Source organism: uncultured Holdemanella sp., from assembly GCF_934772795.1.
In the GTDB taxonomy this organism is placed as follows: domain Bacteria; phylum Bacillota_I; class Bacilli_A; order Erysipelotrichales; family Erysipelotrichaceae; genus Holdemanella.
Genome location: NZ_CAKVMR010000009.1, coordinates 1 through 45,172, shown reverse-complemented (window position 1 = coordinate 45,172; position 45,172 = coordinate 1). Strand labels below are relative to the sequence as shown.

Below are 45,172 nucleotides of genomic sequence, written 5' to 3'. Positions count from 1 at the left end.
ACACGTCGCTTTGGATTTGAAAAAGTAGCTATTACATTAAGAGAGTCTATCAATGCCAACATCAACAACTGGTCAGCAATGTTGTTTGATGGAAAAGATTACTATTTCTCAAAGAAATATAAGATGCAGATCGTGGACAGAGTCGGTGGTGGAGACAGCTTTGGAGCTGGATTGATTGCAGCATGTTTGGAAGGCTATGATGCTCAGTCAACAATCGAATTTGCGGTAGCTGCAAGTTGTTTAAAACATTCAATTGAAGGTGATTTCAACATGGTAAGCATGGATGAAGTGTTGAAATTAGCTGGTGGAGACGGTTCAGGCCGCGTCCAAAGATAAACCAATAATTTAGGTAGCAACAGATTACTATCATGTATTTATTTCTCCTATTCACAACAACAATATACTTACTTAAAATATCTTAATCGTAGTCATCTGTTACTATATATAAAAAGGATCGATATTCCACTCCCACTGAATATCGGTCCTTTTATTTGTTTAATATTGATAGATCCACACAAAAAATGGCATTGTTAATATACATAATAGAGTTGTAATAAAGTAATAGGCACTTGCATATTCTGAATCTGCATCATATATTTGTGCAATTTGTGTTACTGAAGCTGCGGTTGGTGCAACTGAAGCTAATAAACTAATTAGTAAAATCATATCTCCATTTTTCGCCATAGATGATAAACTTGAAAATTTTAGCAAGCAAACTGCAAGTAATGGAAATACAATCATCTTTAAAAATGTAATAATATAGAGGCGCTTGTTCTTTAAACAGTCTTTGACATCCATACCTGCAATCAACATACCCGCAACAATCATAGAAATTGGCGCAATAGTTGCACTCATTGAATCCATAGTTTCTGTAATTAAAGATGGTAGTTGTATTTTAAGTGCAAACATTAATATACCTATTATAGATGCAACGACATTTACATTTTTCAATAGTTCCTTAACATTAAATCCTGTTTCTTCACATATCAACATTCTACCATGTGTCCAAATAAATATAGTTGAAACAAGAATATATCCTGTTGTATATACAACCCATTCTTTTCCTAACAAAGCTTGCACTAAAGGAATAATCAAGTTTCCTGCATTTGTATATATTATGGTAGCTTTTTCAACACCATTTAATGTATATACTTTTCCAAGCATTCTTGCTCCAACAATATAGATAATATGAACAATAATTGCTGCAAGGAAAGAGAGTATAATCCCGTTTTTCACATCTTGAGAATACTGGACTTGAAACGCATTGATAATAACACAAGGATTGATAATATATAATGCGACTGTCGATAAAACTTTACTGTCTTGCTTGGTTAATAAACTTGATTTTACTAGGATAAATCCTAGTAAAATCATAATAAACAATTCTGCGATTTGTTTCGTTAATAATAATGACATTATTCAGACAAACATTCTCCATTTGTTTCAATAACATGTTTATACCAATAGAAAGACTTTTTCCTATATCGATTATAAGTACCATTTCCATAATCATCAGCATCAACATATACAAATCCGTATCGCTTAGACATTTGTTTTGTGCTTTCACTCACTAAATCTATACATGCCCATGATGTATATCCTAATAATTCGACCCCATCTTCATGAATCGCATCATACATAGCTTTAAAATGCGCTTTATAATACTCTATATGATAATCATCATTTACTGTATAAGAACCCTTTCCATCTGGAATTAATTCTTCTTTAGCCCCTAGGCCATTTTCAACAATGAATAATGGTTTTCTATAGCGATCATATAAATCAACTAACGAGATTCGTAATCCAATCGGATCAATTTGCCAACCCCATTCACTTGAAGGCAAGTAAGGATTCTTAATTGCGGTTACAGTATTTCCTTCTGTTGTATCAAGTCCTTCTGTATTTTTTGCGACACAGCTAGACATGTAATAAGAGAATGAAATAAAATCAACAGGATATTTTTTCATGACTTCAAGATCATTATCTTCCATCACAATATGAAGACCATGATTTTTAAAACGCGCTAATAAATATGCTGGATACTCTCCAAACACTTGTGTATCACTATAGCAATAAATAGAGCGCATCTTTTGTTGCATTTCCAATACATCTTCAGGGCGACAAGAATATGGATAATATGTTAGTTTTGTAAGCATACATCCAACTTGAGAACCTGGAATAATTTCATGACAAATTTTTGTGGCCAAGGCACTTGCTACAAATTGATGGTGCATAGATTGGAAAATAACTTCTTCAAAATTCTTATCCTTAAATCGATCACGAATCAAACCACCTGTTGTATATGGATGGCGAATCATACTGTCTACTTCATTAAAAGTAAGCCAATATTTCACTTTATCTTTATATCGCGTACAGATTGTTTCTACAAACTTACAGAAGAAATCAATTGTTTTTCGGTTATACCAACAATTATATTTCAACACTAAATTTAATGGTGGTTCATAATGAGACATAGTCACCAATGGTTCTATGCCATATTTTTTACATTCATCGAATACATTGTCGTAAAATTGTAATCCTTCTTCATTTGGCTCTAAATCATCTCCATTTGGATAAATTCTAGACCACGCAATACTCATACGGAATACTTTAAATCCCATTTCTGCCATTAAAGCAATATCTTCTTTATAGTGGTGATAAAAATCACTTCCATGACGTTTTGGATAATTCACCATGTCTTCAGGATGTTCCATCGCATACTGAATTTCTTCACTCGTAATTTCATTATGTGCGGCATAATTAGTTACACTTGTATCAAAATGTGCTTTAGCACAATCGGAAACACTCCAGCCTTTTCCGCCTTCATTCCAACCACCTTCATATTGGTTGGCAGCTGTAGCGCCTCCCCATAAAAAGCCTTCAGGAAACTTCATGTTCGTCCTCCTACAACTCTTCACCATTTGTTTCAATTACTTTTTTGAACCATTCAAAAGAATCTTTTTTACTTCTTTCTAATGTTCCTGTACCATCATTGAAACGATCTACATAAACAAATCCATAACGTTTACGCATTTCACCTGTACCAGCACTTACAACATCAATAGGTCCCCAATACAAGTATCCCATTACATCACAACCATCTTTAATGGCTTCTTCAATTTGAACAAGGTGATCTTTTACATATTTTTTTCTAAAATCATCATGAATTTTACCTTCAGAATCCAAATTTTCATCTAATCCAATACCATTTTCTACAATGAATAATGGCAAATTATATTCATCTGTTAAAATATTACATACATAACGAATACCTTTTGGATCAATAGGCCAGCGCCATGGTTCTGGTGATGTTCCTTCCAAATATGGATTTTCAACACCAGCAGCTCCACCTGTATCTACAGTAATAGAACCATCTGATTTATATACAGCACTACGATAATAACTAAACGCAATATAATCAACTGTATTGTTTTTAATTACTTCTAAATCTTCATCTTTCATAACTGGTGTACAGTTTTGTTCATTCCAAATACGTTTTACATAGCCTGGATAATATCCTTTACACATTACATCTAAGAATAATTTTTGTTTGCGTTGGAATTGTAAAGCACCAAATACATCATCCGGATTACAACTATATGGATAAGTAGCCATACTTGATAACGATAACATACATCCAATTTTTGCCTGTGGATCAATTTCATGACACAATTCTACTGTCTTTGCGTTTGCAACAAAAATATAATGTGCCGCTTGATACAATTCAGCATCTGTTAAATCCGCATTAGGAATTCCTTTTGCATTTGGAGTTGTTTTCAACACACCACCTGCTGCAAATGGCATTCTAAATATGTTATTGATTTCATTAAATGTCATCCAATATTTAACTTTTCCCTTATAACGATTGAATACAACTTTTACATAATTCATCCAGTATTCAATCAATTTTTCATTTAACCATCCACCGTATTCAGTTAATAAATGTAATGGTGTTTCATAGTGAGAAAGAGTAATAACTGGTTCCATTCCCAAACGGATCATTTCATCAAATAAATCATCATAGAATTGTAATCCTGCTTCATTTGGTTCTAATTCATCTCCATTTGGAAAGATACGTCCCCATGAAATACTTGTTCTAAAGGCTTTAAATCCCATTTGAGCCATATAGGCCAAATCTTCTTTGTAACGATGGTAGAAATCAATTCCATCATGAGACAAATATACTTTATCTTCTTTAAAATCTGGAACCCATTTATTTGTTTGTTCATCATATTTCAAATCTGGATTTCCAATAATACCTACCATCACATCTGTAACATTTAATTGTTTACCAGCCTCTAAATATGCACCTTCTAATTGGTTTGCGGCAACAGCTCCGCCCCATAAAAAATCTTTTGGAAAACTCATACTCTTCACCTATTTACTAATAACTTGACCTTTCTTTACTTCTTGACAATCAATAAATGAAATTTCTTTTTCATTTGGATCTGTAACAATCAACATTGTGACCATATCATATTTTTTACTTAATGTTTTCAAATCAACTTTAACAAGTGGATCTCCCGCTTTTACAATTTGTCCTTGGTTAGCCAACACTTCAAAACCTTTACCATTACTTTCTACTGTATTTACTCCAATGTGAATGATCATTCCTACTCCGTCATTACGTGTAATTCCAAATGCATGTCCTGTTGGATATGCTACATCTAAAGTTCCGTTGCATGGTGCACATATTGTACCTTCGCTTAATTCAATTGCGATGCCATCCCCCATCATTTTTGATGCGAAAGCAGGATCACTCACACTTTCTAAAGGTACTAATGTACCATTAGCAACTGCAACAAATTCATCATCTGAACACACTACAGTATTCACTTCTTTTTCTTTTCTTTTAAAAATTGATAACATAATATATTCCTCCTTATGTTTACTTTATAAATTCATATATAGCCTGACTTACTCCATGTTCATCACAGCTTTTTACTACTTTGTATGCATGATCTTTAATTTCTTGAATGCTGTTTTCTGGTGCAAAACTATATTTAAAAAATTCAAACATACTTAAATCGTTGTGTGAATCACCCATAACCATAACTTCATCTTCTTTAATATTGGCATACTCGCAATATCGTTTTAAAGCAAGTCCTTTTGTGGCTGTCAAATTCGTAACTTCTACATTGTTTTTTCCTGTAGATAGATGGGACAGTTCTGTAAATTTTTCTAAGACTTTCTTTACATCTTCCACGGGCTTTGAGTTATAATGGAATCCTTCAACTTTTAAAATTTTCTTTGTTTTCGCAAATTCTTTTATATCTTCAATTTGAACTAAATTATTACAAGGCTTATCCATATTTGTTGCGAAAATATGTGCCATTTCTTGATTTCTTATTTTCCCTATTCTTTCAATAAACCTTTGTCGTACCTCTACTGGATCTGTTGTTGTATAGAACCCATCAGTAGTGAAAATCATGTGTGGAACATCATGTTCATTCATGATTTCACATACTTCTTCAAGATACTTATTATTAAAGAAATTTTGAAACACTAGATTTTCATCTTCATCATAAACTTCAGAACCATTACCAAGCAATAACACTGGTTTATGTTTTAATAAACAAGTAATATCTTTTACGCTTTGTAAATCTCTACCTGTTGAAAAACAAAATTTAGCTCCTTTTTGATATGCATATTCAATTGCATCTAAGTTGATTTTTGAAATTCGATTTGGCTCATCTAATAGAGTTCCATCTAAATCGCTCGCAATGAGTTTAATCATAACTTCTCCCTTCATCCATCTACAAAAAACCCAGCTGGTTAAGCAGCTGGGAGAAAACTTTTAATTATTTTCTTTTTGCTGCTTTAATAGGACCTTCATCAATTCCTAAAACATAAGTGATAATAGCAGCTGCAACGATTGCCACAGCAACACCGATAAACATTGCCCAAGCAGTTGATAAGAACATTGGAGCAACAGCTAATATGTTTGAATATCCAAATACAAATGCTCTAGCTCCTAATAATGAAGCAACAATACCACCGATAGCAGCACCACCCATTACTCCATACATTGGTTTTTTATATTTTAAGTTACATCCATAGATAGCTGGTTCAGTAACTCCAGCAACAATGGCACCAACTGCCAATGATAAACATTCTGATCTAAATTCTTTATCTTTAGTACGTAAAGCTACACCTAAACAAGCTCCACCTTCTGCAACGTTGTGTAATACGAATGCAGGACGAATTACAGCATCATAACCAATAGTATCCATATTTTGAATCATGAATGGAGATAATGCAGTGTGCATTCCAGCCATGATCATCCATGGAAGACATGCAGCTAAAGCAGCAACTGCAATAAATGGAACATGATCACCTAAGAACAAGAATACATAACTGATTGCATCACCTAGGAAACGTCCAGCAGGACCTAATACTGTAAATGCTAATGCACCAGTAACAAGGATTGTTAATGAACCTACTAATAATGATTTTAAGATTCCTGGAATCACTTTATTCAATCCCTTTTCAATATAGTAAGCAGCGATTGGGATTAACAAGGCAGGAAGTAATTGTCCATTATAAGTAATAGCACGACATGGAATACCAAATAATGTGATAGCAGTTCCTTCTCCGACTGCAGTTACCCATTCTGTAGTAAGTAAAGCAGCAGTAACTAACATTGCATAAATTTCAGTTCCACCTAATTTTTTAGCAGCACCATAAGCTACGAATATAGGCATGAAGTAGAATGGAGCGTTGGCAATCCAGCCTAATACCATACTTGTTGTTGATCCTGCAAAGCTAGGCATTGCGTATGGCAACAACATTAAGATAACTTTTAAGATACCACCAGCGACTAAACCTGGAACTAATGGTGTAACACTTGCTTGTACATATCCTAATACAATTTGTGGAATGCTTTGTTTTTCTTTTGGTCCATCATCTAAGTTTTCATCGACAACAGCGCCCTGTGTGAAGTTGTTTTGTTTAACAATTTCTTCATATACAGGTAATAAATTTGCTCCTAAGATAACTTGTAATTGTCCACCAGAGTAAATAACTCCTATAACTCCTTTAATATTTTTTAAAGCTTCTTGATCTGCTTTATTTACATTTTTTAATACGAAACGTGCTCTTGTCATACAGTGAGCAACTGAATTTACGTTTTCTGGTCCGCCGACATGTTGTACAATCTCTTGTGCAACGGCTTTTGCATCTATTTTTGCCATTTTATTTTTCTCTCCTTATAGAATTCTAGTAATGTGGATAGTTAAATAAAGTCTTTCTGCTGAATCTAACTTGTATGAATATGTTTCATAGAGATAAGACTCAATATTATCCAAACATTTTTTAATAACCTTAAATCGCTCATCATTCTCATTGAAGAATGCTGCATCAAATTGATCTTTGCATTCTTGTTTTTCAATAATGACTCGCTTAATAAAATACTTAAGATGAATCACTAAACGATAGAAGCCTGGTTTTGATTCATTTAATTCAATACCTAATGTACTTTCAATAATTCCTAAAATGGTTTTGGTTCCACTTAGAATAATATTGATATCTTCTTCATTTTGATTTACATTTCCATTTATAAAATGGAATGCAATACTTGCCGCTTCTGTCATATCTAGTTCAATATGATAAAATTCATTAATCATTTGAACTGCATGTTTTGCGACTTTGTATTCATCTTTGTAGAATAATTTAATTTCTTCTAAAGACAAAGTAACTCTTGTCTCGTGATTTTTTATTTGTGTAACCGCAAAATGAATGTGATCAGCTAGGCTTAAAACCAATCCGTCTTTGAATTGCTGATGTAATTCTTCTTGCGCATACGCAATAATGTTTTCTGTTAATTGGAAACATTCAAATGGAATTTCCTCCACTAAGCTTTCAAAACGGTTTTTGTAAGCATTATTACGTAATTCGTAAATTTTATAGATTTTTTTAGAGTCGACTAAATCATGTACATGTTTTCCAAATCCAATTCCTGAACCCATGATGATAATTTCTTTTTTATCTTCATTTTCAGAAATGACAACGTTGTTATTTAAAACTTTCTTTATTACATAATATTGCTTTATCATAACCTCTTCTTAGTAGCTAAGATCTCCACCATTTGTGTGACAAACTTTCTTCATCCACTCAAATGATTTTTTCTTGCTTCTCTCTCCTGTTCCATTTCCCTTGTCGTCTAGGTCTACATAAACGAAACCATAACGTTTTTTCATTTCACCTGTACTTAGTGAAACTAAATCTGTATTTCCCCACATTGTGTAACCAAGAACTGGCACTTTATCAATGTTAACAGCCTTTTTCATTTCTTCGAAATGTTGAGCCAAATATTTAATTCGATAATCATCATTTACAGTTCCATCTGCTTCTTTGACATCGATTTCTCCTAAACCATTTTCAACCACGAATAATGGTTTTTGGTAGCGATCATATAATTCATTTAATGTATAACGAAGTCCAATTGGATCAATTGGCCATCCCCATTTTGTGCTTTCTAAATATGGGTTTGGATCTCCTCCAAGTAAGCCCATTGCCCAAGTTAATTTTGTATCTTTAGAAATTGTCATTGATCTATAGTAACTAAATGTTACCATATCTAATGTTCCTTCACGTAATATTTCATCATCGCCTGGTTCTTTTACTAGTTTTACACCACGTTCTTCAAAGAACTGATCTGTAAAGTTAGGATAGTAACCACGAGCCATAATATCAATGAACCATAAGTTGTTACGACGTTTCATATAACTTGCCATGATGTCTTGTGGATCACATGTTTTTGGATACATTTGAGATAATGCATACATTGTACCAACCATGTTTTCAGGATCAATTTCATGTGCAATCTTAACAACTTTTGCACTTGCCACAAACATATGGTGTTTAGCTTGATAAACTGTTTGTTCATCTTGCTTGTGCGTTCCAATTTGTGCATATCCATTTACTGCATTAATTTCATTAAACGTTAACCAATATTTACAACGACCTTTATAGCGTTCTAACACTGTTGTTGCATATCGAACATAACAATCAATCACATGACGACTTGACCAACCATCGTATTTTCTTGCTAAATGATCTGGAAGTTCATCGTGGCAAATTGTAATCAATGGTTGAATGTTATATTTTTCAAGTTCTGTGATTACATCATCATAGAATTTTAATCCTTCTTCATTTGGTTCTAATTCATCTCCTGTTGGGAAAATTCTAGGCCAACAAATAGAGAAACGGAATACGTTGAATCCCATCTCACCCATTAAAGCAATATCTTCTTTATAGTGATGATAGAAGTCAACTGCTTTATGACTAGGATAATATTGATCATCATAAATCTTTGCTTCTGCTCCATCTGGGAAACTTTCACGAGTAGGAACTTCACCTCTAGTTCCATCTGCAAGTTCTAATGTGATCATTCTTGGTTTTTCTAAAGATCCATCTGTTTCAAAATCATGAGTGGATAACCCTTTTCCACCTTCATTAAAGCCGCCTTCATATTGGAAGTCCGCTGTAGCTCCTCCCCATAAAAAGCCTTTTGTAAATTCTGCCATATAAGCTCCTTTCAACAAAAAAGAGGCAACACCTATAAAAAGCCTATCCTACTAATATACCTATTAGTATCGCTTTCTAAAGGTATTGCCCCACTAAATCCTTTGGGTAACAAACCAACATATATGTCTTATTTATTTGTACAGCCATATGATAGCGCATACACAAAAAGTTGTCAACACTTTTTGTAAACGATTTCAATAATTTTAAAAGTATTCTTTACAATACTCAATAAACTCCTTTTTGATAGGATGAAGGATTTTTCCTTTCTTATACACTAAAGCAATTGGATAATGCAAATCATCTTTTAAAGGAATCATTTTGATTTTTGGATTCTCAAATTCTTGATATACCTTTTTAAATGAAAGAGAAATACCTACATTTTCTTCTACAAAGCTAAACATCGTGCTTGTATGCGGCATTTCTATGGAAATATTTGGTTCAAATCCCGCTTTTTTACAAGCTTCATAAAAGATTTCATATCCCCCCGATCCTTTTTCTGGGAAGATAAATGCTTCATCTTTTATATCACTTAAATAAATTTCAGACTGCTTAGATAATGGATTTAATGTTGATACAACTACGCATAGTTCATCATCAATTAATGGAAATATGACATAATCAGATGGTTTATCTAATAAGTCTGTTCGAATTAATATAAAGTCAAAGTCATCAATATGATCAATGGCATATCTAGCACTGCTTTCTTTGATATGAAATTCTAGATGTTGATGGGATAAAGAAAAATCTCTCAACATTTTAGGAATGTGATATGGAGACAAAACACTCATACAGCCTAAGCGAATAGTATTAGGTTGCAATTCAACTAATGCACGATCATACATCATCAATATGGACTTGGCATATTTGTAAAACTTTTCACCTTCCACAGTTAAAACCGTTTCATGCATAGTACGATTGAACAATTGCACACCCAATTCATTTTCCATTTTCTTGATTTTCTTTGAAAGTGTACTTTGCGACATATTACATTCAAAGGCTGCTTCAGTAAATTTCTTTTTATCACTTAATACCACAAAACATTTTAAACTTTCGATTTCCATCATAATCACCCTATTCCATTTTGGAATATCTTAACGCAAACATCGAATTGTTTGCAAGTACATGTCTTAATATAATGCATATATTGATTGGAGGTAACACTATGCCAAATTATATGAGAAGAAAAATCATTATTTACTTAATTGGAATCTTTACACTTGCGATTGGATCCAATCTGTTTTTAAATGCTGCTTTAGGTGTTGCTCCATCTTGTTCTTTAGCATTAACTTTAACTTTTCTTCTTCCAGGCAGCTATGCACTCTATAATTTTATCGTGAATAGCTTGATCTTAATTCTAGAAGCACTCATTGTGCATAAATTTGGAAAAACACAAATCATTCAATTCATTATCACATTCATATATTCTTACTTAATTAAAATTACATCTATATTCTTAACACATATACAACCACATTCCTTCTTAGAACAAATTCTATTAGCTATATTGGCATGTATTGTCATGGCTCTAGGCATCACATTAACGATTCATTCCAATCTTACTGTTATGCCTTATGAAGGTTTTATTGGTGCATTGGCATTTCGTTTAAAAAAGGACTTTGGTAAACTTAGAGTAATCATTGATGTAACATTTACTCTTGCATCAATCGTTATATCCTTAATTTTATTGCACAATATTAATTCTGTTGGACTAGGTACAATTATCGCCTCTTTTTTAACAGGTAGTGTTGTATCTTTCTTTGATAGGATTTTAACCACAAGATTAAATCATTATCTTGGTTTAAGCTGTACAACAGTTTAAATTCAAATGTTGTATTATAATATATTTGAGGTACTGATTATGAAGAAAATATATACATGTATGCCATTAAATGAAGAACACAAAAAGCTATTGGAAAGTTCATCTTCCAATTGTGAATTTGTCCATTTAGGTTTAATTAAACCAACTCTTGATCAAGTCAAAGATGCGAATGTAATCATTGGAAATATTCCGGTTGAAACACTTAAAAATATTCCGAATTTAGAATTTCTACAACTCAATAGTGCAGGCACAAATGGATATTCTGATAGTCCTGACTTTCCTAAAAATGTATTACTTGCCAATGCATCCGGTGCTTATGGAGTCGCAATTTCAGAATGTATTCTAGCTGGCATTTTAACTTTAATGAAACATATTCCTAGCTATATTCAAAATCAATCTAACCATGAATGGAGGGATGAAGGAAACGTAAAATCTATTTATGGATCCAACATTCTTGTATTAGGTTTAGGTGATATTGGAAAAGAGTTTTCTAAACGAGCCTACGCAATGGGCGCTCATATTACAGGAATTAAAAGAAATATTCAAGATAAACCAGAATATATAGATAAATTATGTACAATGGATTCTTTGTATGACGAACTAGAGAAAGCGGATATCATTGTTTCGAGTCTTCCTGGATCTAAATCCACGTATCACTTATTAGATGAAAAAGCACTTACTCATATTAAGAAACAACCCATCTTTGTGAATGTAGGAAGAGGCACTTTAATCGATTCTAATATATTAGAAAAAGCATTAAAAGAAGGTATTTTCTCAGGTGCCTATATTGATGTTACTGATTCTGAACCATTACCTAAAGATTCAGAATTATGGAATACAAACAATTTAATCATCACTCCACATGTAACGGGTGGATATCATTTAGATGAAACTTTAAATCGTATTGTACAAATTAGTGCTACAAACATTAAGAATTATTGTGAAGGAAAAGAAATCATAAATAGAGTAAATCTAGAGGTATAAGAAGGAGCTGTAACGAGTAAGTGAATTTTATTGCTTACGGAGTTCAGCTCCTTTCTTTTTGCCTTATAGCTTCTAATTTAAATAAAAAATGAAAATACGCATCTAGCCTTACTGCTTTTTTGGGCACACTAAAAACAGATGTCTATTTTCATCTTTTTTTAACTCTTAGAGACTTAATTTAATTTGTTGCTTTTTTGAAACTCTAGTTTTCGAGTGTGATATCTTCTTAGATTATGACCGATACATACGAGTAGTATTTCCAATTTTACACCAGATATGCCGCGACGACGTAATTTATCATAATGATTGTCTTCTTTGATCTGTCCGAAGATTCCTTCACTCCAGATACTTCGTTGTGTCATATACTTTTTACCTTGCTCAGTCGAAAGATTTTCTTTGACTTCTTTTTTATAGGATTCAAGCTCTCGACACCTTTGTATCGTTCGTCCTGTTTTTGATTTCGTACACTGAGATCTGAATGGACAGCCTTCGCAATGTTCATTCTGATACATTTCAATTTCTCGTGGATACATGCCGCGCCTTTCAATTCGAGTATCCACCAATGTGAACTCATAGCCTGCTGGACAGATGACCTTATCTTCTTTATTTGGATTCATCTGGGCACGGGTAAACTGATTCTTAGACGTTTTCTTTTCAGCTTCTTTACGCATTCCACTGTATTTCATATACAATTGAATTCCATGTTCCTTGTCGTATTTATAGTTGTCAAAACTTCCGTATCCTGCATCTGCTGGTGTGGCATTTGGATAGCTTCCATAAGCCATATGATAGCCTTCCATAAATGGAATATATGTTCTAAGATCATTGGCATCACTTGACACATATACATGTCGAATATATCCCTCACTGCTGCCAACCTGCACATTATATCCAGGCTTGAATACATTTGTATGGTTGTAGTAATCATATTTCATGTGCATGAACGTTGCATCTGGATCCGTCTTTGAAAAGCTGTTTCGATCTCCTGCAATATCAGAATACATGGTGTATTTAAACATCTTCAAAGCATCTTCTTTAAATGCTTCCTGATACCTTTGTAGGTCATGCTTCTTTTTACCTTTACCATGCACAACTTGGATTGAATTCTTCGCCATCAGCTGTTCTATCACAGAAACTACTTCAAACAGGTAATCGAAATTAATTTCTCGCACAATTGAAAAACGAATATTTAAATTGTTTTTTGAACAGTATTTATTAAATGCAGAAAGCCTGTCCATGACTTTGATCCAACGCTTTTCTCTGAATTTCTTTGTAGCTTTCATCCATACAAAAGTCATTTTATTGGCATTGGCTTCAAATTTTGTTCCATCAATATATAAGACTTCTGTATCTATGACATCATGAGCTTCAATATACTTGTTGATATCTATAAATATATCTTCTATAGACATGGTAAGCTTGTCCTTGATAAACCTTTCAAAAGCCATATGAGAAGGTGTTGCACCATTCATAATGAATTTGAAACGGATGTCATATTTACATAATTTTTCTAAATCACGAAGAGAAGCATAACCATTTATCGCAAATGCAAGAATGACAGCTTCGAACATTTGGATTGCATCATATCCATGAGCGTTATCCTGTGAGAAATCGATATATTTAAAAATGTTGACCTCTTCTACGACTTCCTTCACAGTTCTTGAGATATCGTCTTTTTCAACGACATCATCATAAGAAAAACACAAAGGGAATTGAAATGATGGTTGATATGCATTACAATTAACTAGGTATTTGTTCACAAACATAGTATACCAAAAAAGACCGATATTCGGATTTTTAATCTCGAATATTCGGTCCTTTTTTATTAGGCTGAAACTTCTTTATCCGTTACAGCCCCTTTGTTTTATTAACTATTAAATGCTAAACAAGCAGCTCCTAATAAACCGCTATCTTCGTTTAGAGTTGATTTTCTTACTTTTACCAATGGTTCAACGACTGGATAAACCTTCGTCTTTACTAAGCTTTCCACTTCTTCTACAAATCCAGGTATCTTTAAAGCAACAGAGCCTCCAAGAATTACAATTTCTGGATCAATAAATGCTTGAATACCTGCGATAAAGTTTGCCAAATACAATTTAGCGTCATCCATAATCTTTTGCGCCTCTAAGTTTCCTTTTAAAGCTAAATCGTTTACTTCACCAGCATGAGCTACAATCATTCCTGCTTTTTCAGCACGTTGTTCAATAGCCGTACCACTACAAATAGCTTCTACACCACCTGGATAAATACTTCCATGGCTTGGTCCATTATTCCATAAACAAACGTTGGCCACTTCATTTGCAAATCCATGTGCACCTTGGAACACCTTTTTATTGATGACCAGTCCAGCTCCTAGTCCTGTAGAAACCGTTAGGTATTGAACGATATTATAATCTTTTCCTTCCCCAATTATAGCTTCTGCAAGTGCAGCTAAGTTTGCGTCATTTTCTAAATAAACAGGTTTATGAATCAAATTCTCTAATTCTTTTGTGATGCAAAATCCATGCCACTTTCCATGTAAATTTGGTGTGGTTAAGATTTTACCTTCAATCAAGTCCAATGGCCCTGGACAAGACATACCTACTCCGACAATTTCTTTGTCAAAGTTTTCAATAGTTTGTTTGATTTTAAATAGTGTAACATCTGGATTATCAGCATCAGTAGAAAATTGAGCTCTTTCCTCAATTTTATATCCTTCATCAATCAATGCGACTCGAGTATTGGTTCCACCAATATCAATTGCGACTGCATATTTCATTTTATATTCTCCATTCTATAGAAAAAGGAAACTCAAGGTTTCCTTTTATATGTAATTATCTGCTACTTAATTCTTATTCGTAATAACATTTAACTTTGTCTTGAGAGTTAAATAATCTAATTTTGTCAGCACATACTTTTCCACATGCTTCCATAGCTGCAGGATAGATTTCTAATGGTTCTCTATATCCTGGGTTTTCATTTAATGTTTTACGTGCTTGTTCGTAGAATGCAACTTTGATGTCACTTGAAATGTTGATTTTGCAAATACCATTCTTAACTGCTTCAGCGATTTCTTCATCTTTATTTGATGATCCACCATGTAATACTAATGGTACTGAAACTTGGTCAGTGATGTCTTTTAAGATATCAATACGTAATTTTGGTTTCATATCTTTTGGATAGATACCATGAGCTGTACCGATAGCACATGCGAATGTATCGATTCCTGTATCTTCAATAAATTGTTTTGCTTCTTCTGGAACTGTGTAGATAACACCTTCAGTTCCACCTTCAATAGAGTTACCTGTTGTACCAATTGTACCTAATTCTGATTCTACTGAAACATTAGCGATGTGTGCTGTTTCAACAACTTTTTTAGTAATAGCAACGTTTTCTTCGTATGGAAGTTTAGATGCATCGATCATTACTGATGTCATACCTGCTTGAATAGCACGTACAACTGTTTCGTATGAATCACCGTGGTCTAAGTGAATACATACAGGAACATCTGTATGAGCTGCTTCATAAAGCATAGCCTGAATTTGTGCATATCCAACGAAATTGAATTCATCTGGACTCATTTCCAAAATAACTGGTGATTTCATTTCTTTTACAGTCTTCATAACTGCTTTTAACAATTGGTCAGATCCAATGTTGAATGCAGGTACTGCAAAGTGGTTCTTTTGTGCTACTGTTAGCAAATCTTTCATGTTCATTAACATAATATGTTACCTCCTATTTAAACTATAAAGATTTTCCTTCTGATCCGGATAAGCGGATATAATGTTTAACTAATTCTTGACTTTCTTTTTCAACCTGGTGCATCATCACCCAGAAGTTGATGTCTGGATCTGCTGCCAAGTGTTTTTTGATTGCTTCTGTATTCGCATTCATAAAGTCACAACCAACATTAATTTTGTTGATTCCATATTTTACTGATTTCAAGATGTTTTCATCACCTGAACCAGATCCACCGTGTAATACAAGTGGCATTTTTGTAAGTTCTTTAATTTCTTTTAATCTTTCAAAATCAAATTTCGGAACATATCCCTCTGGATAATTTCCATGACTTGATCCGTATGATACTGCTAATGCATCAATACCTGTTTCTTGTGCAAATCGCAATGCTTGCTGAGGATTCGTTTTCATCTGATCACTAGTGAATTCTTCTCCTTCAGTGGCTCCCATGCATCCAATTTCACCTTCAACCGATGCGTCAAATTGCTGAGCAAACTCAACAATTTCGCGAGTCATTTTAATATTGCCTTCCAAATCATATCTAGAAGCATCTACCATTACACTTGAATATCCATCGTGCAATGCCTTCTTTAATAAAGGTACCTCTTGACCATGATCGAAGTTAAGTGCAACTTCGACACTTGCTCTGTTTGCCAATTTCTTTACAATTGGAGCAATTAAATCACTATCACAATGATTGACCATGTGTTCTTGCACAATGTTAATAATGATTGGCGCTCGAAGCGACTGTGCAGCTTCGATGCATGCACGAGTCGTTTCGATGTTAAAACAATTTATAGCCATCACTGCGTAGTTTCCTTGGTTTGCTCTTTCAAGCATTCCTTTCATTGAAACATACATATTTTTTTATCCTTCTTCTTAAACTTAAATTTTTTTATTCGAATGAGATTCCTGATAAATCTACTTCAGCTTCTTCTTCATCAATAGATCCGCCAGCGTATTCTTCATCAGTTAATTTTTTCTTCAATACATTTAATAAGATTGCTGTTACACAACTTCCTGCTAGCAATGCTACAACTGCGATTAATGGATTTGACATTGCTGGAATTACGAATACTCCACCTGATGGAACTTTAGATCCAACACCGAATGTAAAACTGATTGCTCCACATACACCACATCCAATTGAAGTTGAAGCAACTGTACGAAGTAAGTCGTTCATTGCGATAGGAATAACACCTTCAGAAATCATACATAATCCCATTGGGAATGCAACTTTGATTGCATCTTCTTCTTGAGCTGTAAAGATTCTCTTCTTCAATGCTTTTGATAACAACCATCCAAAAGTTACCCCAATTGGAGGTACCATAGCAGCTAATACTTTGATTGCTTCTGGTTCTGTAATTCCATCTAATAATAAACCATCACAAATTAAGTTAGGAACTTTACTGATTGCTCCACCAAAGTCAATACATCCGATGAATCCGATAATGAATCCGTATAATGTTTTTTGAGATTGGTCTAATCCAGTTACGAAGTTATTTAATCCGTTAGTCATAGCAGTGATTGGTCCACCTAATACGAAGTACATTAATAATCCACCAATCATAGCTGTTAATGTAGGGATAATCATCATTGGCATTAAAGCTTCAGCCCATTTAGGAACTTTTACATATTTACGAACAGCTAATGCAATGTAACCAGCAACGAAACCACCAATCATTCCACCAAGGAATCCTGCTCCTAAGAATGATGCGATTTGACCCATTAAGAAACCTGGGGCAATACCTGGACGGTCAGCAATAGAATAAGAAATGTATCCACCAATGAATGATGGTAATAATCCCATACCTAGAACACCAAGTGAAGTGAATGCACTAGGAACAGTCATCTTACTTAAATCTGTTACAACTTCTCCTCCCATTAAGTTACCAACGGCAATTAACAAACCTGATGCAACAACTAGTGGCAACATGTAAGAAATCGCTGTCAGCAAATGCTTTTTAATTTCTCCAATAGCTTTTTTCATTTTTTTACTCTCCTTCTTTTTATTATTAAGCTTATTTTGTTTTATTTAATTCTGCTTCTACTTTTTCAAGTAATTGTTTAGGTGCCTTTGTTACTAAACTAGTTCCAACTTTAACAACCTTCTTGTCTTTGAAACGTTCTGTACCAGTGATCTGAATATCAACTGCAAGAATAACAACATCCGCTTCTTGGATTTGTTCTGGAGTTAATTCATCTTCAGTTCCAATAGTACCCTGTGTTTCCACGTGGATCTCGTGTCCTAATGCTTCAGCGGCACGGATCAATTTTTCTTTAGCAATATAAGTGTGCGCAATACCTGATGTACAAGCAGCAACGGCAACAATTTTCATATTACTATCTCCTTTCTTCAGGACTTATGTCCTCTCTTTAACTGTCTAAATGATACAATGGAAAGCGCTTTCTTACACATTAATAGAGGGCATTTTATTGTGGTAATTTATTCCGGAAAATAAAACGGAAAGACTTTTTAATGTGGTACTTTTTCAAACGTCCGTATTAAATTACCGGATTTAATTGTGGTAACTTTTATGACTATATAAGAATAGTTAGGGTCTAGCTCTGCTTTAAGATTACTTGGGGCAGAGTGCTAGGCGGCTAAACAATCGCTCCAAAGTATTTTGGGACTTTTTTGGTGCCAGTAGCTATATATTTGTTGATTTCCAAGAGGATAAATATACGCTATTATAGAAATATAAGATTATTGTTGTACATTTATGTTCTTCATTCAGATATAAATGTCTTTCAGGATTATATGAATGAAACTCGGATTATTTTGTTTTGAAACGCACCTTTAATTACTGTTTTATCGTTTCAAAAGACACAGGAATAATTACTGTAGAACAGAAAAGAATCAACAATGCACTGATGGAGAATCGTAATGCGAATCATCAAATTAGTTACGAAAACAGCCAATGGCTAACGCAACTGGGATCGATTCAGAAACAGATGTATGTTGATCTTAGAAAAAGGTATTGATTTTGAAATCAACAAGAATGACGGAAGCATTAAAATAATTGAAAAAAAGACCCGGACAACTAAATGTTGTCCGAGCCCAATATCAGCTATAAACCGTTTTGGGGTATATGCCGCCCCTTAAAATCTTGGAGAGCAAATTCACCTAACCCCATCTAAATTTATTGCGCCCTTTTATTTTCTCCTCCAACAAAAAAAAGCAGACCATCAAGATCTGCTTAGTTACACATATTAGTTAAATACTTCTTTTAGTTCTTCTACTGTTTTTGCGTTTAATAATTTTTCGATGTTTTCATCATTTCCTAATTTACCAGCAATCTGTGCCAATAACTTCATATGATTTCTTGCATATTCATGATCATTGCTTACGGCAAATAAGAAAATTAGTTTTACACCTTGGCCATCTAATGTTTCCCACTCGATTTCATTATTTAATTTACCAATCGCAATTCCTACCTGTGTTACAGAATCACTTTTTCCATGTGGAATCGCAACAAAGTTTCCAATACCAGTAACACCTTCTGATTCACGTAGATAAATATCTTTTACGAATTCATCAACATCTCCAATATAATTTGCATCTTTTAATTTGGCAGCCAAATGACGAATTGCTTCATCCTTATTTTTTGCCTCCATGTTTAAATCGATAATTCTTTCATCTAATACATCTTTTAATTCCATTTCCTTCTACCTCCTATTGAATTAAAAATTTATATAAATCTATGTTTGATTTCATTGATTTAATTTTTTTCAAATTTTCTTCTCTTTCTATAATCGAAATATATTCTTTATAGAAACACTGGATTCTTTTAATTTCTTCTGGAGTTGTCATTTTAAATCCTAATAAGAATACAAGATCAACTTCATCATCATTCCAGCGTATTGGTTCATCTAATACGGCAATTGATAATTTAGGTTCAATAACTTCGCTTTGTGCACCATGCGTTACACTAATATTGTTTCCAATCGAAGTTGTTGTGGCCTTTTCTCTTTCCATTACTGTTTCAAAGAAATTTGTTGAAACATATCCACGCTTTGCCATCGCTGATGACATAAAGCTTAAGAGTGATTCTTTATCCTCATACTTTTGATGTACAAAGATTAAATCTGGATCTAATAATGGATAACATTCTGGAGAGAATGATGTTACTTTTTCATCTCTGTTTTTTAGTACGATATCTATTTGTTCTCTTAGACTTACAATTCCACTGTCACTTAATAAGTTAGGAATCACAATAATTCGAGAATCCTTCACATCCAATTCCTTTTGGGTGATAATCACATCACTTGTTTTATCCCCATACAATTTATAGTCATGCGTACTCATAACACGAATCTCTTTGATTTCTGGAATTGATTTTTTTAATCGCTCCGTCAACAGTTGCGCATGTCCTCTTGAGAAATCGGCAATCAATAATACATTGAAATGACGTTTAATTCTTTCAAGTGCAGATTGTATATATAGAACAATGTAACCTACTTCATCCTCTGTTAATTGAAGACCATAATATTCTTCAAACATAATACTTATAGACATAGTAGCTCTAAATACTGTTTTATATTCAGACTTAATGAAATGTACTAATGAGTTTGTTTGAGACAAGCCATGACGAATTCTAAATATCGTTGGTCTTAAATGTATAATCAAACTTTCCTTTAGCTTTTCATCCTGCGATAAATCCACATCCAAAATATTCCCAACAACATGCAGTGACATATCTACGAATTCAATTAATTTATTGTCATATTTCTGTACTTGTTCAAGTGTTTCATCTACGGCTGAAATACCAATAAATTTTGAGCACATCATCTGAATGGCTAAAAATAACACTTCTTCATTCGAAAAGAATACATGTAGCTTTTCCTGTAGCTTCTTAAATATTGCCACCGTGAAAGGATATTCATTGTATTTTTGTAGGATTTGAATCTCTCCTCGATCTTCCACCTTTGGTGGTTCAATCTCTCTACGCTGATATGCGATACAACAATAAATAAAGATTTCATAGAATGACTCATCGGTAAAACGATAATTCCATTCATTTTCAGTTTCAATAATTGATTTTTGAATCAACTTCGTGTCCATGTTATAGAAGAAATAATCCATATTTGTTTTGATCTTTTCATTATCAAAATCACTCATGATAAAATCCTTCATCGCAACACGATATTCATTCTCATTACAATCTAAGCGATAACCTCTATTCTTCTCATTAGCGATTTTCACTTTATATGGAGCTAACCATTTTTCACATTCACGAATAACCTTCAACACAGTAGGTGCGCTCAAATACAATTCTTCAGTCAGCCTTTGTGTGGTGATTGTTTCCCATGGTCTTAATTTAAAGAATATTTTTAAAAGCTCCATTACACGATCATTATCATCATCTTTGACAACTACCGTATTTCGATTCATTAAAATCGACTGTAATTTTTGTTTCTGCTCTTCCGTACATTCCAACCACATTCCAACACGAGGCTTTTTCTGAATGACACCCATATCGTTCTCTTGAAGATATTCATTAATATCAAAAATTTTATTTCGGATAGATTTTTCTGACATACCCACCGCATCTGCAATTTGCTGTGTTGATACGACATCTCCATCAATAAGACAATTTAGTATTTCTGTATTATAGTATTGTTTTTTTGCTTCTTTCATACTCACCTCATCACCTTACACATAAAAAATAACATAAATTGTATACGCTTACGTAAAAAATCACGCCTTTTTAATGTGGTAATTTTCTTGATAATCAAAAACTTTTTACCACATTTAATGTGTTACTTTTTTAACAATTCATGTAAGGCTTCCTTTATTCGATAACATATGTCATCTACATTAGTATATTTATTTTTGAACTATAGAGCAAACGACAACAAGATTGAAATGAGCACCATTAGATTTTCTTATGAAAACGCATTATAATATGTAAAAGGATAAACATCATGTTTCATTTATTTAAAAAGAAAGAGAAAATAAAAAGAGAATTGCCACCAGGGACAATTCGTAAAGAGTTTCATTTTGAAGGAAATGTTCAAAACATCGGTTTTCGTTTTGAAGTACAAAGCCATGCCAAACCATTAGGCATTACAGGCTATGCCAAGAATAATGATGATGGAACAGTTACTGCGCAATTACAGGGAAACTTAGAAGATATTAATAGAGTCATATCAGATCTACATAATATCAATCGTATTCAGATTGATTCCATGACTGAAAAAGAGATTCCACTTGATTATTATGAGAATGATTTTATTATTCTATATTAAATTGAACAATGCTCATGATTTTGAGCATTGTTCTTTTTCATTTTCTTCTAAATATCTTAGATATACAGCTTTAGTAGCTTCTGCATCAGCAATTGCTTCTTCAATTGTGTCTCCCTCCACCACCTACGCATCCTTTTAAATCTGGATATTCAACACACCACTCTGTTTTACCATTTTCAAAATGCATAGGATATACTATCATTGCATAGTCCATACTATTTCCACCTTTCCTTTTTTTATATCATCACATAAACAAATAAAGATATCAATTCATTTATTTGAACTGATATCTTTTAACTTTATCTAGATAAGTTTGTATTCTTAGAATTCATGATCTTAAATACATCTTCTTGAGTTACCACATTAAAATCATGTTGAATCATAAGCTTTAATACACTCGCACTGATTGCAAAATCCACTGTCTTTTGAGGATCAAATCCATTGATTAGTCCATGCACAAATGCAGCGCCATACGCATCTCCAGCTCCTACAGCTTCTAAGCTGTGTACTCTATGAATTGGACTTTGGTAGAATTTACCATCTACATAATAGATTCCCATCCAATCTCCCTCTTCAACAGTATGCATATTTCTCAATACACTAGTCACACTCTTCACATTCGGGAATTGACGAGTAATTTCTAACATACCCTCTTTATACGTATCAATCTGATCAATGCCTGTAGATAAATCTCCATCAAAGGCATGAATTCCTAGTGTTGCTTCAAAATCTTCATCATTGGCAATACAGACATCTACATACTGCATCAAATCTCTCATCACAACCTGAGCTTGTTCTTTAGACCACATTTTTCCACGATAGTTTAAGTCACAAATAACTTGAACACCATTTTCCTTACAATACTTCAAAGCATTTCTTACAGTATCCTCAACATATTTAGATACAGCAGGTGTTACACCTGAAAAATAGAAAACATCTCCTGGCTCTAAGATATTTCCCCAATGATATTCGCTTGGCTGAGACAATGAGAAAGCACTAAACGCACGATCATAAACTACGTTTGTACTACGAATATCGCTTCCTTTTTCAAAGAAGTAAATTCCTAATCTGTCTCCACCTCTAACCAAATAATCCGTATTTACACCATAATGACGAACTTCACTCAACGCAGACATTCCTACTGGATTGTTTGGTACTTTCGATACAAAAGCACATTTATCTTCAAACATGGCTAGACTCACTGCAACATTAGCTTCTGCACCACCATAACTTGCCTCAAAACCATCGCTTTGCATAATACGCAAGTTTTCTGGTGTCTTTAAACGAAGCATGATTTCTCCAAAAGTTACTACCTTCATAATATATATCCTCCATAAACGCTTTAATTATACCATTTTTTAATATTTACTCATCTCAATTTTTCCATCTTTTTATGAAAGGGATTTCAAAAAAGTACTTGTATTTTGTTTTTACCTGTGCTATCATCCCTCATGTAAATAAAGGCTGTTACTGGTAATGCAGGCAAGACCAAGATATTTAAGTTGCATTTTTAATGCTCCTTTTATCTTGGTCTTTTTTATTGCCATAAGCCTGGAAAGAGGAGAATATGAATTATCAACAATTAGGAAATGATATCATTCAAAACATTGGTGGTATCGACAACATCAAACAATTAACACATTGTGCTACTCGTTTAAGACTTGAATTCTATGATATGAATAAAGTCAACACAAAGAAAATCGAATCATTAAACGGTGTAATTAGCGTCGTAGAAAAAGGTGGACAATACCAAATCGTAATCGGCAACGAAGTACAATCGGTCTTTAGAGCTATTCAATCCCAAATGAAAGATGTCCCTTCTACTTCTCATGAAGAAGCTGAAGAAGAAAAAGGAAGTGTTGTAAACCGTATTATCAGTGTTATTTCTACAACATTTACACCTGTTATCCCTGCTTTAATTGGTGGAGGTATGATCAAAGCCGTACTATCTATCCTAGTTTTATTTAACTTAGTAAATGAAGCAAGTTCTACCTATGAAATCATCAACTTTATTTCAGATGCTCCATTCTACTTTATGCCCGTACTTCTTGCGTATGGAGCCAGTCAAAAATTTAAAACAAGCCCTATCATGGCAATGACTATGGCATGTGCTCTTTTACACCCAACATGGTCTAGTCTAGTTTCAGCCGGTGAACCATTAACATTCTTTGGAGCTCCCGTTGTATTAGTCGACTATGCATCTAGTGTAATTCCTATTATTTTAAGCGTATGGATTATGTCTTATGTTGAAAAGTTTGCTGAAAAATATTCACCATCTATCATCAAATTTTTCTTAAAACCACTACTAGTAATGTTTATCTCTGTTCCTATTGCCTTAATTATTGTTGGTCCATTAGGTAACTTATTAAATGATTTAGTACAATCTGGAGCTAACTATTTAAATGCACACGTAAGCTGGTTAATTCCAATGTTGATGGGTGCCTTCCAACCATTCTTAACACTAACAGGTACTGCATGGGCTATGACACCAATCGCAACAAGTCAAATTTCTACACTTGGATATGAAATTGTAAATGGTCCTGGTATGTTGGCAAGTAATATTGCACAAGGTGGTGCTACTTTGGCTGTCGCATTAAAGGCAAAAGATGAAAACTTAAAATCACTCGCATCATCATCTGGATTTACAGCTGTTATGGGTATTACAGAACCATGTTTATATGGTGTCCTATTAAAATTAAAACGTCCATTTGTCGCATCAATGATTGGTGGAGCTGCCGGAGGTATCTATGCTGGAATCACAGGTCTAGTACGTTATGCCTTTGTTTCTCCAGGATTAACTGCCATCCCTGCATTTATTGGTAAAAACCCTATGAACGTAGTACACGCCATTGTCACAATTATCATTTCTTTCGTTGTTGGATTTGTCGCATCATGGATTCTAGGATTTAAAGAAGATGAACCACAAGAAGAAGCTATTTCTACTGCTGTTTCAAAAGATGAAGTATCTGCACCTTGCGATGGAACTGTAAAACCTTTATCTGAAGTAAATGATGATGTATTCTCACAAGAAATCATGGGAAAAGGTATCGCAATTGAACCTAGCACAGGAAACTTATATGCACCTTGTGATGGAACAATCACTGTATGTTTCCCTACTGGTCATGCGATTGGATTAAAATCAAAGAATGGTACTGAAATTTTAATGCACGTAGGTATTGATACTGTAAACCTACAAGGAAAATATTTTGATCCTCAAATCAAGGTGAATGAAGAAGTTAAAAAGGGACAATTACTATTAACCTTTGATTTAGACAAAATCAAAGAAGCTGGTTATGACACAACAACGCCTGTTATCATCACAAATTCAAAGGATTTTAATTCCATTCAAATTGAAAACCAATCAACAATTCAACACGGAAACAAATTAATTTCTTTAGACTAGGAGGTAAACCATGCACTATTCTAAATTAAAAGACTTCCCACAAAATTTCTTGTGGGGAGCATCCACTTCAGCTTACCAAGTTGAAGGTGCTGTTGCAGAAGATGGTAAAAGCCCATCTATCATTGATATGTATGAACATCCAAGTGATGTAGCTGACTTTTCTGTCGCATCTGATCATTATCATAGATATAAAGAAGATATTGCTCTATTTGCGCAAATGGGATTAAAAGCCTATCGCTTCTCAATCGCATGGACACGCATCTTACCTAACGGAACGGGTGAAGTGAATGAAAAAGGCATCGAATTTTATAACAATGTCATTGACGAGTGTTTAAAATACAACATCGAACTTGTTGTTACGATGTATCATTTTGATTTACCTTACTGCCTAGAAGAAAAGGGTGGCTGGTTAAACCGAGATACAATCAAAGCTTTTGTTGAATATGCCAAAGTATTATTCGACCACTTTGGATCAAAAGTAAAATATTGGTTAACAATCAACGAACAAAACACTATGATTTTACATCCAGGTGCGATTGGTTTGCCTAAAGGTGGAAAATTACCATCAAAGAAAGACTTGTATCAACAAAATCACCATATGATGCTTGCCCAGGCAAAAGTTATGAAATTGTTCCATAATATGGTTCCAGAAGGAAAAATAGGTCCTGCACTAAATTTAACAGCTATGTATCCTGCAACTTGTAATCCAAATGATGCGATTGCCGCTCACAACTGGGAAGTATTACGTTGTTGGAACTTTGTTGATGTATGTGCATTTGGAAAATACCACCCTTTGGCATGGTCTTACCTAACAGATCGTAATATTGCTCCAGAAATTCAAGATGGAGATTTTGAAACATTAAAAGGTGCAAACCCAGACTTTATCGCAATGAACTATTACTCAACCGCAACAATTGCTGCTAGTAAGGGTGATGCTTCGGATGTAGCGGCAAGAGCCGGTGATCAACAAATTATGTTAGGTGAACAAGGTGTATATCGTCCAAGCGAAAATCCATATGTAGAGAAAACACAATATGGATGGGTTGTTGATCCAGTTGGATTCAGATATACTTTAAGAAAGGTATACGAACGTTACCAACTTCCTATTCTAATCACAGAAAACGGAATTGGCGCCAATGACACATTGGAATCCGATGGATGTATTCATGATCAATATCGTATTGATTTTATTCAAAAGCACCTTCACCAGATGCGCTTAGCCATTACAGATGGTGTTGAAATGCTTGGCTATTGTCCTTGGGCGGCTATTGATGTTGTAAGTACACACCAGGGATATAAGAAAAGATATGGATTTATTTACGTGGATCGTGATGAATTTGATTTAAAAGAATTAAAGCGTTATAAAAAAGATAGTTTCTATTGGTACAAACAAACCATCGAAGAAAACGGAAAGAATATCTAAGTATAAGAGGTGCTTCACATGATTATTGAAAAATTTCTAAACAACAATATGCTTCTAGTGAACGATAATCATGATGAAATGATCGTGATGGGAAAAGGTTTGCGTTTTCACTATAAGGTCGGAGATGAAATTAAAAAAGAAGACATTGAAAAAACATATGTTCTTCAAGAGGGCTCAAATAAAAGCGGATATCTTCAAGTTTTAGAAAATGCACCTGACATCTATCTAGAAATTGTGCAGCATATCATTGAAACAGCTCAACTTAAAATATCTTCTCCATTCAACGAACAAATCTTTGTGACCTTGTTAGATCACTTGTTGTATGCAGTAGAAAGATATGAGAAAGGAATTATTCTACAAAATAGAATGTTGTGGGAAATCCAAAAATTCTATCCCAACGAATTTATGATTGGCCTACATGCCGTAGATTATATTAATGAAACATTAAACATTCAACTTCCTGAGGCTGAAGCTGGAAATATCGCATTTCACTTTGTGAATGCACAAATCAAATCGAATGATCTTTCAACAGAGAATGGTATGTTGATGGTTAAAATGTTAAAAGACATTTTCCAAATCATTCAATTAAATTACGGTTATACAATCGATGAAGATTCCCTTCATTATTCAAGATTTGTTGTGCATATGCAGTTTTTCTTACAACGACTTTTAGAAGATAAAATGCTTGAAAATGAAAATGATGATATATATTATTCGTATATAATCAAAAATTCTTCAGCATTGGATTGTGTCGAACAAATCGAAAAATATATCGATAAATTACTACATAAACAAATTACACGTGATGAAAAGATTTATTTAATTGTTCATATCACACGAATTACTACTCGATAAGTATCGCAAATGCGATACTTTTTCTTTTAAATTATGTGGAATTATGGAATGTGTAGCACTCTGCTTGTCAAAGTGCTAATAAGGTGTATAATGTAATCAATTTATTAAGGAGGAACACTCATGAACAAACAAAAAAAGCCTTTATATAGATATTACATGATCATATTGATTGTCATTATGGCTTTAAACTTTATCGTATTCCCTATGTTTCAACAATCCAAGCTTGAAACAACGAATTATTCCGATTTCTTAAATAAAATTGAAGAAAAGAAAGTAGATACCGTTCAAATTGAAGATCACAATATTTATTACACACTAAAGAAAGATTCAACAGATAAGACCTATAAAACAGGTGTTATGAACGATTCAGATTTAGTCAATCGATTGGATAAATCCGGAGCTAAATTTGGACAAGTCTACCAAGAACAAATGAATCCAATTTTATCGAGTTTAATTTCCTTTTTCTTACCATTAATCATTTTCTGGGCATTTGGCGCATGGATGTTTAAGCGTATGCAGAAGAAAATGGGCGGAGATGATCAAATGTCATTTTCACAAGGCTCTGGTTTTGGTCTAGGCAATCTAGGTAAGAGCAATGCCAAAGTCTATGTCGGTGAACAAACTGGAAAAACATTCAAAGATGTTGCTGGACAAGAAGAAGCGAAGGAAAACCTACAAGAAATTGTCGACTTCTTAAACAATCCAGCAAAATATAAAGAGATTGGTGCCAAGATGCCAAAAGGAGCCTTATTAGTAGGTCCTCCTGGAACAGGTAAAACATTACTTGCCAAAGCCGTTGCGGGTGAGGCAGGTGTTCCATTCTTCTCGATTTCCGGTAGTGAGTTTGTTGAAATGTTTGTCGGTAGAGGTGCCGCTAAAGTACGTGATCTATTCAAACAAGCTCGTGAAAAAGCTCCTTGTATTGTATTTATTGATGAGATTGATACCATCGGTAAAAAACGTGATGGCGCAGGAATGAACGGTAATGATGAGCGTGAACAAACATTAAACCAGTTACTTGCTGAAATGGATGGATTTGATGGTTCAAAAGGCGTTGTATTACTTGCAGCTACAAACCGTCCAGATTCATTAGATCCTGCTTTAACGCGTCCCGGTCGATTTGATCGAAGAATCCCAGTTGAACTTCCAGATCTTGCAGGTCGTGAAGCCATTCTTAAATTACATGCCAAAGATATCAAATGCTCAAACAACATTGACTTTAACGTCATCGCTAGAGCTAGTGCAGGAGCAAGTGGTGCAGAACTTGCCAACATTATTAATGAAGGTGCTTTATTAGCGGTTCGTGACCATCGTAAAACAGTAGTTCAAAAAGACTTAGAAGAAGCCATTGAAATTGTTATTGCAGGTGAACAAAAGAAGGGTGCCGTCATTTCAAATCGAGAAAGAATGATTGTTTCTTATCATGAAATTGGACATGCACTAGTAGCTGCCAAATGCAAAAACACAGCGCCTGTTCATAAGATTACAATTATTCCTCGTACAAAAGGGGCTTTAGGCTACACTATGCAAGTAGAAGAAAATGAACAAAACCTACTATCAAAAGAAGAAGCTTTCCAGAAAATTATGGTGTATACTGGTGGTCGTTGTGCTGAAGAATTGATTTTCAATTCGATCACAAGTGGTGCGAGCAACGATATTGAACAAGCTACTAAACTTGCTAGAGCCATGATTACACGTCTAGGTATGTCGGATGAATTTGGTATGACAGCCTTAGAAACAGTAAATAACCAATATTTAGGTAGCGATACATCTCTAGCTTGTTCAAATGAAACAGCTACTAAGATTGATGAGGCAACCATCGCATTAATTAAAAAAGCGCATGATGAAGCTTATCAAATTCTAAAAGACAATAAGATGAAGCTACATGAACTTGCCAAATTCTTATATGAAAGAGAAACCATTACAGGTGAAGAATTCATGTATATCTTAAATAAACCAGCTGAAATCCCAGCACAAACAAATAAAGATTAAGATGTGTGTAATGCACATCTTTTTTAAATATAATGTATTGCGAGTTTTTGCATTATATTATATTTCGTTTGATAAAAGTTTTATCAAATTGTATAATTTTAATATAATATATTGCGAGTTTTTATATTACTTTATACTAGGAGGATTTATGGAAATTCAAAGAAATCTATATTTACAGAAATTGATTGCTTGTCAACATGACGGACAAATCAAAGTCATCACAGGCCTGAGAAGATGCGGAAAATCGTTTCTACTTTTCCATCTTTTTAAAAATTATCTATTAGAAAACGGCATTGATAACCAACAAATTATCACTTTTGAATTGGATCAGATGAAAGACATTCAATATCGAAACCCCATTGAACTTTCAAAGAAAATCCATAATATTGTTGACAATACGGCACAACAATATTATCTATTCATTGATGAAGTACAAATGTCCGATGAAGTAAATAATCCTTATAATCCAAAAGGAAAAAAAATTTCTTTCTATGATATGTTAAACGACTTAAAAGAACTATCAAATTTGGATATTTATGTAACTGGCAGCAATTCTAAAATGCTTTCTAATGATATCTTAACGGAGTTTAGAGGTCGTAGTGATGAAATAAAAATTCATCCTTTCTCCTTTTCGGAATATTATTCATTTGTTGGTGGAGATAAAGAGGAGGCATTTGATAATTATTCGTTTTATGGTGGAATGCCTTTTCTACTCACAAAACAAGACGAAACCTCCAAGATTGAATATCTAGAAAACTTATTTAAAGAAGTGTATATTCGAGATATTGTAGAACGCAAACATATTGAAAGAGAAGATATTTTAAGTTCTATTATTGATTTATTATGCTCGTCTGTAGGTTCTTTAACAAATCCATCTAAAATCACTAAAGCTATCAATTCCAAACAACAACGCAGCGGAAAAGATATTGTTTATCTCCCCACAATTAATAAATATATTAATTTTTTAGAAGATTCTTTTCTTTTTAAAGAGGCTTTGCGGTTTGATGTAAAAGGAAAATCTTATTTAGATTTCCCAAAAAAATACTATTGCGAAGATATAGGATTGCGGAATGCAAGAACCGGCTTTCGACAAATTGAAATGCCGCACATTATGGAAAATATCTTATACAATGAATTAATCATTCGTGGATTTAAAATCGATGTGGGCGTAGTCTACGAAAACATTAAAACGGAAAAAGGAAACTATCGAAAAGTAGCTAGAGAAATCGACTTTATTATTCAAAAAGGAATGAAAAAATATTATATTCAATCCGCTTATGCAATGGAAAATGAAGAGAAAGTATATTCTGAATCACGTTCACTAAACATTACTGGAGACAGTTTTCCAAAAATTATTGTCAGAAGAGATATTCGTAAACGTTTTTATGATGAAAATGGAATTTTAAACATTGGCCTAATTGATTTTTTATTATCAGACAATGTTCTTTAATATAATATATTACAAGTTTTGATATTATATTATAGCAAATGCAGGGTTGAAAGCCCTGCATTTTTAATATTCTTCTTTTAAAAGAAAATCAGCCAAGTATATTATTTTTACGCCTTCTATATTGCCTGTTGATAATTCATCTAAAGTAACCACATATTTTGGATAATTATCTCTTATTTCTTCATCACAAACATCTAATCTTGTGCGTAATGCATAAAATAGAAGGATATCATTTACTCTTCACCCTTTTTACATTGTTTTAAAGCTTCCATTAACTTTGTTTCATCCAAAGGCTTAGCCAAATGCATATTCATGCCCGCAATTTTACTATTGAGCATATCTTCCACAAATGCATTGGCACTCATCGCAATGATTGGTATTTCTTTGGCATCTGCTCGTTTTAATGAACGAATCTTTCTTGTCGCATCTAAACCATTTAGTTTTGGCATCATGATATCCATTAAAATAAAATCAAACTCATTTATTTGACTCTGCTCAAATAAACTTACGACTTCTAGTCCATCCTTAGCACATGTAACTTGAATACCATTTCGTTCTAACATATATTTAACGATTTCCATATTCAAATCATTATCTTCAGCCACAAGTGCATGTAATCCTTCTAAAGAAACTGATTCTGTAAATTTAGCCTTGTTTTCAATTGGCTTTCCTAACTTAAAAGGAATCTGAATTGTAACAGTTGTACCTACTCCCTTTTCACTTTCCAAGTGGATTTTTCCATGCATGTAATCCACGAGCTTTTTGGCAATTGGCAAGCCTAGACCTGTACCTTGATATGTGGATCTACTTGAACTATTTTCCTGCGCAAATAAATCAAAGGCGTGTTTAATAAAATCTTGACTCATTCCAATACCATTATCTTTACAGCTAAATTCTAAAAGCGATGTCGAATCATCTATGATTTTTTCATTCATCCATACATGGATTTCTCCATTTTCTGGTGTAAACTTTACGGCATTCTGTACAACAATCATTAGTATTCGTGATAGATAGATTGGATATCCTCTAAAATTTGAATGACTTAACTGACCTTCATACCAATCCAAGATATATTGAATATTCTTATCTTGTGCCAATTGTTGCGCTTCTATATTCATGTTTCCCAATAGTTTAGTTACATCAAAATCCGCTTCTTCTTCTGTAAAATGATCACTTTCCAAATCGTTCATATCCAAAACGTCATTGACTAAAGAAATCAAATAATTTAAAGACTGATGGATCTTATTTCGAGTCGATTTTTGAAGTTCTAAATCATCCGGATTTTGATCTGCCATATGAAGCATACCAGAAATGCCATTTAAAGGCGTACGCATATCATGGGACATATTCTGTAAGAAACGCGTTTTTATTTTGGCTTCTCGCTTCGCCTGTTCGGCCTCAAAGAATAAATTTAATTCTTTACGCTTTGTTTCGCTAATTGTACGAATGGTTGCGATTGCCTGCGTTACCTTACCATTCTCATCTCTTTTACGAACAATATAACGCAACTTATGCCAGTTACCATCTGCCATTCGATATTCAGCTAAAATATCACCTTCTTTATCAAGTCGTGAAGCTAATGTTTTTATATCCACAAATTGATGTATGATATTTCGATATTCTGGTGCAACCTCTTGTTCGCAAACCTCATACATCCTTTTAGATGCACAACCCGACTTAGGAATAATCTCACTTCCAGAAATTCTTTCATATGTATCTGTTTCTAAATCCAATTGATAAATTGAACTATAACTTTTCGCAATGGTAGAAATCGTTTCATTACTTCTCTTCGTCTCTTCTAAGGCATCCTGCAACCTTTTCTGAGCCGCTCTTTCCTTCTCAATAATATCATCAATATAACGGAATCCTAATAATACGTGACACGACTCTTCATCTTCACTTACTTTAACTACTTTTGTTTCAAAATATTGATGATTCTGCGCATTTGGATAACTATGATAATGCTGCGTAAGACTCGCTTGATTCTTTAACAACATCTTTAAATTTTCTTTTGAAAACCACCATAAAAATTCAGGCTGCTCATCTTTAGGAATATATTTCATCGCATATTGATACGTATATTCATAAAAGTCCTTATATTCCAAATAATTTTTGATCAATTCACTCGCATTCGTTTTATCTCGAATATGAACAGGTTCAAATTTACCACTGTTAACTTCCAAATAATAGATAGCCGTAAAGTCAGAGCTTAGACTTTCTAGAATTTGTTTCTCTTCTTCCAATCGATCATTTCTTTCTTTTTCCTGTTGGACAATATCATTCACCAATTTAAATCCCAACACAAAATCATCTGTCTCTTCAGATATTTGGGCAAAACAAACCTGGAAGTAATCTACATCCCCATTATATTCTCTTTGAAAAACAACAGGATATACTTTTTCTTTCTTAATTCGTTCACGAACAACGCGATAATCCACTCGTTTTAAGAATTCCTCTTGATCTTCTTTACACACATAGTGTAATGCATATTTCTCCATGCTCTTTTGGTAATTATTTTCTTTGGCAAATTTTTCAATTGCCTCTTGAGAAATATGATTGCCTTTTTTTGACTGTTGACACAACTCCACCGTCAAATCCTGATTGACCATCCATACAGTGACATATTCATGGCTTAATCCAGAAATAAAACGTTGTTGAAGCAGTGTTTTCTCTTTATGTTTATGAATATCAATAAAGAAGCCACATACACTCACAATCTTTCCTTTTTCATTTAAAACAGGCTTTCCAATCGCACGATACCAACGATATTGTTTGTCTTTATTCTGAAGACGATACTCTACCTCATATGTTGCAGTCGAATCTTTCGAATCATGAATATTTTCAAACTCTTCTTTCACAAGATCAATATCTTGAGGATGCATATGTTGCCACAACATAGAAAATGGAATATGCGTCTCATCTTTAAATCCATAAAGCATCTCAGATAGACTTTCATTTCCTATAAACTCTACTGGCCTTTCATTATCATCAAATTGAACGCGATAACGAGCCTCACCAAGCTCTCCATATAGTGCATCATCACTATCTTCATTTATATATACCCAAACAGAAAGATTCTCGTCATCATTATAACGATCAATTTTCAAACGAATTAAAGTCCCATCCTTTTTACGATACGTAACATTCACTGGATTGCCAGAAGCTAAAATATTATATACATAATCATAGTCCAAGACTCGATCAATCACTTCTTTATAATCACAAGCTACGTATTGATCTCGATACAATTGCATCGCATCCGAATAGGAACCTTTTGTGTCTTTGGCAAAAGCACGAAATGATTCTGGAGCTAAAATATCACGAAAACAATCTGTACTTCGATCAACAATGAAAATTCCTGTGTATTTAGGTGCTATTAATCGCAAAAATTGTTCAGCATCTCTTTTTTCTTGAAGAAGTTGGTTCATAATATGGCCTCCTCATATTGATACTTCAATTATAAATGACTATTTCATATTTTTAAATCTAAATCTAACCAAAAGAAAAAGGAAGCTCAACGCTCCCTAATCACATAAGTCATACAAATCTAAAATCAATTGTTCTGTCTTTTCCCAACCAAGACAAGGATCCGTGATTGACTTTCCATATACATCTCCATCGGTTGGCTGATTTCCATCCTCTAAATAACTCTCAATCATCAAGCCCTTCACTAGCTTTTTGATATCTTCTGACTTACTTCTAGAATGCATAACATCCTTCGCAATTCGAATCTGTTCTAAATATTGTTTATTTGAATTCGAGTGATTACAATCCACAATACAAGCTGGATTCTTTAAATCGGACTTTTCATATAAATGAATCAATTCCATTAAATCTTCATAGTGATAATTCGCATGCGCATGATTAAACTTATCCACATAACCCCTTAAAATCGCATGAGCCAATGGATTACCATCCGTCTGTACTTCCCAACCACGATATACAAATCTTTGATCGGCTTGAGCCGCTACAATCGAATTCATCATAACGGTAAGATCTCCACCTGTAGGATTCTTCATACCCGCAGGAATTCCCACACCACTCGCTACAATACGATGTTGTTGATTTTCAACACTTCTTGCACCAATCGCAACATAACCTAATAAATCGGATAAATACGCGTGATTTTCTGGATACAACATTTCTTCTGCACAAGTAAAACCAGTTTGTGTAACTACATCCGTATGTAATTTACGAATCGCAATGATTCCCTTCAACATATCCTCTTCGGCATGTGGATCTGGCTGATGCAACATCCCCTTATATCCAACACCCTTCGTACGAGGTTTATTTGTGTAGACACGTGGAATCATAAAAATCTTATCTTTTACTTTTTCTTGTAATATAGCCAAACGATTCATATAATCTAAAACCGCATCTTCACGATCCGCACTACAAGGACCAATAATTAAAATTAAACGATCATCTTTTCCAGTAAAAATATCTTCAATTTCTTGATCCCTTTGTTTCTTAATTTTTTGCACCTTATAAGGTAAAGGAAACTCCTTCTTTAATTCTTCTGGAGTAGGTAACTCCTGTATCTTCTTCATATCCATGTTCAACATCCCTCTTTAATCTCCCTTTGACAATATCATATTCTAAATATTTTTTCAAAAAAAGAAAGATGAAGTCAAGCTCCATCTTATTTTAGTGATTCAACAAATTCTTTGATATGTTTAGCATCCAAACCATAATAATCCAATAAATTTGCATAACCATTCCTTTATCGGTATAATACCCCAAGTTTGACAGTTAAAAAAGTACACCCATCATTTACATGATGCAAGATTTTTTCCAAAAAATTAAGCCTTCTTTTTGTAAATAACGTTACCAATACCCTGTACAAGCTGAACAATGACAATCAATACAATGGACGTCACTACAAGGTAACTAATATCATATGCCTGATATCCTTTTCGGATAGCGATATCTCCAAGACCGCCACCACCAAGTGTACCAGCCATTGCACTCGCACCAACCATATTGATAATCAATAAAACAATACCATTTAATAGTCTAGGTACAGATTCTTTAAAATATACCTTTGTAATAATTTGCAGATCCGTAGCACCAAATGATTTTGCTGCTTCAATCACACCCGCATCTGTTTCTCTCAATGCATTTTCAAATACACGTGCAATAAATGGAATTGCGTAAATTGTTAATGGAACGATTGCCGCAGTTGTACCAATAGATTTGCCAGCAATTACACGCGTCACTGGAATTACAATTACCATTAAGATAATGAACGGAAATGAACGGAATACATTCACAATCACATCCAGAATTCCATACACAATACGATTTGGTTTCAATCCATCTTCAGCAGTCAATGTCAAAATTACCGCAGGAATAAAACCTAGTACAACCGCAATTAAAGTCGAGAAGAATACCATGTATAATGTCTGCCATGTTCCTTTTAAGATTACATCTAACATACTCATAGTACCTCCCAAGTAACATTCTTACTTTCCAAAAACTGAAATACACGCTCTTTATCTTTTTCTTGAATATTCAAGATCAACGAACCAAATACATTTTCTCTAAACTCTTCTAGTTTTGCCCAGCAGATAGAGAAATCAATGCCTAATTCTCTTGCCATTTCTGTAATTACAGGTTCATCAGAAGAATCATCTGTAAAGAACAGCTGCACATTCACACCCGCTTTTGGCAATACCTGGCCTTCTTCACCCAGGAACTTCTTCACATCTTCTGTTGGTTTCACAAATAACTCTTCTGGTTTACCCTCTGCCAAAACAACACCATGCTTTAAAAAAGCTACTCTTTGACAAATCTGTTTTACAACTTCCATCTGGTGTGTAACCACAACAATTGTGATACCAAGTTCTTCATTGATCTGCTTTAAAAGTTCAAGAATTCCATGTGTGATTCTAGGATCCAATGCACTTGTAGCTTCATCACAAAGCAAGATCTTAGGATCATTCACGAGTGCTCTAGCAATCGCAACTCTCTGTTTCTGACCACCAGATAGATTTTCTGGACGTTCATGCATTTTATCTTTCAAGCCAACAAGTTCAATTAAATGTTCAATTTTCTTTTTATTTTCTTCTGTATTTGGATTTTCATTCCAGAAGCGAAGAGGCAATGCAACATTGTCATATACATCCAATCTAGAAAGAAGATTGAAGTTCTGGAAAATCATACCCATATCTTTTCTCAGCTGGCGTAACTGCTTCTTATCATTTACATCAACTGCAGTACCATCTACTGTGATCGTACCACTATCATATGTTTCCAATCCATTGATACAGCGAAGCAATGTCGATTTACCAGCACCACTCTGTCCAATGATTCCATAGATTTCTTTTTCATGAATCTGGAGATTAATATCCTTTAATACTTCAAGTTCTCCAAAACTCTTTCTTACATTTACAAGATTTATCATCTCTACGCTCCTGTCTATTTACGCGAATATTCAGAGGGTCTCCCCTCTGAATATTACTGATTGTACTGTTATAATTTTTTGATTAGTCTACTGGATTGCCTTCTGTATCAATGAAGGAAGCAATCACAGATCCCTTATATGTATCTTCAATATATGACTTTACTTCATCAGATGTAATAGCCTTTACAAGTGCTTTTGTCTTTTTAGTATCAAGATTTTCATCCTTTACAACAACATAGTTTGTTCTCTTTACACTTGTTTCCTGGTCAAACTGTTCAACATAGATTGCTGGGTGCTTGCTTGGAAGATCAGCTTCTAAAGCATAGTTACCATTTGCGACTACTGCATCAACATCTTCAAGTGTTAATGGAACCTGTGCAGCTTCCACTGGCTGAATATCATAGTTATGAGGGTTGAGTTCTTTATTTCCATTGAATGTTGTTTCAGTTACATATTCATCTGTTCCTGGATCCTCTAATAAACCAGCCTGAACAAGTACTCTTAAACCTCTATCTAAGTTATCTGCATCATTTGGCAAGGAGATTGTTGCGCCATCCTTGAGATCCTTGATATCTGTTACTGTTGCAGAATAGATACCCATTGGTTCAATATGAACACCAACTGCAGCAGCCAGATGAAGGCCCTTAGAAGTATTCTGATCGTTCATGTAGCCTAGTGTCTGGAAGTAGTTCGCATCAAGAGAACCTTCTTCCAAAGCTGTATTTGGTGTAATGTAATCTGTAAATTCTGTCACTTCTAATGTCCAGCCATCTTTTGCGAGAACATCTTTTACGACATTATTCAAGATTTCAGCATGTGGTACTGCAGTCGCACCAACTTTGATTGTCTTGTCTTCACCGGATGTTTTTGTAGATGTGGATGAGCAGCCAACTAATGCGAATGCTAATGCTACTGTTGCGATTGTTCTGATTGCGTTTTTCATTTTTCTTTTCCTCCGTTTTCTTGTAATGCTTGAAGTAGGACGAGGTGATTCTTTCATGCTCTAGAAACAAAAAACTACGCCCCTTAGATAAGGGCGTAGTATTACGCTGTACCACCTTACTTTAAAATGACCTCACGATCATTTCCTCTTCAAGTACGCTGAATATCATCAGATATACTCTATGTCTGTAACGGGACAGCCCGTCGTGATCTACACTATCGATCACGCAGCTCCAAGACCATGTTCACCAAACCTTTCCTTATCCCCTCTCAGCATACAGGGACTCTCTTTTGAAGTTCCAACCTGGTTACTCTTCTCTTCGTTGCTTTTATGGTTACTATTTTACACTTTCTAGAAATGAATGCAATAAGTAATTAACAAAAAATTAAAAATATTACATTTTCTTTGTGAAAACTTTTTCATTTCCTTATTGAATCACATTCAACACGTCAACTTCTCATAATTTTTATACATCTATACAATAAGTTTTAAATAGACGTCATTAATGTCAGTTATATTAACAAGTCACCGATGTATCTGTTAAGCCAAACTTTATTAAATCCGGTAAATTTTAAAAAATTTGTTTCATGATAGGTTACCAAATTCATCTAAGGTAAATTAGGTATGCATGATTCTTAAAGAATTATTGACACTATTTATATCGATTAAATACTTAGATGAGTTTGGTAGCCTATCACGAAGAAATTATTTTCGAACTAGAAAAAGGACACTTATTAAAATGTCCCTAATCGATATTCTAAGATGTAATCATCCATGATAAAGCCATTACCTATATCTGTCTGTACAGAATCGATCCATTGAAAACCAAACTTCTCATATACATCTAGACTATGTTTATTGTGTTTGTTGCAAGTCAAATAAATAGATGGGTAACAATACTTTTCGGCTTGTTTCTTTACATATTCAAACATTTCAGTCGCATAATGCTTTCCTCTAGCTGAATCTTTTAAATACAATTTAGATAAGAACAAACGATCTGGTTGATTTTGTAAACCAATATATCCAATCAATTCATTACCATCATATACCTTATGATAATGATATTGTTGATGTTTGACTTGTTCTTGCATGGCATCAAAACTTTGAAAGTGTTCTACCATATAATCAATCTGTGCTTCTGAAATAATTCCAGGAAAGAATTCATGCCAAATCTTTTCGGCAAGAATAGCCACTTCCTTTAAATCACTATCATTTTTACATTCTACAATATTAATACTTTTCATAATGCACCTTTGAAGAATCAAATTTATCTTTTACAACCTCTTCTTGATCTGGATAACCAAATGAAATCATCCACATAGGTACAATTCCTTTAGGCAATTTAAAATATTGGTTTAAAGCTAAATAACGATCTTCATTTGGATACACACCCAACCAACATGAACCAATCCCCAAGCTTTTCGCTTCAACCAACATATTCTCTGTTGCAGCCGCCAAGTCTTGTTGACAATAATCCAAACTATCATTCTTATTTTTATCAGCACAAACCACGATTCCCATAGCCGCATCTTTTAGAAAGGAGGCATAAGGCGTCATTTGACTTAAATCCTTTAATGTATCTTTATTTTCTACGACAATAAACTGCCAAGGCTGACTATTTCTTGCACTTGGTGCACTAAATGCAGCCTTTAAAATTAAATCAATCTCTTCTTTTTTTAAAGATTCTTGTTTATATTTTCTTACACTCGTACGATTAAAAATTGCGTCCATACTCTTTTCTCCTTTTTTGTATTATATCACTTTTTTGAAAATTCGCTTTCATTACATACTGACTATTCTTTTCTTTGTGTTACAATACAAGAAGGAGGAATTTAACCATGTTAAAATTTGAACCATTCTATCAAGAATACGAAAGAACATTAGATGCCTTCTCATTGGCATTCTCAACAATTTATTTCGAACAAATGACAATTGCACCTAAGAAAGGAATTCCTTATTCAAATGAAATGTTGTCTAGACTATCTAAACAAGCATTTATCATTGAAAATGATCCAGAAACAATCAAAAAGATCAAGGAATACGCAAAGACATTGCCAGAAGGAAGTTTAGAAAAGAAAGAAGTCGATTATCGTCTTGAAACATTAGCTCAATCGGAAAATATCCCTAGTGATGTATATGCGGACTATGTAAAAGTAAAAGCCGACAGTGAATTGGCTTGGCATGAAGCTAAAGAAGCGGATAACTACGAACACTTCAAGCCTCATTTAATGGCAATCATGAAAGAAACACTACATCTTTTAGAATATGATCCTAAATTTAATGGAAACAATGCGTATGATGTATTATTAGACCGTTATGAAAAGGGTATGACACAAGAAAAATATGATGCATTCTTTAATAATGTTAAGGAAAAATTAGTTCCTTTGATTCATGAAATTCAAAACAAACCACAAATCAATGATGACTTACTTCATGAAACATATGATTTGGATCGTCAAGAAAAATTTATGGATGTTATTTGCGAATATATGAAAGTTGATTTTGGTAAAGTCTACCTTTCAACTACAGAACACCCATTCACAGATTTCTTCTCAAGCAACGATGCTCGTATCACAACACACTATTATCCAGACCAATTCTTAAGTGCTATCCTTTCAACTGTACACGAATATGGACACGCCCTTTATGGACTACAAATGGATCCTGCTTTCGAAGGCACAATGCTTACACAAGCCGTTGGTTCGGCTGCCCATGAATCGCAATCTCGTTTCTTAGAAAACCATGTTGGTAGAAGCCATGCATTCTGGCAAGCAAACTATGAACAATTGACAAATCTATTCCCAGAATTTAAAGATGTATCTGTTGATGAATTAGTCAATATGATCAATAAGACAGAATGTGCTTTAATTCGTACAGAAGCTGATGAATTAACATACCCATTACACATCATGGTTCGTTATGAAATCGAAAAAGAAATTGCGAAAGGCAACGTAGATTATGATAAGCTACCAGAACTTTGGGCTGATAAATATGAAGAATATTTAGGTGTTCGTCCTGCAAACTATAAAGAAGGTGTCTTACAAGATATGCACTGGTCTACAGGCTATTTAGGATACTTCCCTACATACGCATTGGGTAGTGCTTATGCTGCACAATTATATGCAACAATGGAAAAACAATTTGATGTAGAAGAAGCCCTACTCACAAACCACTTCGAAAAGATTACAGACTGGCTAAAAGACAATGTACACCATTATGCCGCAAGTAAATCTATGGCTGAAATCGTAGAAGAGGTAAGTGGAGAACCATTCAATCCAGATTACTACACAGATTATTTAATCAAAAAATACAAGAAATTATACAATCTAGACTAACAAGGAGAAGTGAGTAACATCACTTCTTTTCTTATTGATAAGAATGGTTAGTATATGGGTAGAAAGGAGCTTTATTTATGACATTTCAAGAAAGCTTTGAAAAAATGCGTTCTCTAGAACAAGACTTGACATTTCTTTCTGCCAAGACTGAATTTGATGAATCAAACATTCCATTTAAAGAAAAGAACTTAGGCATTCAAAATCAAGATGGTATTTACACGAATTTGGGACTACTTTTATCAGACCAGTGTAAACATACTATTAAAGTTGCAGTTTTTAATGGAGAAACACAGAATGTTTTTCAAGATCGAAATGAATTTACAGGTTCATTATTCAAACAAATGCACGAAGTATATTCTTATATTGATTTTAGAAATCAAAAACATTCCAACTTTTCGGGATTGAAAAGAATTGATAAAAGAGATTATCCAGAAGTAGCTATAAGAGAAGCTTTGTTGAACCTAATTATTCATCGTGAATATTCATATAGTGCAAGTTCCTTCATTCGTATGTATACAGACCAGATCGAATTTACTTCAATAGGAGGCTTATTAAAAGGAATTACTTTAGAAGACATTCAACTTGGTATTTCTGTTTGTCGAAATCCTAAACTCGCAAATATCTTTTATCGGTTAAAACTCATTGAAGCTTATGGTACTGGAATTCAAAAGATTCTTGATTCGTATTCAGAGTCTAAAATCAAGCCTCAATTTGTGACAACAGAAAATGCCTTTAAAATCATTCTTCCTAATCTAAATTATCAAAAGAAGAGTATTAAAATTATGGAAGATACAATAATTTATGATTGTCCTGAAAACAAAATATTAGAGTTTGCGAAAACACACACCCAATTCACTCGCAAAGATGTTCAAGATACATTTAACCTTTCTCAAACAACTTGTGGACGCATTTTAAACAGAATGAAAGAAGAGGGGCAAATCTCTCAACATGGTAAAGGCAAAAATACATTTTATATCCTAAATGAAAAGAAGTGATTATTCACTTCTCTTTATTTATAATCAAACAAGCCATCATTCTTTTCTTCCATAGCCTTGATGATATGATATACAAATTCATTATAAGGTGTTGGAATATTCAATTCTTTTCCCATCTTCATTATTGCACCCGAAAACATATCAATTTCCGTATGTCTTTTGGCATCCAAATCCTGTAGAGTAGAATATCTGGCTGTTTTAGGTACTGCACTACCACGAGTAGCACTTGGATCCGCCTTTGACATATCTATACCTTTAGCTTTGGCGATAGCTTCCAATTCATCCTTTAATCCAGACTGTATAGCTTTCATATGTATACTATCCGAGTAGCATCCAACTCCTGCTCCAAGAATAGCTTGAGGTAAGTTTTTCGTTACATTTAAACGAAACTTACTCCATATTTCTTCCTGAATATAGGAAGTCATTCGATAGTGGAAATCACTTTGTCTGAACAATTGATTAACTTCTTCATTTTCCTCAAGTACAATTCCAATCGTTGTTTCTGGATCAAATACATATCCATTACCTTCTTTATGACTGGCAACTTTAACTAATGAATATACCATATGCTGCATACCAATCTGATTCCCAATAATTTGTTCACTATCCACACCATTCATTAAAGACATGACTAAAGTATGTTCATCCACAATTTGTTGAATATCTTCTAAAGCATTTGGTAAAGCATTATATTTTAAACATACAATGAGTAGATCTACACCATGAGCTTCTTTGGGTGTTAATACTTCTGGACGATAAATGACACCATTGATTAAACAACCATTCTTTTTTAATTTTTCATATCGTTCATCTTTTGCGACTACACTCAACTGTATATCGCACTTTGATAATCCATAAATACAATAGGAGCCTACTGCTCCAGCCCCTAATATCGCTACCGATTTAATTGTCATGTACTTCACTCTTTCCTTTTAAATGACCATGGTATTTATCTTTTATATATAGACCTAACAAGATTCCAACTACATATAGAGAGATATCCCCTAAATCAAATACACCTCTATGAAAGATCAACTGCATAAATTCACATAGAAAGCCAATGAATACCGAAACAATAAAGTTTTCCTTGTTTGATGAAATAAATAGGCCATTCACCCATGGCATAAACATAAAGTAGCCGATATTAAATGCGAATACGATCCATTCTGTCCAAGAACCATAATAGATTTCTCTAAGACATGCGAAAGGATTCAATTGAATAATACTAATGCCTTGATCATAGCGAATCAATAGGGCAATGATCAAAAATAAATAGTATACAAAGAAAAACATCGCTCGATGTTTCACGTTCCAGTTTTTCGTGAAAAACATCAACGCATCATATATAACGACCAATTCAATGCACCATACGACAAATTGAATTGGATACCATCCCATGCCAAAAATTTCCATTAAAACAGCTGTGACGTAATAATGAATGAACAAGGATAAAACTAAACTTAAAATTAAGTATCTCCAATTTTTCATTTTAAAGTCCCCTTATTTTCCTTTTATTATGCCACATCAAGCTTTAAAATTCATTAAAAATCTAAAATTGAAGCATCCCAACCCATATCACGATAGCCTTGTTTACAACGTTCCATATACGAATCACTAGGTTTACATATAGGGAAATGATCATACATTCTGTAGATAAAGCCAGTCATTGTTTCATTGTTTTCTAATAATACCTTTTCTTCAAAACAATCATACAAATATGGATAATCCTCATATTCATCTAGACTTTTCTTATCACTTTCACTCACATCCCATACCGCTACACGAACAAAATCCCCTTTTTTCTTATCAACCGTTAAATACGCTCGTCCAGGATTTCCACGATAGGTTAGTGTATAGTCTTCAAGTCTTGCCAAAGATACAAACTTTGCATCTTTACAACGACTTTTCATTTCTTCCTTATTTAAATTACTTCCATACGCAATATAATACATATCTTTCTCCTAAAGAAAATAGGATGACGAATCATCCTATACAGATTGTTGACAAAAGCCTATACCTTTACGTAAGGAAATAGGCTTTTTATTGTATATAGGCAATTTTCGAAATGAA

The 45,172-nt window shown here is 33.8% G+C and carries 39 protein-coding genes and 1 other annotated feature; of the genes, 11 read left to right on the top strand and 28 right to left on the bottom strand.

Features of this window, described 5'->3' with window-relative positions:
• Nucleotides 1-336: PfkB family carbohydrate kinase (locus Q0F04_RS03305; protein WP_295750131.1), on the top strand; the 336-nt coding region annotated here is incomplete at its 5' end.
• A gap of 159 nt (nt 337-495) precedes the next feature.
• Here the strand turns inward: Q0F04_RS03305 and Q0F04_RS03300 are convergent.
• The 9 genes from Q0F04_RS03300 to Q0F04_RS03260 form a co-directional block, all read right to left on the bottom strand.
• The gene (locus tag Q0F04_RS03300) at nt 496-1,416 is read right to left on the bottom strand and encodes an AEC family transporter (protein ID WP_295750128.1); all 921 of its coding nucleotides are present in this window, start codon (nt 1,414-1,416) and stop codon (nt 496-498) included.
• A complete protein-coding gene (locus Q0F04_RS03295) occupies nt 1,416-2,894 on the bottom strand; it encodes a family 1 glycosylhydrolase (protein ID WP_295750125.1) in 1,479 nt (492 codons plus the stop codon). Before Q0F04_RS03295 ends, Q0F04_RS03300 begins: the two co-directional genes overlap by 1 nt.
• Nucleotides 2,895-2,904: 10 nt before the next feature.
• Nucleotides 2,905-4,368 (bottom strand): glycoside hydrolase family 1 protein, encoded by a 1,464-nt coding sequence (locus Q0F04_RS03290; protein WP_295750121.1) that lies wholly within the window; start codon nt 4,366-4,368, stop codon nt 2,905-2,907.
• Nucleotides 4,369-4,377: 9 nt separating this feature from the next.
• Nucleotides 4,378-4,869, bottom strand: a complete 492-nt coding sequence (locus Q0F04_RS03285) for a PTS glucose transporter subunit IIA (RefSeq protein ID WP_295750118.1) — start codon at nt 4,867-4,869, stop codon at nt 4,378-4,380.
• Nucleotides 4,870-4,888: 19 nt separating this feature from the next.
• Nucleotides 4,889-5,737: a Cof-type HAD-IIB family hydrolase gene (locus Q0F04_RS03280; protein ID WP_295750116.1), complete on the bottom strand. Its 849-nt coding sequence runs from the start codon at nt 5,735-5,737 to the stop codon at nt 4,889-4,891.
• Between the two features lie 64 nt (nt 5,738-5,801).
• A complete protein-coding gene (locus Q0F04_RS03275; protein ID WP_295750111.1) occupies nt 5,802-7,193 on the bottom strand; it encodes a PTS transporter subunit EIIC in 1,392 nt (463 codons plus the stop codon).
• Between the two features lie 15 nt (nt 7,194-7,208).
• On the bottom strand, nt 7,209-8,054 hold the full coding sequence (locus Q0F04_RS03270) for a PRD domain-containing protein (protein ID WP_295750108.1): 846 nt from the start codon (nt 8,052-8,054) through the stop codon (nt 7,209-7,211).
• A gap of 9 nt (nt 8,055-8,063) precedes the next feature.
• The gene (locus Q0F04_RS03265) at nt 8,064-9,527 is read right to left on the bottom strand and encodes a family 1 glycosylhydrolase (RefSeq protein ID WP_295750105.1); all 1,464 of its coding nucleotides are present in this window, start codon (nt 9,525-9,527) and stop codon (nt 8,064-8,066) included.
• A gap of 204 nt (nt 9,528-9,731) precedes the next feature.
• Nucleotides 9,732-10,589: a LysR family transcriptional regulator gene (locus Q0F04_RS03260; RefSeq protein ID WP_295750102.1), complete on the bottom strand. Its 858-nt coding sequence runs from the start codon at nt 10,587-10,589 to the stop codon at nt 9,732-9,734.
• Between the two features lie 101 nt (nt 10,590-10,690).
• On the opposite strand from Q0F04_RS03260, the gene Q0F04_RS03255 reads away from it, so the two are divergent.
• Nucleotides 10,691-11,347, top strand: coding sequence for a DUF6198 family protein (locus Q0F04_RS03255; RefSeq protein ID WP_295750098.1), 657 nt, complete (start codon nt 10,691-10,693; stop codon nt 11,345-11,347).
• Between the two features lie 39 nt (nt 11,348-11,386).
• Nucleotides 11,387-12,331: a D-2-hydroxyacid dehydrogenase gene (locus Q0F04_RS03250; RefSeq protein WP_295750094.1), complete on the top strand. Its 945-nt coding sequence runs from the start codon at nt 11,387-11,389 to the stop codon at nt 12,329-12,331.
• Nucleotides 12,332-12,504: 173 nt separating this feature from the next.
• On the opposite strand, the gene Q0F04_RS03245 is transcribed toward Q0F04_RS03250, so the two are convergent.
• From Q0F04_RS03245 to Q0F04_RS03210, 8 genes are all read right to left on the bottom strand, one after another.
• The gene (locus tag Q0F04_RS03245; RefSeq protein ID WP_295750091.1) at nt 12,505-14,091 is read right to left on the bottom strand and encodes an IS1182 family transposase; all 1,587 of its coding nucleotides are present in this window, start codon (nt 14,089-14,091) and stop codon (nt 12,505-12,507) included.
• 107 nt (nt 14,092-14,198) lie between these two features.
• Nucleotides 14,199-15,089 carry an ROK family protein gene (locus tag Q0F04_RS03240; protein ID WP_295750088.1) on the bottom strand — a complete coding sequence of 297 codons (891 nt, stop codon included), beginning with the start codon at nt 15,087-15,089 and terminating at the stop codon, nt 14,199-14,201.
• A 73-nt stretch (nt 15,090-15,162) separates the two neighbouring features.
• Nucleotides 15,163-16,032 carry a ketose-bisphosphate aldolase gene (locus tag Q0F04_RS03235; RefSeq protein WP_295750085.1) on the bottom strand — a complete coding sequence of 290 codons (870 nt, stop codon included), beginning with the start codon at nt 16,030-16,032 and terminating at the stop codon, nt 15,163-15,165.
• 22 nt (nt 16,033-16,054) lie between these two features.
• The gene (locus Q0F04_RS03230) at nt 16,055-16,909 is read right to left on the bottom strand and encodes a class II fructose-bisphosphate aldolase (protein ID WP_295750082.1); all 855 of its coding nucleotides are present in this window, start codon (nt 16,907-16,909) and stop codon (nt 16,055-16,057) included.
• A 34-nt stretch (nt 16,910-16,943) separates the two neighbouring features.
• Nucleotides 16,944-18,083 (bottom strand): PTS fructose transporter subunit IIC, encoded by a 1,140-nt coding sequence (locus tag Q0F04_RS03225; protein ID WP_295750134.1) that lies wholly within the window; start codon nt 18,081-18,083, stop codon nt 16,944-16,946.
• A complete protein-coding gene (locus Q0F04_RS03220) occupies nt 18,070-18,387 on the bottom strand; it encodes a PTS fructose transporter subunit IIB (protein WP_117992443.1) in 318 nt (105 codons plus the stop codon). The genes Q0F04_RS03225 and Q0F04_RS03220 overlap by 14 nt, the downstream gene beginning before the upstream one ends.
• A gap of 874 nt (nt 18,388-19,261) precedes the next feature.
• A complete protein-coding gene (locus Q0F04_RS03215; RefSeq protein WP_117992444.1) occupies nt 19,262-19,711 on the bottom strand; it encodes a fructose PTS transporter subunit IIA in 450 nt (149 codons plus the stop codon).
• Between the two features lie 13 nt (nt 19,712-19,724).
• Nucleotides 19,725-21,689 carry a BglG family transcription antiterminator gene (locus tag Q0F04_RS03210; protein ID WP_295750078.1) on the bottom strand — a complete coding sequence of 655 codons (1,965 nt, stop codon included), beginning with the start codon at nt 21,687-21,689 and terminating at the stop codon, nt 19,725-19,727.
• Nucleotides 21,690-21,976: 287 nt separating this feature from the next.
• Here Q0F04_RS03210 and Q0F04_RS03205 point away from each other — a divergent pair, with 287 nt between their 5' ends.
• On the top strand, nt 21,977-22,300 hold the full coding sequence (locus Q0F04_RS03205) for an acylphosphatase (protein WP_295750075.1): 324 nt from the start codon (nt 21,977-21,979) through the stop codon (nt 22,298-22,300).
• 299 nt (nt 22,301-22,599) lie between these two features.
• Here the strand turns inward: Q0F04_RS03205 and Q0F04_RS03200 are convergent, their stop codons facing one another.
• A complete protein-coding gene (locus Q0F04_RS03200; protein ID WP_295750072.1) occupies nt 22,600-23,619 on the bottom strand; it encodes a sugar kinase in 1,020 nt (339 codons plus the stop codon).
• Between the two features lie 248 nt (nt 23,620-23,867).
• Here Q0F04_RS03200 and Q0F04_RS03195 point away from each other — a divergent pair, with 248 nt between their 5' ends.
• The 5 genes from Q0F04_RS03195 (at nt 23,868) to Q0F04_RS03175 (ending at nt 31,423) form a co-directional block, all read left to right on the top strand.
• Nucleotides 23,868-25,703 (top strand): beta-glucoside-specific PTS transporter subunit IIABC, encoded by a 1,836-nt coding sequence (locus Q0F04_RS03195; protein ID WP_295750069.1) that lies wholly within the window; start codon nt 23,868-23,870, stop codon nt 25,701-25,703.
• Nucleotides 25,704-25,713: 10 nt separating this feature from the next.
• Nucleotides 25,714-27,126 carry a glycoside hydrolase family 1 protein gene (locus Q0F04_RS03190; protein WP_295750066.1) on the top strand — a complete coding sequence of 471 codons (1,413 nt, stop codon included), beginning with the start codon at nt 25,714-25,716 and terminating at the stop codon, nt 27,124-27,126.
• 18 nt (nt 27,127-27,144) lie between these two features.
• On the top strand, nt 27,145-27,981 hold the full coding sequence (locus tag Q0F04_RS03185; RefSeq protein ID WP_295750064.1) for a PRD domain-containing protein: 837 nt from the start codon (nt 27,145-27,147) through the stop codon (nt 27,979-27,981).
• A 120-nt stretch (nt 27,982-28,101) separates the two neighbouring features.
• Nucleotides 28,102-29,973, top strand: a complete 1,872-nt coding sequence (ftsH, locus tag Q0F04_RS03180) for an ATP-dependent zinc metalloprotease FtsH (RefSeq protein ID WP_295750061.1) — start codon at nt 28,102-28,104, stop codon at nt 29,971-29,973.
• Nucleotides 29,974-30,121: 148 nt separating this feature from the next.
• The gene (locus Q0F04_RS03175) at nt 30,122-31,423 is read left to right on the top strand and encodes an ATP-binding protein (protein WP_295750058.1); all 1,302 of its coding nucleotides are present in this window, start codon (nt 30,122-30,124) and stop codon (nt 31,421-31,423) included.
• Nucleotides 31,424-31,656: 233 nt separating this feature from the next.
• On the opposite strand, the gene Q0F04_RS03170 is transcribed toward Q0F04_RS03175, so the two are convergent.
• The 7 genes from Q0F04_RS03170 to Q0F04_RS03140 form a co-directional block, all read right to left on the bottom strand.
• Nucleotides 31,657-34,851 (bottom strand): PAS domain-containing hybrid sensor histidine kinase/response regulator, encoded by a 3,195-nt coding sequence (locus Q0F04_RS03170; protein ID WP_295750055.1) that lies wholly within the window; start codon nt 34,849-34,851, stop codon nt 31,657-31,659.
• A 96-nt stretch (nt 34,852-34,947) separates the two neighbouring features.
• The gene (locus tag Q0F04_RS03165; RefSeq protein ID WP_366510366.1) at nt 34,948-35,979 is read right to left on the bottom strand and encodes a 3-deoxy-7-phosphoheptulonate synthase; all 1,032 of its coding nucleotides are present in this window, start codon (nt 35,977-35,979) and stop codon (nt 34,948-34,950) included.
• A gap of 246 nt (nt 35,980-36,225) precedes the next feature.
• Nucleotides 36,226-36,861 (bottom strand): methionine ABC transporter permease, encoded by a 636-nt coding sequence (locus Q0F04_RS03160; protein WP_040466373.1) that lies wholly within the window; start codon nt 36,859-36,861, stop codon nt 36,226-36,228.
• 2 nt (nt 36,862-36,863) lie between these two features.
• Nucleotides 36,864-37,829, bottom strand: coding sequence for a methionine ABC transporter ATP-binding protein (locus tag Q0F04_RS03155; protein WP_295750045.1), 966 nt, complete (start codon nt 37,827-37,829; stop codon nt 36,864-36,866).
• Between the two features lie 82 nt (nt 37,830-37,911).
• Complete coding sequence (locus tag Q0F04_RS03150) at nt 37,912-38,772, bottom strand: MetQ/NlpA family ABC transporter substrate-binding protein (RefSeq protein WP_295750041.1); 861 nt, start codon at nt 38,770-38,772, stop codon at nt 37,912-37,914.
• A gap of 86 nt (nt 38,773-38,858) precedes the next feature.
• Nucleotides 38,859-39,104: a binding site (T-box leader), on the bottom strand.
• A gap of 402 nt (nt 39,105-39,506) precedes the next feature.
• Nucleotides 39,507-40,016 (bottom strand): GNAT family N-acetyltransferase, encoded by a 510-nt coding sequence (locus tag Q0F04_RS03145; protein WP_295750037.1) that lies wholly within the window; start codon nt 40,014-40,016, stop codon nt 39,507-39,509.
• On the bottom strand, nt 40,003-40,503 hold the full coding sequence (locus Q0F04_RS03140; RefSeq protein WP_295750034.1) for a nitroreductase family protein: 501 nt from the start codon (nt 40,501-40,503) through the stop codon (nt 40,003-40,005). Before Q0F04_RS03140 ends, Q0F04_RS03145 begins: the two co-directional genes overlap by 14 nt.
• 107 nt (nt 40,504-40,610) lie before the next feature.
• Here Q0F04_RS03140 and Q0F04_RS03135 point away from each other — a divergent pair, with 107 nt between their 5' ends.
• Nucleotides 40,611-42,107, top strand: coding sequence for a carboxypeptidase M32 (locus Q0F04_RS03135; protein WP_295750030.1), 1,497 nt, complete (start codon nt 40,611-40,613; stop codon nt 42,105-42,107).
• Between the two features lie 77 nt (nt 42,108-42,184).
• Nucleotides 42,185-43,102: an ATP-binding protein gene (locus tag Q0F04_RS03130; protein ID WP_295750027.1), complete on the top strand. Its 918-nt coding sequence runs from the start codon at nt 42,185-42,187 to the stop codon at nt 43,100-43,102.
• A gap of 14 nt (nt 43,103-43,116) precedes the next feature.
• Here Q0F04_RS03130 and Q0F04_RS03125 read toward each other — a convergent pair whose 3' ends face one another.
• The 3 genes from Q0F04_RS03125 to Q0F04_RS03115 are packed head-to-tail and all read right to left on the bottom strand — an operon-like array spanning nt 43,117 to nt 45,054.
• Entirely contained in the window at nt 43,117-44,016 is a 900-nt protein-coding gene (locus Q0F04_RS03125) for a 2-dehydropantoate 2-reductase (protein ID WP_295750024.1), read from the bottom strand.
• Nucleotides 44,006-44,590 carry a hypothetical protein gene (locus Q0F04_RS03120; protein ID WP_295750021.1) on the bottom strand — a complete coding sequence of 195 codons (585 nt, stop codon included), beginning with the start codon at nt 44,588-44,590 and terminating at the stop codon, nt 44,006-44,008. The genes Q0F04_RS03125 and Q0F04_RS03120 overlap by 11 nt, the downstream gene beginning before the upstream one ends.
• 53 nt (nt 44,591-44,643) lie before the next feature.
• Nucleotides 44,644-45,054: a gamma-glutamylcyclotransferase family protein gene (locus Q0F04_RS03115; protein WP_295750018.1), complete on the bottom strand. Its 411-nt coding sequence runs from the start codon at nt 45,052-45,054 to the stop codon at nt 44,644-44,646.
• Nucleotides 45,055-45,172 lie beyond the last annotated feature (118 nt).

Bases quoted from the DNA above. Each gene is read 5' to 3' on its own strand.
- Q0F04_RS03150 (WP_295750041.1), bottom strand. From the start codon at position 38,772: ATGAAAAACGCAATCAGAACAATCGCAACAGTAGCATTAGCATTCGCA.
- ftsH (WP_295750061.1), top strand. From the start codon at position 28,102: ATGAACAAACAAAAAAAGCCTTTATATAGATATTACATGATCATATTG.
- Q0F04_RS03220 (WP_117992443.1), bottom strand. From the start codon at position 18,387: ATGAAAATTGTTGCCGTTGCTGCTTGTACATCAGGTATTGCGCACACT.
- Q0F04_RS03170 (WP_295750055.1), bottom strand. From the start codon at position 34,851: ATGAACCAACTTCTTCAAGAAAAAAGAGATGCTGAACAATTTTTGCGA.
- Q0F04_RS03185 (WP_295750064.1), top strand. From the start codon at position 27,145: ATGATTATTGAAAAATTTCTAAACAACAATATGCTTCTAGTGAACGAT.
- Q0F04_RS03165 (WP_366510366.1), bottom strand. From the start codon at position 35,979: ATGGATATGAAGAAGATACAGGAGTTACCTACTCCAGAAGAATTAAAG.
- Q0F04_RS03135 (WP_295750030.1), top strand. From the start codon at position 40,611: ATGTTAAAATTTGAACCATTCTATCAAGAATACGAAAGAACATTAGAT.
- Q0F04_RS03280 (WP_295750116.1), bottom strand. From the start codon at position 5,737: ATGATTAAACTCATTGCGAGCGATTTAGATGGAACTCTATTAGATGAG.
- Q0F04_RS03120 (WP_295750021.1), bottom strand. From the start codon at position 44,590: ATGAAAAATTGGAGATACTTAATTTTAAGTTTAGTTTTATCCTTGTTC.
- Q0F04_RS03285 (WP_295750118.1), bottom strand. From the start codon at position 4,869: ATGTTATCAATTTTTAAAAGAAAAGAAAAAGAAGTGAATACTGTAGTG.
- Q0F04_RS03250 (WP_295750094.1), top strand. From the start codon at position 11,387: ATGAAGAAAATATATACATGTATGCCATTAAATGAAGAACACAAAAAG.
- Q0F04_RS03155 (WP_295750045.1), bottom strand. From the start codon at position 37,829: ATGATAAATCTTGTAAATGTAAGAAAGAGTTTTGGAGAACTTGAAGTA.
- Q0F04_RS03200 (WP_295750072.1), bottom strand. From the start codon at position 23,619: ATGAAGGTAGTAACTTTTGGAGAAATCATGCTTCGTTTAAAGACACCA.
- Q0F04_RS03210 (WP_295750078.1), bottom strand. From the start codon at position 21,689: ATGAAAGAAGCAAAAAAACAATACTATAATACAGAAATACTAAATTGT.
- Q0F04_RS03160 (WP_040466373.1), bottom strand. From the start codon at position 36,861: ATGTTAGATGTAATCTTAAAAGGAACATGGCAGACATTATACATGGTA.
- Q0F04_RS03290 (WP_295750121.1), bottom strand. From the start codon at position 4,368: ATGAGTTTTCCAAAAGATTTTTTATGGGGCGGAGCTGTTGCCGCAAAC.
- Q0F04_RS03270 (WP_295750108.1), bottom strand. From the start codon at position 8,054: ATGATAAAGCAATATTATGTAATAAAGAAAGTTTTAAATAACAACGTT.
- Q0F04_RS03215 (WP_117992444.1), bottom strand. From the start codon at position 19,711: ATGGAATTAAAAGATGTATTAGATGAAAGAATTATCGATTTAAACATG.
- Q0F04_RS03235 (WP_295750085.1), bottom strand. From the start codon at position 16,032: ATGTTAATGAACATGAAAGATTTGCTAACAGTAGCACAAAAGAACCAC.
- Q0F04_RS03240 (WP_295750088.1), bottom strand. From the start codon at position 15,089: ATGAAATATGCAGTCGCAATTGATATTGGTGGAACCAATACTCGAGTC.
- Q0F04_RS03195 (WP_295750069.1), top strand. From the start codon at position 23,868: ATGAATTATCAACAATTAGGAAATGATATCATTCAAAACATTGGTGGT.
- Q0F04_RS03205 (WP_295750075.1), top strand. From the start codon at position 21,977: ATGTTTCATTTATTTAAAAAGAAAGAGAAAATAAAAAGAGAATTGCCA.
- Q0F04_RS03300 (WP_295750128.1), bottom strand. From the start codon at position 1,416: ATGTCATTATTATTAACGAAACAAATCGCAGAATTGTTTATTATGATT.
- Q0F04_RS03115 (WP_295750018.1), bottom strand. From the start codon at position 45,054: ATGTATTATATTGCGTATGGAAGTAATTTAAATAAGGAAGAAATGAAA.
- Q0F04_RS03125 (WP_295750024.1), bottom strand. From the start codon at position 44,016: ATGACAATTAAATCGGTAGCGATATTAGGGGCTGGAGCAGTAGGCTCC.
- Q0F04_RS03175 (WP_295750058.1), top strand. From the start codon at position 30,122: ATGGAAATTCAAAGAAATCTATATTTACAGAAATTGATTGCTTGTCAA.
- Q0F04_RS03265 (WP_295750105.1), bottom strand. From the start codon at position 9,527: ATGGCAGAATTTACAAAAGGCTTTTTATGGGGAGGAGCTACAGCGGAC.
- Q0F04_RS03275 (WP_295750111.1), bottom strand. From the start codon at position 7,193: ATGGCAAAAATAGATGCAAAAGCCGTTGCACAAGAGATTGTACAACAT.
- Q0F04_RS03190 (WP_295750066.1), top strand. From the start codon at position 25,714: ATGCACTATTCTAAATTAAAAGACTTCCCACAAAATTTCTTGTGGGGA.
- Q0F04_RS03130 (WP_295750027.1), top strand. From the start codon at position 42,185: ATGACATTTCAAGAAAGCTTTGAAAAAATGCGTTCTCTAGAACAAGAC.
- Q0F04_RS03230 (WP_295750082.1), bottom strand. From the start codon at position 16,909: ATGTATGTTTCAATGAAAGGAATGCTTGAAAGAGCAAACCAAGGAAAC.
- Q0F04_RS03145 (WP_295750037.1), bottom strand. From the start codon at position 40,016: ATGAAAAGTATTAATATTGTAGAATGTAAAAATGATAGTGATTTAAAG.
- Q0F04_RS03295 (WP_295750125.1), bottom strand. From the start codon at position 2,894: ATGAAGTTTCCTGAAGGCTTTTTATGGGGAGGCGCTACAGCTGCCAAC.
- Q0F04_RS03255 (WP_295750098.1), top strand. From the start codon at position 10,691: ATGCCAAATTATATGAGAAGAAAAATCATTATTTACTTAATTGGAATC.
- Q0F04_RS03140 (WP_295750034.1), bottom strand. From the start codon at position 40,503: ATGGACGCAATTTTTAATCGTACGAGTGTAAGAAAATATAAACAAGAA.
- Q0F04_RS03260 (WP_295750102.1), bottom strand. From the start codon at position 10,589: ATGGAAATCGAAAGTTTAAAATGTTTTGTGGTATTAAGTGATAAAAAG.